Below are 57,671 nucleotides of genomic sequence, written 5' to 3' on the forward strand. Positions count from 1 at the left end.
GGCGGCGCGCTGGAACCTGCGGCAATGGATATCGACGTTCATGCACTGCATTGGGGTTTCATTCGCCATTTCAAACAGATGAATGGCGAAATCATCACCCGTGCTGACGTCGCCAAAATCGACAAAACTGACGAAAACTGGGTCATTACCACCTCGCGCAATGACCAGTTTAGCGCACCCGTCATTGTCAATGCTGCGGGTGCCTGGGTCGATGAAATTGCGAAGGCAGCCAATGTCACCCCGCTTGGCATTACGCCCAAACGCCGCACAGCCGTAATGGTGGACCTGCCCGCTGGCATCAATGCCGAAAAATGGCACATGACCGCCACCATCGACGAAGGCCTGTATTTCAAACCCGATGCCGGGCGTTTGCTGGTATCCCCGGCTGATGCAACCCCGACAACACCGCAGGATGTGCAACCCGAAGAACTTGACGTTGCCATTGCCATTGACCGGCTGATGACGGTTACCAGCCTTAAGGTGGGCCGCCCCGGCGAAAGCTGGGCCGGGTTGCGCAGCTTCTTTGCCGATGGCGACCCGGTTTCCGGGTTTGACCCGGCACAAAACGGCTTTTACTGGCTGGCTGGCCAGGGCGGATATGGCATTCAAACCGCCCCGGCCATGGGCGAATTTGCCGCCTGCATGATTTGTGGCGAGGACATCCCCGCCGGGATGAAAAAGCTCGGCATCACGCAAGAGGCCCTGTCCCCCACCCGGCCCGGCCTGTTGCCCGAAATTACAGAAGCAACATCATGACGGGCAACACTGACATACGGGCAAAACTACGCGCAGCCGTTCATGCCCGGCGCGACAAATTGCTGGCTGACCTTGCCGAACTGGTTACGTTTCCAAGCCTGCTGGGCGATGAAACCGGCGCGCAGGACTGGATGGCGCAAAAATACCAATCGATGGGCCTGAATGTTGAAAAGGTTGCCATCGATGTTGAAAAACTGCGCGACAAGCCCGGATTTTCACCGCCCGTCATCGAAAATTATGACGGGCGCGAAAATATCGTTGCCCTGTATCGCCCCCAAAACCAGACGGGCAAAAGCCTGATCTTAAACGGGCATGTCGATGTGGTGCCAACCGGTCCGGCCGATTTGTGGCAACAACCACCCTTTAGCCCGCATATCATTGGTGATTGGCTTTACGGGCGCGGTGCTGGCGACATGAAGGCAGGTATCATTGCCAGTTGCCATGCGTTTCAGGCGCTTTGTGATACTGGCCTGCTGCCTGCCGCCCCAATCACATTCCAGTCCGTGGTCGAGGAAGAATGCACCGGCAATGGTGCGCTGGCCTGCCTGCATGCAGGCTACCGTGCCGATTGCGCCATCATCCCCGAACCCTTTAACCAGACCCTGATGACGGCGCAATTGGGTGTCATGTGGTTTCAGCTTGACGTTAGTGGCAGCCCTGCCCATGTGCTCGATACATCGGCAGGCAGCAATGCCATCGAGGCCGCTTATGGCTTCTTCGAAACATTGAAAGAAGTCGAAGACCTTTGGAACCATCCAGCACACCGCCATGAAGCATATGGTGCGCATATTCACCCGGTGAATTTCAATCTGGGTAAAATATCGGGCGGGGAATGGGCATCGACCGTACCGCCGGTATGCCAGGCAGATATTCGCATCGGGTTTTATCCCGGCATGGATATGGCAGAAATTCGGGCAATGATTGATGCCGTCGCACAATCCGCGCTTGAAAATCATCCCGCCTGCAAGGGCGCGAAATTTGCCATTTCCTATCGCGGTTTTCAGGCCGAAGGATGCGTCATGGATGAACCCCACCCGATGATGCAAACCATTGGCCGCCTGCATCACGAGGTAACGGGCGAAGCCATAAAAAACTATGCATCAACAGCAACAACGGATGCACGTTTTTTCCAGATCTATGGCAATATCCCGGCCACGTGTTACGGACCCAGGGCAGAACGCATCCATGGCATTGATGAACGGGTTTCCATTTCTTCGGTAATGCAGGTTACCGAGGTCCTGGCCCTGTTCATGGCTGACTGGTGCGGCACCACGCCGCGATCCTGAACCACACTTTAAATTCTGATTGCATAAACGGAGCATATTATGAGCATCGAACGTTTCCATACCGGCCACCGCATGAGCCAGGCTGTTGTCCATGGCAATACGGTTTACCTTGCCGGTCAGGTTGGCGAACCGGGCGCATCGGTAACCGACCAGACCAAAAAATGCCTGGAACAGGTTGATGCCCTGCTGGCCGAATGCGGCAGCAAAAAAGAAAACATTCTGCAGGCAATTGTCTGGCTGGCAGATATGAATGACTTTGCCGAAATGAATGCCGTTTGGGACGCATGGGTACCGCAGGGCCACACCCCTGCACGCGCCTGTGGCGAAGCCAAACTTGCAACGCCGGAATACAAGGTCGAATTCATCATCACGGCCGCCAAAGACTGATTTTATAACGGGCGGTGGATATATCACCGCCCGTTTTACCTACCCCGCGCACCTTGCCCAATAGCAGTAAGGCAGCACGACCTCACTCCCTGCCCGTACTTGCATCGCGCAACCTTGATCGGCCAGGCCATCCGATGCCCATTCCGGATCAACCTGCCCGCCTCACCTCCCATTTCGCACTGAGTTCCTGATCAAACGCTCGCAGTCCCGTGACTGTAGCGCTCGGCATTCCCTTGCCTTAACCACATTATTTCAAGACCTTAGCGGAATTTGTTATCATCACACATCCTCTTGCAAATCGTCCGGCGGCACCGTCCGCCTCAATTCATATTGTAAGCATATAATTTGTATGCTAACTATTATTCATGGAAAACATCGACATTCTACGGCAAACCGTCACCACCAACCTGTTGCAAACCGGGCGTCACTGGCGCCGGGCTGCAACGCAGGTTTTGGGGCATCACGGCATATCCGAGGCCTGCGCCTCCCCTCTTATCTGGATCAGCCGCATGGGTGGCGGGGCGCGGCAAGTGGTGCTGGCACAACATGTCGGTATTGAAAGTGCGTCGCTGGTGCGCCTTTTGGACCAGTTGGAAACCCATAATCTGATTGAACGCAGATCAGACCCCAGCGACCGGCGCGCCAAATGCGTCTGGCTGACAGAAGAAGGCCAGCAACTGGCCAGCAAAATGGAAACGTTATTAACGCAATTGCGTAACCGCATTCTGACGAATGTCAGCCAGGCGGACCTTGAAGCAACCTTGCGGGTTTTTCAGGCCTTTGACGAAGACAATAGCGATTATACCCCTGAAACATCCCCGCAAATGGCAAAGATGGCGGGAGCCTGACTTTGAGCCTTCCTTCATGGCGGGACTGGATTTTTTCCGGGAAAGCCTTTGTGGCGTCGATGCTGGCGCTTTATATCGCGCTTTATTTTGATCTGCCGCGTCCCTATTGGGCGATGGCGGCGGTTTATGTTGTGTCCAACCCTCTGGCAGGCGCAACAGGTTCAAAGGCATTATATCGCGCACTTGGCACCATTATCGGGGCCTGTGCTGCCGTATTTTTCATGTCGATATTCATCAATGCGCCGGAACTGTTCAGCGTTGTCATCGCCCTTTGGACTGGCGTTCTTTTATATATTTCCATGCTCGATCGCACGCCGCGCAGCTATGTTTTCATGCTGGCAGGCTATACCCTGCCGCTGATCGCCCTGCCCGATGTTGGCAACCCCGAACTGATTTTCGATACCGCACTTGCCCGCAGCGAAGAAATCCTGCTGGGCATATTATGCGCCAGTATTGTCAACGCGGTTGTCTTCCCTGTCAGCATCAACAGCATGCTAAACGGCAATATCACCAAATGGCTGGGTGATGCCGCAAGCTGGGCCGAAGAAATTTTGCGCGGTGAAGGTGCAGTTCCTGAAACGCCGGTAAAACGCCAGAAACTCGCCAGCGACATTGCCGGTTTTGACATGTTGCTAAGCCAGTTGCGATATGATGTGAAAACCCGTGAAGTGGTCAAACCCGCGCGTGAATTGCGCGGGCGATTGCTGATGCTGCTGCCAATGTTTTCATCCCTTGCCGACCGGTTACATGCCCTAAAACAGATCAACAAAAATCTGCCTGCCGATATGCGCCCGGTATTGCAAAGCATTGCCGACTGGTTTTCGCAGCCAAACGCCATCACAGATGAAAGCGCCCACGCCCTGATTGCGCAAATCGATGCCATTGATACCGGGCCATCCCAAACGGGACATGACTGGGAAAACATGCTGCGCGCCAGCGCCCTCGCCCGTTTGCGCGAAATTGTTTATCTGTGGCGCGATTGCCATGCCCTTCATGCCATCATCCGTGACGGGCACCATAACCGTGGCTGGCAACCGCTTTTTCGCCATCGCAAGGTTATCGCCAACACCCGCTTTTATGATTACGGCATGATGCTGTTTTCATGCGGCTCAACCGTGCTGGCAACGCTGATTGCCGGGTTGGTCTGGATTCAGTCTGGCTGGGAATATGGCGCGGGCGCGGTGTTGATGGCGGCTGTCAGCGGTTCGTTTTTTGCCGCGATGGATCGCCCTGCACCGTTTATCATGATCCTGCTGAAATGGTTTTCGGCCAGTCTTGTACTGTCATTTATCTATCTGTTTTTCATTCTGCCACGTATTGATGGCTTTCCGCTGCTGGTCCTGGTTTTTGCCCCACCCTTCCTTGTTTTGGGCACGCTGATGCCCCGGCCGCAATATGCCATCATTGCCATGTTGCTGACGGTGGCGACGGCATCTTTCATCGCCCTGCAAAACCGTTTTAGCGTCGATTTTGTATCCTTCATGAATGGCGGGCTGGCATCGCTTATCGGGGTGGGTTTTTCACTGGTCTGGACCCTGCTGGTACGGCCATTTGGCAGCGAACTTGCCGCAAGGCGGCTTATGCATGCAGGCTGGGCAGACCTTGCCAATACCGCAGCAGGCAGTAACCGGCACGATCACAGCGAACTTTCGGGGCGTATTCTTGATCGCCTGGGTCAGCTTGTACCGCGCCTTGCCAGCCTGCCCGGTCGGGAAATGGCGAAAATTGATGGTTATGCCGAAGTCCGACTGGGGCTGAATATTTTGGCCCTGCAACGCGAACGCCGCCGACTGGGAAGTGCCTGCGCCATACAGATTGGCACAATGCTGGCCGCGATTGCCGGTTTTTACAAACAGCGCCTTAAGCAGGGCAAGGCCCTTGAACCCGCGCCGTCACTGTTGGTGCAAATTGATACCTGCCTTGCCCAAACCCTGAACGAACCGGCAGACAAACGTGCCGAAGCCCTTGATGCCCTGGTAGGCATTAAACGCGCACTGTTTCCCGATGCGCCGGTCACATCGCTGCTGCCATTATCCAATGATCACAACACTAACGCCCTAAACGCCAAAGCCGCAGAATAGGAATAACCCAAACAGGCATCCCTAACGCAGCTTTGGTATTTCAGCATCCAGCATCTCGCCTCAACGGTGGTCGATAAAAATCACCGGTCGCGACTATCGCGGCTATCGCGGGTTACGATCATGGAACTGCCCTCCAGCGTGCGATGAACCGGGCATTTATTGGCAATTTCAATCAACCGGGTGCGAATATCATCGCCAAAATCGCCGTGCAGCGTAATTTCACGTTCAAAGCGGTCGATTTTGGCGTTGCTTTGACGGACACCTTCGCTGCAATCCGAGCAATCGCTGGCGTGGATTTTCTGGTGGGTCACCTTGACCGAAATGCCATCCAGCGGGATCTGTTTGCGGTCCGCATACATGCGAATGGTCATGGATGTGCAGGCACCCAATGCCGATGCCAGATATTCATAGGGCGACGGGCCACTATCAAGGCCACCAGCACTTTCGGGTTCATCAGCCATCATGCGGTGTTTGCCTGCCACCAGCATGGTTTGAAATTTGCCCAAACCGGTTTCGCGCGCAAAGACACCTTCATTGGCCTCGCCAGCAGCAGGCACCAGTGGTTTTGCCGGTTGCGCGCCAACAATATAGGGCCGCGCCCATGCGGCAATAACACGTGCGGCATAGGCTGCATCTTCCGGATCCCGCAAAAGATGGTCAGCTTTATCAAGCGAAACATAGCTTTTTGGGTGTTTTGCTGCGGTAAATATCCGGGTCGCATTTTCAATACCGACGGTCTGGTCCATCGGCGCATGCATCACCAGCAATGCTTTGTGCAATTGCGACACTGACTGTTCAATATTGTGGGCTGCCAAATCATCCAGAAACTGCTTTTTAATCACAAAGGGCCGGCCACTTAGCGAAACTTCCGCGTGGCCCGCTTCGTTGATTTCGGCAAGTTTACTCGCAAAATTTTCAGTTACATGTTCGACATCGGCCGGGGCTGCAATGGTGGCAACGGCCGTGGCCTCGGGGATATCGGCCGCAACGGCCAGCACCGCTGCACCGCCCAGCGAATGGCCAATCAGCAGCTTGGGTGCCTCGAATTCATCGCGCAAATATTGCGCGGCACGGCGCAGGTCTTCAAGGTTGGATGTAAAATTGGTCGATGCAAAATCGCCCCCCGAACCACCCAGACCGGTAAAATCAAACCGCAAAACGGCCACACCCTGTTCATTCAGGGCCTGGGCAATTTTGCGTGTTGCGGTCAGGTCTTTGGTGCAGGTAAAGCAATGCGCAAAAAGGGCATATGCCAGAACCGGCCCGGCGGGCAAATCCAGACGTGCGGCGAGCGATGCGCCCATAGCCCCTTCAAAGCCCAGCTTTATTGGGCGAACTGCCATGTTCTTCTCCGTCGCGAAATGTGAAATATGCTTTGACAAGCTCGGCATACTTTACCAGCTTAACGGGTAGTCATTGTATGTTTTTTACGTTTAAAGACTGGTTCTAAAATGTTGCCCATCAAGACATCCCGCCTGATCCTGCGTGAAGCAACACATGATGACGCGGCCTTTATTCTTGAACTGCTCAACCAGCCCGACTGGATTGAATATATCGGTGATCGCAATATCGGCGATCTTGCATCAGCCGCTGTCTATATCAATGAACGTTTGATCAGCGCGTATCACGCCAATGGTTTTGGGCTTTATATGGTCGATCTGGCAAAAACCGGCGCCACCATTGGCCTGTGTGGCCTTGTAAAACGCCAAAGCCTGCCGGACCCCGATATTGGTTTTGCCTTTTTAAAGGAATGGCAGGGCAAGGGTTTTGCCCGCGAAGCCGCCGAAGCCACCCTAGAATATGCCTATCACGAGCTTGGCCTGGAACGGGTTGTCGGCTTTACCCTGCCGGAAAATAACCGCTCCATCCGCCTGCTTGAAAGCCTGGGAATGGTGTTTGATCGCACTGTTTTTGTCGATGGCGACCGCGAGGCCTGCAACCTTTATGTTCCCGCGCGCGAACACGAACCGGCAGCCTGAACCACCCTTTGCCATTTTGGCATATTTACGCGGCTGTTGCGTTTGAACCTGCCAAACGCAACATGCCTTTAATCACATTCTATTTACGCCGGATGCCTATCGTGCGCCCGACACCGGATGGTATGGGCAAATGCGCCTGTGCCTTGCGAATACCATCCAGGGTTTGAAAAATATCATCCGGGAACGGGGCCGACCGGCGGGTTTCCATATTGATATGCATGGTGATGATTTCGTTTGTGGCCGAAAGCCAGCCTTCATCCGCATGACGCATTTCATGATACATGTGAATGCGTTTTGCATCGCAATCCAGAACACGGGTATGAAGTTCAAACCTGTCATTCAGGAGAATTTCGCGGTCATAGGTCGCATGCATTTCAAGGGCAAAGGTCGAACCGCCACGCCGCGCCGGATATGTCCTGCCCAGCCCGACAGCATCAAGAAATGCAAGCGACCCCAGATTGAACGCCACGATATAATAGCCAACATTGACATGGCCGTTAAAATCGATCCATTCCGGCTGAACATCGCCCTGATAACTCACCAGCATTTCCGGGCCGAAAAGATTGCTGCTGATCATTTATCAAGGGCCTCAACAACGCTAACGGCTGCGGCGAAATCTTCAAGCGCGTGCCCGACCGATTTGAAAACCGTGCATTCATCATCGGACTGGCGGCCTTTGACCTTGCCTCGTGTTAAATCAAACAGGTCGCCATTAATGTCATCCTTGCTGATCGCACCGGACTGGATCGCCTGAACCACATCCCCCCCTTCGGCAGATGCACCATCAAAACTGTCCACAAAAATGCGGCATCTTTTCATAACCGCATCATCGGTTTCGCGCATTGTCGGCTTGAACGCCCCCACCAGATCAACATGCACCCCATCACGCAACCATGCCCCCTGCACCAATGGCTCGGTGCTAAGTGTGGCGCAGGAAATGATATCTGCCATGCGGCAGGCTGCCTGCAAATCGTCTGTCCCGGTGGCTTCAAGGCCCATTGCGGCAACCTCGCTTGCAAGGGCAGTTGCCTTTTCGGGCCGGCGGTTCCAGATCGTGACTTTTTTAATCAGGCGAACGGCGGCATGTGCCGCAATCAGATTGGGGGCCATCGCACCAGTCCCCACCATCACCAGATGGCTGGCATCCTTGCGCGCCAGATAATCCGCCGCCAGCGCAGATGCCGCCGCCGTCCGGCGCGTTGTCAGGCGTGTGCCATCCAGCACGGCAGCAGGCTGCCCGGTAACACCATCAAGCAAAATATAAATGCCCGAAACCGCAGGCAGGTTTCGCTGTGCATTGCCTGGCACAACAGCGGCAACCTTAACACCGGCTGCACCGTTTTTTTCCCAGGATGGCATCAAAAGCAGGGTTGCGTCATCCTCGCTGGTGCGTTCCATGTTGAAATGGCTGCGCAAGGGTGTTTCACAGCCCTTTTCAAACCAGGTGCGCAGGGCTTCAACCATTTCACGCGGCGGAACGGAACGATCAATATCTTCGGCGGTGACGAAACGCATGGGGCCTACCTGTAAATTTCTGGTTATTGTTACGTTTGCGCAGCCTAGCATGTTGGCAGGCCACCGTCACGGCAACAAGTCCCTGATTTACACGGTAAAAACAGCCGTTTCATGCTGTTTTGGTTGGGTTTTAGCCGATAATGCGCTTCAGGTTCCCGTAAAGAGAACCATTTTTGCAATATAGCTCTTCTAACACGGTAAAATGGTTTGCCCCCCAGGCCTGATGCACCGGCACCACCAGCCCCGCCTTACTGCAATAAGCAGCATAAGCCTGGCTTTGGCGTAAAAATTCGGGGGTTTCCTGCTCGCCCACCACCAGCATCATATTCGGCCCCATCGGCACCGCATCAAGCATTGGTGAATTATCCGCAGCACTTTCTTCCGTCAGGCGAATATCATCATTGATGCTGGTAAAGCGAAGCGGTTCAAGGTCGAACACACCCGATACGGGGATAACGGCACAAAAGGGTGTGGCATCGCCAATTTCCGTGTGCCAGTCATGCGCGGCCAACCGTGCAACAATCTGCCCCCCCGCCGAATGGCCGGAAATGCTCAGCCGGTCCCGATCCCCATTAAAATCTTCGATATGGTCATGCACAAAGGCAATGCAGCGAATGGCCTGCTGGGTGATTTCGCCGACCGTAACATCGGGGCACAAATCATAATTGGCAAACACCACACTGAAACCATCGGCAACCAGGGCACGGGCGATAAAGGCGTAATCGCGTTTATCCTGGCTGCGCCAATATCCCCCATGGAAAAACACATGGATCGGCGAATTGGGGTTGGGCGATGGGAAAACATCCAGGGTTTCTTTTGGCCCGGGACCAAAGCGCAAATCTGAAAGATGGTGCAGATCTGCGCGGGTTTTTTCGGATTCCGCAACAAACCGGGAAAAATGATCGGCAAAATCCGGCACGGTCTCGCGCGGGTTATACTGCCATTCCACCTCTGCCGTCGTAAAACCACCCCAGCCCATATGTGATTTCCCTGTTCTGCTTTGCCCGATGCCAAATGCGTCAAATGCCCAGATGATTTTTCTTTATTTCCGGGTTATTTGCAAACTGTTCAGAAGAACCATTCCAAACGATACGGCCTTTTTCCAGCACATAATGCCGGTCACAAACCGCCATCAATGCATCCAGGTTGCCATCAATAATCAGAACCGTCTGGCGTATATCGCGCAATTTGCGAATGCAGGCCCAGATATCGGTCCGAATGACAGGCGCCAGCCCTTCGCTTGCTTCATCAAGAATCAGCAAATCCGGGTTGGTCAACAACGCACGGCCAATGGCCAGCATCTGCTGCTCCCCCCCCGAAAGCTGATTGCCCATATTATTTTGCCGTTCCGCAAGGCGGGGAAACAGGTCATAAATCTGTGCCAGGTCCCAGCCCTGCCCGCGCGCCGTTGCCACCAGATTTTCGCGCACCGACAGGTTTGGGAAAATCTGCCGTCCTTCGGGCACCAGGCCAATTCCGGCACGGGCAATCCGAAATGATTTATGGCGGGAAATATCATTGCCCTTGAACCGGATGGCGCCCGCCTTTGCCGGGGTTAACCCCATAATGGATCGAACGGTGGTGGTTTTACCCATCCCATTCCGGCCCAAAAGGCTTACAATCTCACCTTCATTGATTTGCAAATTCACGCCAAACAAAACCTGGCTGCTGCCATAACTGGTTTCGACATTTTGCAATTCCAGCATCAGTATCCCTCCGCCAGATAGGCTTTTTGCACATCTTCATTTTCACGGATTTCATCAACCGTGCCCGATGCAATCACAGCCCCATTCACCAGCACCGAAATCATATCAGCCAGGCGAAACACGATATTCATGTCGTGCTCCACCAGCAGAATGGCGAAATCATGCTTCAACTGTTCAAGAAGTTCGGCCAGTTGCGCACTTTCGGTTGGCCCCATACCGGCCATTGGTTCGTCCAGCAACAAAACCTTTGGTTCCAGCGCCAGCGCCATCGCAATTTCAAGCTGGCGTTTTTGCCCATGCGCCAGGTCGGCCGCCCGCCGGTTGGCAAAGGCCACCAGACCAACCTGGTTTAACAACGCATCAGTGCGCCGATTAATGCTGCTATCCCGGCCAACCGCCCGCCAGAACGAAAAATGGTGCGACGCCCGCGACTGCACGGCAACCGCCACATTTTCAGCAACCGTAAAATCATCAAAAATCGCGGTGATCTGAAAGGACCGCGCAACCCCCATTCGGGCGCGTTTGGGCATGGAATAACGGGTAATATCCTGCCCGCAAAACCACACCTGCCCTTCATCGGGTTGCAATTCACCCGATAATTGCGACAGGGCCGTGGTTTTACCCGCCCCGTTAGGGCCGATCAGGGCATGGATCTTGCCGGTTTCCAAATGCAGGGACAAATTATCGGTCGCACGCAGGCCACCGTAACTTTTAAACAGGTTTTTGGCCTCAAATACCGGGCCGCTTTGCGAAATATCAGCCATGATCACCCCCGGATTTTCCCGCTGCCCGGCCATTGCCGGACAAAAAACCCACAATCCCGCCCCGGAAAAATACAACAACCAAAATCAGGATCGGGCCTAAAATGACCTGCCAGTGTTCGGTAAAGGATACCAGGCCTTCTTCCATCAAAAACAGGGCCAATGCCCCGTAAATCGGGCCAACAAGGGTGCCCATCCCCCCCAGGATCACAATCACCATCAATTCGCCGGACCGCGACCAGTGCAAAAGCCCCGGGCTGACAAATTCGGAATGATTGGCAATCAACGCCCCGGCAAGGCCACCAATGGCCGCGGAAATGCAAAAGGCCGCCAGTTTATAAAGCAGCGGGTCATAACCCAGTGCCCGCATGCGGCGTTCATTTTGTTTGCAGCCAATAATGACACGCCCAAAACGCGACGCCACCAGCCGCGACAGGAAAAACCACACCGCCAGCAAAATGGCAAAACACAGATAATAGAATGTATCGCGATCATAAAGGTCGAGGCCGGGAATGGCATTACGGTCCCACAGCGACAACCCGTCTTCCCCGCCATATTGCGACAGCGAGACAAAGAAGAAATAAAACAGCTGGGCAAAGGCCAGGGTGATCATGATGAAATAAACACCCGATGTGCGCAGGCTGATCAGGCCAATAATCACCCCGAAGAAAGCAGCCACCAGCATCGCAAGCGGCCAGACCACCAGCGCATCATTGCTGCCGGTCCAGCCGAAAATAAATTCGCTGCCATCAAAGGCATGCGTGCCCAAAATACCCGCTGTATAGGCCCCAATGCCAAAAAACGCCGCATGACCAAAACTGACCATACCGCCAAAACCAATGATCAGATCAAGCCCGACCGCCGCCACAGCATAAATCAAAGCGCGGTTGAACATCGTGATCAGAAAGGAATTATCAAAGGCATGGGCAATGGGCGGCACCAGTGCCAACAGCACAAAAATCGCCAGTGTTGCCCAGCTTTTGCGTGAAAAACTCTTAACCATGTGTCTGGAACAACCCCCGCGGCCGGAAGGCCAGTACAACGGCCATCAGAATATAAATCAGCATTGATGCCAGCGACGCCCCTGCCCCGTCGGCAACCGATGGCGGCAGCCACAGGCGCATCAAATCGGGGATGTAAACACGGCCCAAAGTATCGGTCAGGCCAATCAGCAATGCCCCGGCAACCGCCCCGCGAATGGACCCGATACCGCCAATAACAATGACCACAAATGTCAGAATAAGGATGTTTTCACCCATGCCGGACTGAACGGCGCTGAACGGTGCCGCCATCACCCCGGCCAAACCGGCAAGGGCAGCGCCAAAACCAAACAAAACCGTATAAAGCAGCGAAATATTGACACCCAGCGCGCCGATCATTTCCCGGTTTGATGCCCCCGCACGGATCCACATGCCAATGCGCGTTTTCATCACCAGAAAATACAAAAGCCCGGTCACCAAAATACCCGTGGCAATAACCGCCAGGCGAAACGCCGGATAAGGGGCACCGGGGATCAGCTCTACCGTGCCAGATAAAAATCCCGGCGTATCCATCGCGATGGGCTGACGCCCCCACAGGATGCTGACCATTTCATTAAAAAACAAAATCAGGCCAAAGGTCGCCAAAACCTGATCAAGATGATCACGGCGATAAAGCCGGCGCATGATGACAAATTCCATCACCATGCCGGTAATGGCAGCAGCGGCAATACCGGTCAGCAACCCCAGGAAAAAACCCGATCCATGGGCAATGGCCGTGGCACCCACATAGGCACCAACCATAAACAGCGACCCATGCGCCAGATTGATCAGGTTCATGATCCCGAAAATAAGGGTCAGCCCCGATGCCATCAAAAGCAGGGTCACGCCAAATTGCAGCCCGTTTAAAAGCTGCTCAAGGAATAAAAGCATAATTATTTTCCGGTGCCAAAACGGAATGGCCGGTACGAAACCGGCCATTCAACATATTGCGCAGGGCAAAATTACATTTTGCACTCGGATGCGTAGGCATCGACATGGTCAGAAAATACTTTGCCGACCAGCTTGTTGGTAAAGCCCCCATCCGGGTCCGCGACGACTTCGCGCACGTAAAAATCCTGGATCGGATGGTTGTTATTGCCGAATTTGAAATTGCCACGAACAGAAGCAAAATCAGCCTTTTTCAGGGCCGCGCGGAAATCATCCTTCTTGGACATATCCCCGCCAACTGCGGCAATGGCGCTGCCAATCAGATTGGCGGCATCATAACCCTGAACCGAATACAGGCTGGGTTTTGCGCCATATTTGGCAACATAACCGGCAACGAATTTCTTCGAGGCTGCGTTATCCATGTCGGGCGACCAATGCGAGGTATTTTTCATACCAACAGCAGCTTCACCCACAGCATCGACCAGATGTTCATCCGCCGAAAATGCCGGACCAAACAGGGGAATTTCATCCTTCAGGCCTGCCTGGGCGTATTGCTTGATAAAGTTGATGCCCATGCCGCCGGGGTAAAAGAAAAACACCGCATCGGGCTTTGCAGCGCGAAGCGATGCAATTTCAGCGGCATAATCGGTCTGACCAAGTTTGGTGTAAACCTCGTCCGCGATCTCGCCCTTATAGAACCGCTTGAAACCCGAAAGGGCGTCTTTGCCCGCCGGATAGTTCGGTGCCAGCAGATAGACCTTTTTAAAACCCTGGTCCTGCACATACTGGCCCATGGCTTCGTGGATATTATCGTTTTGGTATGCTGCGTTAAAATAGTTCGCATCGCATTTCGCACCGGCAAGCACACTGGGGCCTGCATTGGTGGAAATATAGATCATGCCATCACGAACGACCTTGGGCACAACGGCCATGGCAACGTTCGAAAAAATGATCCCCGTCATCAGATCAACATGTTCGCTTTCGATCATGCGGGTCGCAATCTGGCGTGCGCTTTCGGGTTTCAGACCATCATCTTCAACGATCAGGTCAATGTCCGAACCACCCAGTTTTCCGTCATGTTCGGAAATGGCCAGCTCAAACCCCTTGCGCATATCATCGCCCAGATACCCCGCACCGGTCGAAAGGGTCGTGATCATGCCAATCTTTACCGGCTCTGCGGCCTGTGCCGCAAAACTTGCAACACAGGTTCCCATCACCATGGCTGCGGCCCCCAGCAAAGCGGCCTTTTTGCCTTTTACCAACATCTTAAAGTCTCCCTGAAACCGAATTATGAATAGGTTATTTTGACTTGTTTTTTTGTTGTCTTTCTATTCATCCCCAATTTGGGCGCCGTTGCAATAACCAGTTTGTTTAAGCTTAAAGTTTTTTTATTTCATCTACGTATAATTACGTATTTTTCGGCAAAATTCCTGTTATCGGGCCTTGGAAAATGCCACAGTGCGCCGCTGCAAAACATACCTTTGCCAAAAACAGGGACCCGCGATGACCACCGACCAGACCTGCCCTTTCCCCACCAAAGATGCCGACCGCAACGCCATTTGGGACATGCTTGTCCCGCGTGACATTACCGCCTTTGTGCTGGCTGACTGGTCACTGGTTGAAAACGATTTTGCCGCCAATGGCTTTTATGGCATCGACGCGCACACATCACCCAATCCCGATGACTGGACCATGGCATTTCCCGACCTTTCCGCCTATCGCGATACATGGCTGTCGCAGGCACGTGCCAGCCAGAACACCGAATATGCCGAACGGTTATTTGATGCCGTTTTTGCCGCAACCAAACTTGAACATATCGAAATCACCGGCGACCGGGCACTGGCGCGCAAGCATTTCAATGGCAGCATCAAAAAAGCCGACGGCACCGAAGACCGCCTGCTGTGGAAAACCCACTATTACTGCCAAAAAGGCGCGGATGGGAAATGGCGCATCACTGGCTTTATCGGCTATCTGCCCAATAACGACTGACGCAAACATGCAAAAGGCGGCACCCGCAACACCGGATGCCGCCTTTTTTGTGCGATAAAGCCAGGATTTACCCCGAAAACCGCCTTACAAAACCTTGCCGCGTGCCGCAACGAAGGCCGGATTTTCAAAAATATCGCCCCGGCAAAGCTGCACATAATCAAACATGTTGCTAACGACACATACATGATTGGGAATGATGCGAATGCGCTGTCCAATTTCAAAGGGCTGCGTTGCGGGATCAAAGGTCAGAATACCATGTTCCTCGCTAAGCGCCTTGATGGTGACGTCGGGATGACCAACGACATAGCCAAAATGCTCAAGGCCAAACAAATCCGATGTCAAAACCTTTGACCCGGCATCGATAATGGCCCGTCCCGGTGCAGGCAATGACACAACCTGGCTTAGGACGTGCAGGGCACAATCCTCTTCCTGGCAGCCGCCCCGCGCGATGACGGATTTATCGTTATATATATAGGTCCCAATTCGATATTCGGTCGTCACCGGGGCCAGATGGGCCTGCCACATATCGGGCGTACCACCAGAACTGCGCACAGGGCATTCCAGGCCCAGCTTTTCGCATTCAGCCATCGCCGCGCGGAAAAATTCCTCAACCCGCGCGGTACCGCCATTGGGCGGATAGGTCATCAGCCCCATAAATTTGATGCCCGGCAAATCATGGATCAACCCGGCAAGCTTTGCTGCGTCCTGCGGGGATTGCACCCCGCAGCGCCCTGCCCCGGTATCGCATTCAACCAGAACTTCAAGCGCTTTTGGGCTATCGGCAAAGGCCGCCGAAAGCCCGCGCACGACAAATTCGTTATCGGCCACAACACGTAACAGATCGACCCGGTTAGCCAGGGTGCGCAGGCGTGCCAATTTACGATCGCCGATAATATTATAGGTAATCAGAATATCGCCGATGCCTGCATCTGCCATCACCTCGGCCTCGCCGATTTTCTGGCAGGTGATCCCCTGTGCCCCGATGGCGATTTGCTGCAATGCAAAATCAGGAATTTTGTGCGTCTTGATGTGCGGACGCAGGGCAATGCCGTGTTCGTCACAATATTCCTGATAGGTCCGCAAATTGCGTTCAACGCAATCCAGGTCAACAATGGCGCAGGGTGTTTCAAGCTCGGCTAATTCGGTCATTCTGTGCTCGATTTCATCATGATGCGAGTGCGAACGGATCATCAACAATGGGCCAGACCTTGCGGGTCAGATGTTTGTACCCGTTGGTTTTCGGGTCTGACGGGTAAGGACCATGCACATTGACGTAAACGATCTCGCCAGCAATTTTGGCAAATGCATCGTAAAAGTGATTGGTGGATTTGATAAACAGATATTTCTTCCCTGTGGGATCAACGCCCATATTGGAAAAAAGATCCGGATCAAAACTTTGCGCCCGATTGCTGTTTAAAATAACCTCGCCACCATCAGGCAGTTCAATCAGCGCACAATCGCCCAGCGGCACAATGCTGTCACCAAAGCTTTGCCATGAATTGCGACGCAGTTTTTTAACCGTCACCATCGCATCAACCGGCGCGCCCCCATGGGACGATGTTTTACCACCAAAGCGCAGCGGTAATTGCCCGCCCTCGCCCGCCGAAAAACAGATCCGCACGGCCATCGGGTCCCAGATCGTGCCAAAGGCATAATCCTTTAACCCGGCTTCCATCACCTTGCGCAATAAAAGGGTCGAATCACCTGGTACACCACCACCGGGATTATCCCATACATCGGCAATGACCACCGGGAAGTTTGACAGGCCCGGCAATTTCGCCATTGCCTGTTCGGGGGTGATAAAATCGGGCCGGGTTGTACCGCGAAAACCAAACAGTTCCATCCCCAGATCATGGGATAGGCCTTCAGCCTTTATGGCATCATTATCGGTTATGACAATAACGTGCGAGCCGATTTCAGGCACATCACCAGCCATAAAGCCATGAATGACCGAAACGGATAAAACCCCGTCTTTGCCTTCCATCGCCTTCATCCGATCGACAAAGGACCGCATCGGCTCGCGCGAGGTTGGCAGCACTTCAATCATTTTGCAGTCAAAGGCCGCCTTCACCGGTTTGATTTCGCCGCGAATGGTGCGCAAAACCAGATCAACGGTGGCGGCCCCTGCCTCGACAAAATCGGTATGGGGGAATTCCTTGAAAGCGACAAAAATATCGGCCGCAGCAAACCGCTTGGCGCTCAGATGGCTGTGCGGATCAAAGCTTGCGCCAATCACAACATCCGGCCCGACAATATCACGCACGGATTGCAACAAGTCACCTTCGCAGTCCAGGTAATCCTGCGCCACCATGGCCCCATGCAGGCCCAATACCACGCCATCAACCGGCATGGCAGCGCGCAACTGGCCTAGCACTTCATCGCGCAGGGTTTCGTATGTTTCACGGTTCACAAGGCCACCCGGTTCTGCCCAGGTTGCCGTGCCTTCGACCAGTTCCCAGCCCTCGGCCTTGGCCCGTGCACGGGCAACGGTAAAAACGGCACTGCACAAAGTCGGCGTTTCGGGGTGTTCACCAGGGGCTGCATAAAAGCTTTCGCGGAAATCCGACATATCGGTGCGAAGCGGGGAAAATGTATTGGTTTCGGTTGCGATGGAGGCGCAAAAAATCCGCATACCCGTGTCCTTCTTGATCTTTGTATTGGGTAAATTATTCAATGAAATCGTTACTTGGGCAGCGCCCATAAATATCGACGGGGCAAAGGGTGGCGGGAGGAAGCCGGGAGATAGCCCCCTCCCTGCCTGACGGAATTATTCCGTCAGATACTGTTTTTCGTTGGCTTTCTGGACTTCGGTTTTGAACAGGTTCAGCAGTTCAACACCCTTGTCGCCCAGGGTTTCCTGAACGTGTTTTTCCATGACCGGCTGGGTCACCTTTTTGAACTGTGCGCGTTCTTCAGGTGTCAGCGCATCGATTTCCATTTTGCCCATCAGGCCCTTCAGGCCACGATCGGATGCCTCGATCACGCGCGAAACGCCACGGCTGGCAACAACACAAGACTGTGCCGCATAACGAATGATGCGCTGCTGATCAGAGGTCAGATCATCCCAGAATGCCTTGGAAAGCATCAGGGTATAGGGCGAGAACAGATGGTTGGTCAGGGTCAGGTATTTCTGGACTTCGTTGAATTTCGCAAAGGTCACGGTCGGAACCGGGTTCATCTGACCATCGATAACACCCGTCTGCAGGCCGGCATAAACTTCGCCCCATGCCATCGGATATGCTTCTGCACCCAGTGCCTGCATGATTTTCTGATGCGACGGCAGCGACATGGTGCGGATACGCACACCCTTGAAATCGTCAAGCGATTTGATCGGATGCTGCGAGTTGGTAACAGCAAAGAACCCGCCGGTATCGGGGAAGCCAAGAACTTCGACATCGCCAAGCGTTGCTTCGATATCCTTGGCAAGGGCCACACCAAACGGACCATCATAAACATTATAGGTCGCGGCATTGCTGTCGAAGGCAAATGGCAGGTTCAAAACGTCAATACGCGGATAATAGGATGCGATGGCACCGGTTGATGTCAGGGTCGCCTGGATCAGACCATCCCGAACCATCTGCACATGTTCGGCTGCCGAACCAAGCTGGTTGGACGGGTAAACTTCAACCTTGATCGCACCGTTGGTATCCGCTTCAACGATATTGGCGAAAACGGCGGTGCAGGCCTGCGCCGGGTTTTCAAACGGATCAAGTTTGTTGTCATGGGCAAATTTCAAAATCTTTGCTTCGGCATGGGCGGTGCCAACCGTACCAGCCAGCATTGCGGTCGCGGCCATCAGGGCCCCGAAACGTTTCAGTGTTTTCATATTACCTCTCCTGATTGGATTATTGTGTGCCCCAAACACCCTGTCCCCCAGGGTGATCCGCCCTGGGCATGGGCGGATAACCAAGTGTTTCCGGTGCGTCGCAATGCCTAGCGGAAGCCAAGCATATGCGGCACAACCAGAGCCAGATCGGACCAGAAGGCGAACAGCAGCAGCACACCGATTTCCGCAATCAGAAACGGCCAGAGCTGTATCGCGATTTTTTCAAGTTTTTCCCCCGTCACCGAGGCCAGCACGAACAGACAGGCCCCGACAGGCGGCGTCATGAGCGAGATGTTCAGTGCAAGAACAAAGATGATGCCGGCATGGATCGGGTCCATCCCGATCTGCAGGGTCAGCGGCACAAGAACCGGGGCCAGAATGATCAGAATGGCATTGATATCCATGACCATGCCAATCGCCATCAAAAGGCCGACGATCATAAGGATGACCCAGTATGGGTTGCTAGAAACACCCAGAACCGCGCTGGCAACTTCCTGCGGAATACGGTTGAAACTAAGCCACCAGCCCAGGATCGAGGCAAAGGCGATGATGATGAAAATCACCCCGGTAACCCGTGCCGTGCGGATCAGCATCTGGATGAAATCATTGACCGTCAGCGCCCGATAAACAAACACCCCAATAAACAGGGCATAGGCAACCGCGACAGATGCCGCCTCGGTCGGGGTGACGATACCGCCCAGAATCCCCCCCAGAATGATCAAGGGCATGATCAGTGCGGAAATCGACGATTTGAAGATTTTCCAGATTTCAAGCAGGCTGGCGCGGCGTTCTTCCTTGGGCAGGTTTTTACGGCGTGCGGAAACGGCAATCACCGTCATGCAGATCAGGCAAATCATAAGGCCTGGCAAAATACCTGCCGCAAACAGGCCGCCAATGGAAACCCCCATCAGCGACCCATAAACCACCATCAAGCCCGACGGCGGAATGGTCGGCCCGATAATGGACCCCGCGGCCGTAACCGCACAGGCATAATCACGACGATAGCCCCGTTCGACCATGGCAGGCACCAGCGTTTTGCCAAACGCCGCCGCATCGGCCGTGGCCGCCCCTGTAAGACCTGCGAAAAACACACTGGCCAGCATATTGGTATGCGCCAGACCACCACGGAAATGCCCGACAAGTGACTGGGCGAATTTGACCAGACGGCTGGTAATGCCGATATGGTTCATGATTTCGCCTGCCAGAATGAAAAACGGCATGGCAAGGAACGGAAACACATTAAGGCCGTTAAAAACCTTGCTCGGCCCCTGCACCAGAAACAGCCCGCCGCCCATATCATAAAGCCCGGCAACACCGGCAACGCCCAGGGCAAAACCAATCGGCATGCCCAGAACCATCAGAACAACAAAGATAATGGCGATGATCATTCCGCGCCCTCCGTCAAATCGACCGGGATGTAGCGCCCCTGGTCACGCAATGCGACCAGCAAAAGCTGAATGGCCGCCAACAGGGCCGAAACCGGCACAGCGGCATAGGGCAGCACCAGGGTCATGCCAAAAATCATGGCGTGGCGTTTCATACCACCCAGGGCAAAATCAAACCCGTAAAATGCCAGATAGATAAAAGCCGCCAGGGCAATGACATCGACCGCAAAAAGCACGATCCGCTGCAGGCGCATGGGGAAATTAAGAACAACCAGGCCAATGCCGATATGTTCACGCCGGGCAATACCGGCCGAAACAGCCAGAAGGACCGCCCAGATCATCAGATAGCGTGCCAGTTCTTCCGGCCAGTTCAATTGCCAGTGAACAAGATAGCGATCCACCACACCCAGCCAGACATCAAGCACCAGAGCCAGCATCAAAACGGCAATTATCCGCTCCACGACCCAGTTCAGTCCGTTGCTAAGCGAGCGGGCGGATGCCTCAACGCGCTGCAAACCCATTTTATCGTCTCCACTGATTGAGCGTTTGTATTTTTTCTACACATTGATCACATATTTGTAGCTTGTCTACACATTTTTATGGAAATTTTCACGAAAATGACACAGGATACGGTTAACAAACCACGATTTAAGTAGTTAAACTACTTTTATGCAGAAAAAACATTTCGCAGAATCAAGGAGTTTTCCATGTCGATAAAACATTTCGGAAATGAACGCAGTGGTGCTGGCGGCCAGAAACTGCCGTTCTCGCCTGCGGTGCGTGCCGGTGATTTCGTTTATATTTCCGGCCAGGTCGCGATGAAGGAAAATGGCGAAATCGAATATGGCGGCATCGAAAGCCAGACCAAACGCACGATGGAAAATGTCAAGGCGGCACTGGCTCTGGCGGGTTGCACGCTTGATGATGTGTTCAAAATGACGGTATGGCTGGACGATACCCGTGATTTCTGGACCTTTAACCGCGTTTATGCCGAATTCTTTCCGGGCGAACGCCCGGCACGTTCAACCGTACAGGCAAAACTGATGGTCGATGCCAAAATCGAAATCGAAGCTATCGCCTACAAACCTGAATGATGGTAGCAATCAACAGGGTGCCATGAACCGCACCCTGTTGACCCGTAACCAGGACCTTTCAGATGCAAAGTGCGACCGACATTATCAGCCAGCTTCACCGCCCGCCGGGAACCCTTCCCGCGCGCGAACAGAAGGTTGCCGATTATGTTGCCGGGCATCTTGAAGAAGTCACATCCATTGCCCTTTCGGAACTGGCCAGCAATATCGGGGTCAGCGAACCCACCGTAATCCGTTTTTGCCGCAGCCTTGGCTGCGAAGGTTTTCGCGATTTCAAATTGAAACTGGCGCAAAACCTTGCGGTCAGTATGCAGTATCTGGCCCCTGAACCCATCGATGATCATATTACCGACCCTGATGTATTGGGAAGCCATGTTATTGGCACCATCATCGATAGTTTGCGCCTGCTGCGTGACCAGCTTTCAGATGCCGATATCGATGCCGCTGCCGACATATTGGTAAATGCCCGCCAGATCGCATTTTTTGGCGTTGGCGGCGGGTCCAGCACCGTTTCGTTTGATGCGGCAAACCGGTTTTTCCGCTTGGGCATCCCTGCCCAGTCCCAAAATGATGGTTACCTGCAGCGCATGCTGGCATCCACCCTGGGGGACGAGGACGTTATTGTCGCCATTTCCACCAGTGGCCGCCCGGCGGAACTTATTCACAGTGCGGCCATCGCCCGGCAATATGGTGCTAAGGTCATATCACTGACCAAACCCGACAGCCCCCTTGCCGCTGAAAGCGACATTGTGATCGGCCTGATCATGCCCGAAAGCCCCGATATTTATAAACCAACCGCCACACGGCATGTTTTTCTGGCAACAATTGATGTGCTGGCAACCGCCGTTGCCCGGCGCAACCCCACGCGCAGCAAAGAAAAACTGCGCCGTATCCGTTCCTCCCTGCTGACATTGCTGCCCACTGGTGGCCGCCTGCCGATCGGCGATTGACGGATCGCACACTTGACGGCACATTGCGCGTCGCCCAAATTGGCGCGGGTATTCATCCTACCAATAAACCGATAACAGGATTGCTTAGATGACCAGAACCGCCTTCATCGGTGAATGCATGATCGAAATTTCGGCCACCAGCGCCCATGATGGCGACGAGGCCGCATCTGCATTTGGCCCGGCGAAACTTTCCTATGCGGGGGACACCCTGAACGCTGCCGTTTACATGGCGCGCGCCACCAAGCTGATTGCGCAACAGGGGAAATCGGCACCGGCAGGTAATGGGCAAACGGCCGATGCCACCATTTCCTATGTCACCGCCCTTGGTACGGACCCCTATAGCCGCGCCATGATGGCGGCTTGGAAACAGGATGGCCTGGATGCCAGCCTTGTTCGCCAGATTGATGGCCAATTACCGGGCCTTTATGCCATTCAGACCGATGCCAGCGGCGAACGCAGTTTTAGCTATTGGCGGCAAAATGCTGCAGCAAAACAATTGCTGCAGGATGGCTATGACCAGACATTGGCAACCGGCCTTGCAGGTTATAGCATGGTTTATCTTTCCGGTATTTCACTTGCCATTTTAAGTGCAAAAGACCGTGAAAAGCTGTTTGCTATGCTCGCAACACTTCGCAACAACGGCGCGCGCGTATGCTTTGACAGCAATCACCGCCCGCGCCTTTGGCCCGATACGGCAACGGCCAAGGCCGCCTATGCCCAAATCGCCGCCCTGAGCGACATTTTAATGCCGACATTCGATGACGAAGCCGCCCTGTTTGGCGATGCCAGCCCGGTTGATTGCGCCAAACGCTGGCTTGATGCCGGGGCTGGTGAAGTGATTGTTAAAAATGGTGCCCTGCCATCAACCTATGTCACCAAAACCGGCGAAACAGGCACCGTAACCCCGCCCAGGGTGGAACGGGTTATCGATACAACATCAGCCGGCGATTCATTCAACGGCAGCTATCTTGCCGCGCGCCAACAGGGAATTGACATTGAAGGCGCCATTGCGATTGCCCAAAAAATTGCGGCCTGCGTGATTGGCGCGCGTGGCGCCCTTGTTCCCGTGGATGATGTCACGCTTTAAACCGCAGCAAACACCAATTATAAGGCCCCCGCGATTGATATCGACGGGGGCCTTTTTGTTCCTGATCGGCTGAAGGCTTTAATAATCCAGTTTGAACTGGATGCCAGCTTTACTGTCTATCTCGTTGGTTTCGCTGGTCACCTTGATATGCGGCGTCAGTTCAATTTCAACTTCCACCCCGCTTGATCCCGGCGTGGTGCCCTGTTTGGTGCCCACATAAATATCATCGGTCAGATATTTACCGGCTTTCACCGTTGGTCCGTCTTCACCGCCATCAACACTTAAAACATCCGCACCGATAAAGTTACGAATGGTGCCAATAACATCAAGGCCACCACCCCCACCCGAAAGCTGGGCTGCCGCATTGGCAAGCTGCACGGCTTCAACCGCACTAAGGCTGCCTTGTGATTTGCCAAATAGCACCTGGGACAGGATTTCATCCTGCGGCAGGGCGGGTTCGGAACTCAGGCTCAGTTTCGGATCAGCCGCCGGGCCGGAAAGCGACGCCGTAACCGTCAGGTCATCAGTTGTGTAAACACCGGCAATATCCAAAAGCGGATCAGGCGGCTGCGCACCGGAAAATGTAATTTTGGAATCCTTGATGACAAAGGTTTTGCCAATCAGATCAAGCTGGCCGCGCAGGGCGCGTAATTCACCAACAATTTTGGGGTTATCAGCCCGCCCTGTAATATCAAGATGCCCACCCCATTCAGAATCCAGGCCCTTGCCCCGCACAAACAGGCGTGCAGGCACATTGACCTTGGCATTCAGGTTGGCAACAAACCCGCCAGCTTCTTTGTCGTCGTCTTTTTTGTCGTCTTCATCCTGAACTTTGGCAAGGTTCTGGACATCAAGTTCCGACACCGATGCTGGCAGGGCAACACTTAAATCAACCTCGCCACGGCGCAATGTGGTCGTACTTTCAATATCTGCCTTGGTTTCATCGCCGGTAACATCAACATCAATATCGGTCCAGACGCGCAATTCATCCATCCGGGTCACGGCCATGTTTCGCATGGTGATATTGGCGGTGTAATCCACCCCGTCACCCAGTTTGACATCGGCCTTGCCGGTTAGCGTGCCCTGCCCGCCATCATTGGCCGTCAGGCGGGTAAGCTGAAAACCATCATTGTTGAACGCGCCATCCAGCACGATATCCTGAACAAGCGTGCCATATTGCAAATGTTCATAACGGCCATCACGCAGTGATACCGTGCCTTTCCACAATGGATCGGCAAGGGTGCCATCAACACTGGCGTCAAGTTTGACATCCCCGGCAAGCGAATGATCGGGCAACGGCACATAGGGCCAGAACTGCCCTATCTCACCATCCATTTTCGCCGTCGCCGACAGGGGTTCATCCGGGCGGGCGGCAAAGCGCGACTGCAGGAACGAAACATCAACCGGCAAGGTTGCCTTTGCGGTTAAAATTTTCATATCCGGGCGGCCCATTTCCAGATCGGCACTAACATTGCCATCCTGCAAATCAGCCTTCACATCCAGGGCCAGTGGCGGCAATTGTGCAGCTGCCGCAACGCTAATGTCGCTGATTTTGCCATCCACGCTGGCACTGGCGGGTTTACCCGGTTTTTCTTCGGCATCGGCAGTAAGCGTCAGCTTGCCATCCAGCCCCGCCACATCAAACATCGCCCCCCACGGGCCCAGCACGACATTTGCGATATCGGCGGTCGCGGCAAAACTTTTGCCCGGCAGCAAATCCAGTTTGGCATCCAGCGAACCATCACCAATTGCAACGCTGGCATTGGTCGCAAGGCTGCCATTTGCCCCCTGGCGAAATTCCAGCGGCTGGCGCAGGGAAATATGCTGCGTTCCAATATCGGCATTCAGCTTGCTGGCCGTTACCGCGATATCCTTGCCAATGGCAATATCGGCATCGGTATCAAGCGTTACCGGGATGCGGTTTTGGACCATCGCCTTGGCATTAACCGTGGCATTCAGCTTTTTCAGAACGCCTGTTACCTTGGCCCTGATGGTTTCAATGCGGGCATCGGCTGTGCCGATATCCTGCCCATCCAGTGTCAGGTCCATTTGCGGGTCGGAAAAGGCTTTGTCAATTTCGCCATCCAGGCGCACATCATCAATTCTTGCGGTTTCGACACCATCAGGATCAACCATACGCAGGCCTTTGGCACGAATGGTCGTTGAAACATGCTGCGCAGCATTTTTGGGCGACAGGGCAATATCGGCACTGATCCGGCCATTGGCAAAGGGCACACCAAATGCCTGCGCCATGATTGCATCAAGCTCTTTAAGGCTGATATCCCCCTGCAAGGGTGTTGCATAGCCGGGCATGGCAATATTGCCAACCAGATCAACATGCTCACCATTCAGCCCGATATTGGAAACACTTAACCCGCTGGCTGGCAATGCAACATCTGCGGTAATTTTATAGGGTGCCTTGCGCCAGGAAAATCCACCCCGGTTTAACAATTGCAGGGCATTGGCCTCACTGCCCTTAATCTGATGCCAGGTCATATCGGTCGCCAGTTTCACATCAGAAAAAGTCTCGCCCGATGTTTCAAGGGTTGGAACAGCAAGGGTAATTTTACCTGCCGGTTCTGCCAGCGGGCCAGCAAGGGCGATGTCAAGCTGCGCATCCCGCCCCTTAAGCGACACAGGCACCGATGGCGGTACAATCCCGGCCTTTAAACCCAGTTCAGCTTTCACCGACAATGAATTGAAATCATTGGTGATATCGACCTTGCCATTCCCGGCAATATTGGCAGCCTCAATGGCGTTAAGAACAACCGAAATATCCATAGCCGGACTGATCATAACATCAGCCTGGATATCCGGGCTTGCGCCAACAACATGGTCCAGTTCGGCAATGCCAAAACCGGCCTGTTGGGTTTTGATATCGATTTTACCCTGCCCGCCCTGCTGGGCATTCCAGCTTAGCCCGGTAATATCAATACTGCCCTGCCCGGTTAAATCCATGCCTGAAATAGGCGCAAAGGCGGACAAATCGGTAATATTTGCGGTCAATTTCGCATTTGTCACGCTGCCTTCGCCATCCAGCATGGCATTTGCCTGGGCGTTTATTTTCGGTGTTTGAATGCGAAGGTCTTTGACATTGATTTCGCTGAAATCGCCTTTGGCATCGGCCAACAGGGAAATATCCTGGCTATTCCCCGCCATCTCGCCCAATGCACCATCATCAAATGCATGATCATTGGCCTTGATATCAGCCTTGATTGCAAAATCATCATCTACAGGCTGCACATTGGCCGAAACCGCCAATGCGCCGATCTTTGATACCGGCATTACCACACCCTGCGCGGCAATATCCGCATCAATAACCGGCAGCGACAAATCACCCTTGGCATGGGCGCGAAGGTTAAGGCTTTGCCAGGTCAGGGCATCGTCCATCAATGCGCTTGCTGCACCATCAATATCGGACGACAAATTGGCATCAATGCTGTTTTCAGCGAAATCGATTTTGGCATTGCCGTTGGCAGCCAACAGGTGGTCTTTGACAATTTCAAGTGAAGCCAGATCAAGCCTGCTGTTTTCACCATCAAATACACCCGCTGTTTTAAGGCCAATGTCCCCACGCAACGGTTCCGGCAGCGAATTTGCCAAATTACCCAGCGTTTGTGCAATCACATCAAGGCCAAAGCCGATGCGCTTTTCATCTCCCATCTGAACATTAACCGTACCGTTAACGCTGGCAAGGTCGGTGGCTGCAAAGGCAAGGTCCCCTTTCCAGTCATTGGCGGGGCCACTGCCCTCTAGCGACAGGGTAACATCAGGCGCTTCTGCCGCCGTCATACCCGCCAGCGCCATGCCCAGCCCGTTACGATCAAGGTGCCCTTCAATATCGGCCTTCAGCTTCTGGCCTTCGGCATCAAAATCCAGATCAGCACGAATATGGTCCGCCCCGCCATCAAGCGGTTGCAGGTTAAGGCCCAGAACAGCCGACAGGTCCTGACTGGCAAGGGCATGACCATCAAGCTTGTAGGAAAACACCCGCCCGTCAGCCGGGTTATTGATGTGGATTTGCGGTACTTCAAGGGTATGAAGCTCAAACGCGACCGGCAGTGCCAGGCTTCCGCCATCATCGGTTTCGGGTTCATCCGGGGCTGGGGGGCCAGCCCGTTCTGGCAGCGTGACGGTCAGTTGCGATGCGCTGATACGATCGATATCAAGCTTGGCCCCCAACAGCGCCAAAGGCGACCACGCCAGAACCAGATCATCCCCGTTAACGGCAAGGCCCGTTTCGGGCATTTCCATTGTCAGCGACGAAATTTCAAGCCTGTTCCATATGCTGCCTTCAACCGCACCCAGGGCAAATTCACCATTTATCGCGTCCGATACCGTGCGGTTTAACCACGGTGTCAACTGCCGTAATACCGGCCCCGTACCGGCAACAAACACCACAATCACCAGCAAAACAACCAGCACCAACAGGCCAATCAGGATGCGCTTTAACCAGCGCAAAGGCCCTGCCCTGCGCCGTTCGGTGCCCGATTTACCAGGTGTGGCGGAACCACGATCATTTGACGGTTGGTTTTGCTCAGCCATTAAAATGCCTGGCCCAGGCTAAGATAGATCTGGTAGTCATCATCGATATTTTCGCGTTTATCCATCGGCACGGCAAAATCAAAACGAACAGGCCCAATGGCGGTGTAATACCGCACGCCAAGCCCGGTTGCCCACATCAGGGTAAAGTCCTTGGGTTTGACGGCTTCATAAACGTTGCCACCTTCAACAAATGGCACCAGGCCGATGCTGTCGGTGATGCGCGCGCGCAGTTCCAACCCGGCCTCAATCACCGAACGGCCGCCAACAGGGTCACCATCCTCGTTAAGCGGGCCGACAGTTTGGTATTCATAACCCCGCACCGAACCGCCACCGCCCGAATAAAACCGTTTATTGGACGGCAGGGATGACCGTTCATCGCCAAAAATGCTGCCAATCCGGCCACGCCCGGCCAGCACATAATATCCTTTGTCATCAAAGGCATAATATTGCGACCCATCAAGGGAAACCGACGTAAACTGGGTTTGCGCCCCGGCAAGGCTCATATAGGGCGAAATCGTCAATTCCATGCGATTGCCCGTTGTCGGGTCCAGGGGGTTATCGGTGTTATCGTGGCGCAATACGCCGCGCAAACCACCCAGATAAAATTCCTCGTTCGGGGAATCCGCCCCTGTCAGGTCCGAATATTCAAGCGTAACGCCATAGGTGGCCGACCAGTTTTCCCAAAATTCACGTTCAATCCCGGTAAAGGCATTTGCCAGCTCACCTTCATAGGCATCGGTGGTGTAGCTGGTGGCTTCGCTTTCGGCGACCAGTGCCTGTTTGCGCCGCAAGAATTGCGGTTTACGGAAACTGGCCGACGCCCCCTGTTTCAGGCCCGATCCTTCCAGTTTCAGGCGCAGTTTTTCGCCTTCGCCAAACAGGTTGCGATGTTCCCAAAATGCGTTCGCACCCGGGCCATCCGCGGTTGAAAAATCAAGCCCGCCGCCGATCGACCGGTGGTCCCGTTCCTGCACCCGCATTTCAATGGGGATTTCGCCGTTGTCATCCACCTGCCCCACGGGCTTAACAATCACCGAATTAAACAGGTTGGATTCAGCAAGGTCACGCCGGGTTTCAGTCACCTTTTGCGGGGAATAAACTTCGCCGGTGTCCCAGCTGTGATATCCGCGAATAAAATCGGCATCGACATCCTCGGCACCGACGATGTTGATTTTGCCAAATGTCGCCTTCTTGCCGGTAATGACCTCATAGGTCACACGAATGGTTTTTTCGGCCGTATCGGCCAAAACATGTTTTTTGCCCGCCTTTACCAGCGGATAGCCCTGATTGCGAAAAACATCCAGAACACTTTGTTCTGCCAGAATAATCGGGTCGGCCTCGGCCCGCATTCCAATGGAAAGTTTGGCTGTTTTAAGTTCCTCGTCGCTCATTGAACGGGTTTCGGAACTTTCATCAGGGTGAATAACCGTAAGCTCCGCATCCGACAGCAGATACGGCGTTCCCATATCAACGCGATATTGCAACACAACCGGTTTTGGCGGTGCCTTGCTTTCCAATGCGGGCGAATCAGGTGCCTGTTCGTCCTGGTTCTTCTCATCGGCCGGTTTTGCCGGGGTTTCCGGCCCGTCGCCATCCGTTTTGGCGTTATCACCATTGCTGGCGGTTTTGGCCGAAATCGCATCACCTTCGGGGCTCAGTTCGGTTTCGCCTTCGGCGGGTGGCGTATCGGCATCGCGAATGTCGTAATTAACCACCGCATCATAAAAACCAAAAGACCGCAAAACGCGCACAAATCGCGTTACATCGTCTTCAGCACGGCGTTCAAGGCCTGCTTTTGTCGGGGTTGGCCGGTCTTTTAATCGAATTGCAGTGCTGTTTTCACGCAGGGCCGCCAAAAGGCGTTCTTCCTGCGGGTCCAGCCCCTGAAATGTAACGGAATAGGGAATAGCCCGGCGGACATCCTGTGTTGCAGCAGAATTGGCCCCATCGCCAAATGGCAGATTATCGGTAAACGAACAGGCCGACAGCACCGATGCGCCCACGCAAACCGAAAGCACCATCAACCGTTTTTTAAATCCCCCAGCCGGCGGATAGACTTGTCCTGGCAACACCCCTGTCCCTTTTGTGCCTGTGTCCGAATTTGGCGTTCGGAATATTATACGCAGCGCGCCTGAAAATGTTTCACTATGATGCTGCAGTTAAATGCGAATTTGCCATGCCTACTATCAAAAAATGGCAACCGCATGACCGTAATTTCGGCGTTATTCTGCGTGACCTTCGGGCAAATGAACGGCACTATAAAATTGCAGATTTGCTCCGGGATTACCCAAAAAGAAACTGTCACTGTATCGGGCCAAAAGGTTACGTCTATGCCAAATTCACAAATCACACCGATCGTTGTTCGTACCGCCCAAAAAACCGACATCGACGGCCTGTGCGCCATTGAAGAAGCGGTTTTTACATCTGACCGCATGAAACGCGAGACGTTTTTAAGATTTTTGCGCCAGCCGACCGCCCGCGTGCTGGTTGCCGATGCCGGTGACGAGGGTGTTGTTGGATATGGCATGCTGCTTTTGCGCGCTGGCAGCAACACGGCACGGATTTATTCGCTGGCAATCGCCACGAACTGGCGCGGCAAGGGTCTTGGCACCCAGTTGCTTGCCGGGCTTGAAAGCGTCGCGATTGAAGCAGGCTGCGACAAAATGCGCCTTGAAGTGCGCGATGACAACCAGTCCGCCCGTGCCATTTACGAACGCCATGGATATGTCGATATCGCCGTTCTGCCCGACTATTACGAAGATGGGTGCGATGGCAAACGCATGGAACGGCACCTGTTTGATGCCCCGACCCAGCTTTCACCCGCCATGTCGACCGGCGCACCCCTGATCCTGGTGGATAATTTGCGCGACCTGCCCTTTAGCGTGGCGGGTGCACGCGTGATGAAGGTGCGTGATTACCTTGCGCTGAACCACGGTGTTCGCAACCGGCGCGTCATCAATCTGTGCCATTCCTATGAATATCTTTCGCGTGGATATTATTGCAGCCTGCTGGCCGCCGCGCGCAGCGAAAGAGTCATCCCCGAGGCCGACGTGCTGCTGGATTTGAACTGGAAACGCCTGCAAAAAACCGCGCGCGCGCAAATTGGCCCGATGATTGCCGATGCGCTGGGCAAACCTGGTGGCGAACGCCCAGACCATATCGATGTTTATTTTGGCCGCACCACCGACAAACGCTTTCGCGACCTTGCCCAGCGGGCCTTTGACCAGTTCCGCTGCCCGATCCTGCGTTTGCACCTCAATAGTGGCGATAAAAAACTGCTGCGCGAAATCGAGGCCCCATCGCTGCAACATCTTGATGCCAGCGAAATGCCGGCCTTTGAAGCCGCGTTAAAGGCCTATTTGCGCGGGCGTGTGCGCAAGCCATCCAATGGGCGCGCACCAACCGCGCTTATTGCCATTTTGTATGACCCGGATGAAACCCTGCCGCCGTCAGACAGCGATGCATTGGCAAATTTTGTCCAGGCCGCAAGCGACCTTGGCGCGCGGGCCGAACTGATTACGGCAAAGGATTTTCATCATCTGTCGGAATTTGATGCCCTGTTGATCCGCGAGACAACAGCATTGGACCATCACACCTATCGGTTCGCCAAACGCGCCCGCAAGGAAGGCATTCCGGTCGTTGATGATCCCGACTCAATTTTGCGCTGCACGAACAAGGTGTATCTGGCCGAACTGCTGCGGACCCACCATATCCCTGCCCCGCGCAGTGCCATTTTCGACAAACGCCGGGTCGAGGAAATTGGCGGCCAGTTCAATTTCCCAAGCGTTCTGAAAGTGCCGGACGGATGTTTTTCACGCGGTGTCCGCAAGGTAACATCGCCCGAACATCTGCAACAGGTGGCTGGCGAGATGTTTAAAAATTCGGAATTGCTGGTGATCCAGGAATATGTCGAAACAACATTTGACTGGCGCATTGGTGTGCTGGGCGGCGAACCGCTTTATGCCAGCCGCTATTTCATGGCGCCGGGGCACTGGCAAATCGTCAAACATGAAGATGACGGCAAAAATTACGAAGAAGGCGGCTTTGAAACCCTGCCGGTAGAAGAAGCCCCCGCCGACATCGTCGAAACGGCCCTTGCCGCAGCCCGGCTGATGGGCAATGGCCTTTATGGCGTGGATATCAAGGAAACGCCCTATGGCCCGATGGTGATTGAGGTCAACGATAACCCCAGCATCGATGGCGGGGTCGAAGACGCCGTTATTGGCATGGATCTGTATCGCCGCATCATCGCCCATCTGCTGAGCCAGATTGCGCAGCCCTGAGCGATCTGATCGCACACGAATAAGGGCTGCACGATTTTATCGTACACAAACAAAACCTGTGCGATTTGATCGCGCCCAACTAAGGCTCATGCGCCGAACACAAAAAAGGAAAGCCGGTCACCAGCAATGGTCGACCGGCTTTTTGATTTTATCAGGCACGGTTGATAAAAACCGCCGCCTGCAATTTTGACCGCCCATAACGCGCCATCAAATCAAATTCGTGACGCAGGATGGGGACAGATACGCAATCGCTGCCATTATAGGGTTCGTCATCTTCGCCAATATCGGGGTCCGTGACATAGACAAACCGGTCATCAAAACCCGATACAACCACCCAATGCGGTATTTTATCGCCATAAATGCGATACTGGCTGATCAGGACCAATGCCATTTGCCCATCACGGGTATGGCGTTCGATGTCATCAATGCCAAAAGCACCTGATTGAACGGTTATGCCTGCTTTGGCGGCCTGCGCGGCAAAATCGTAATGGACAAGTTCAACAACCTTGCGGTTTTCATCCTTACGCACGGTATCGACAAACAACGGCCCCTCGCGCGATACCAGAACCCCGGCTGAAAAACCGCGCCGGTGCGCTGCCAGCGCCAGGCCCAGCGGCCCGCAGCCGCCATGCCCCGATGTCATGAAAATGGTGGTGGCCTCGCGCCACAGGGCAATTTCGCTGCTGCGGTCCATTTCAATGGCGGGGTTCAGGGCGTTCATCGCCATCATCAGGGATGCCGGACCACAGGTGAATGGCAATGTCTGATGATAAAAATGCAGTGGCGATGGCCGGCGCATGGATTGCGGCACCAAAACCTTTTCCATCCGCAGGGCTGGGCTGTGATCGGGATAATAATCAGGATACAGGGCAAATTCCTGATAGCCATTTTTGCGATACAGGCTGATCGCGGCAGCATTATCCGGGTGGACTTCAAGGCGCAGCATCGGCGCACCAAAATCCAGGGTGCCTTCCTGCGCGCAGGCCAGCAATTGCTGCCCAATACCCTGCCCCTGGCAGGTGGGGTCCACCGCCATGCTGTAAAGGCGTGCCAGGGCCGTATTACGGCGAAAAATCACCAGGGCATAACCAACAACGGCATCGCCACGCATTGCCACCCAAAAGGTTGCGGTGCTGCTGGCAATAAAATGGCGAATGGTCCGGCGGGACATCCGATCCTGTGTGAAACAAAGGTTTTCGATCTGCACAAGACGGGCAATGTCGCCCTCGGTCGCCCGGCGTATTACGGCATCAGACATATATTCATATCCACCCAGATCAGGGGCATCATCACAGCAGGGACATTGGCCGCACCTGTAATGAAAGAAACGCATTTTCCCTAAAACAGGATGGTTGCCCAATGCTATTTACGCAATACCGCACAGCATTATTTGATCGACGCCAAAGCCTTGTCAGAACCCCAAAGGCACCCCAACGCACATAAAAAAAGCGGCTGGGACCGGTCAATAAAACCGGTCAACCAGCCGCTTTTATCATGGGCACGGTTAATTAACGGCGTGCATCAATCCGTGGGACCAGCGGTGCCATGTCGTAACCGGCCTTTGCCGCGGCACTGACGATTTCCGATGTGGTCAGGCTGTTGGCACTGGCAAGCGACCACAAAATGGTGCAGCGCGTGCCTGTCCGGCAATAGGCAAAAACCGGCTTGGTCGCCTTTGCCAGGACATCGCCAAAGGCATCGGCGTCAGCTTCCTGCACATTGCCGCTTACGACGGGCAAAAATACGGTTTCAAGGCCGCATTCTTCGGCCTTGGCGCGAATTTCGTCAAAGGATGGCTGACCGGGGTCTTCCTGATCGGGGCGGTTGCACATGATGGTTTTGAAACCGGCATCTGCAATGGCAGGAATGGCCTCCAGCGGGACCTGGGGCGATACAGTCAATTCATCGCTAAGACGTTTCATAATCGGACTTCCGTTTTGTTAAGTCTTCGCCCGTCGCATGTTTAAAACATGTTCAAAGGCACCTTAAGATAACGGATGCCATTATCTTCGGCTGGTGGCAACTCCCCACCGCGCATATTTACCTGCACCGATGGCAAAATCAGGCGGGGCATACCCAGTTTTGCATCGCGTTCATGGCGCATGGCGACAAATTCGCCCTCGCTGATGCCGTCTTTCAGGTGAATATTATGCTGGCGTTCCTCGCCAATTGTGGTTTCCCAGCAATAATCATCGCGCCCTGGTGCCTTGTAATCGTGGCACAGGAACATGCGGGTTTCATCGGGCAGCGACAATAACCGCCGCACGGATTGATAAAGCCGACCGGCATCGCCACCGGGGAAATCACAGCGCGCCGATCCGTAATCGGGCATGAAAAGCGTATCGCCGACAAACACGGCGTCGCCAATCAAATAGGACATGCAGGCCGGTGTATGCCCTGGTGTGTGCAGGGCAACGGCATGCAAATTGCCGATTTCAAAGCAATCGCCATCGGCAAACAGATGGTCAAATTGCGCACCCGTGCGCGAAAATGCCGTCCCGGCATTAAACACCTTACCGAAATGTTCCTGCACCACCGTAATTTCCGCGCCAATCGCCATGGCCCCACCCAGTTTTTCCCGAAGGTAGGGGGCCGCGGACAAATGATCGGCATGAACATGGGTTTCCAAAACCCAGGCAACATCCAAACCCTCAGCCTGGATATAGGAAATGATGGCATCGGCCGATGCATAATTGATGCGCCCTGCCGCCGGGTCATAATCCAGCACGCTATCAATGATTGCGCAGGCCGATGATGACGGATCACGCACCACATAGCTTACCGTGAATGTGGCCGCGTCAAAAAACGCCTTTACCACCGGGATGGTGCCGGATTTGGCAAAGGATGCGTGATCCGGAAGCGATGTCATTTCGGGGAACTGCCAGACCCGGCACCAGTGCCAATTTGGCAAGTCCGAATGCCAAACAGCCAGTAAGCCGGGCAAAACCGGAAAATTGCCGTGATCAGCATGACGGCCCCAACGACAAAAGACAGCCAGGCAAAACCACCCATCGCGGCCATAACACCGCCCTCGCCCGCCAGCAGGAACGGCAAAGCCAGTAACACAATCCCGGCGATAAACCGCGCCGCACGGTCCAGACGACCAAGGTTTGACATTTTGACCTCCAATGAACAATTTCCCGAAATTTATATCATTAAATTATGATTTACAAATGTAATTTGCTCACATTTTTGTGTTGAATAGAAATCTTCCAAACCCGGCCCTGTTGCCCGGTCAAATATTGCAAGTTTGTTGCAGGATCGGGGACCCCGTGCTAGCCCTGTCGTGACCTTGAATCTGGAGATTGGTTTATGTCTGGTTCTACGACTATTGGTGCGGCAAAAGACTGGCCGGAATGGCAACAGGACAACCCCGACCAGGGGTTTTCGAAATGGCTGGTTTCAACTGTTGGCGATAACTGGCAGGCCGTTACCCATCACCCCTTTACCGATGCATGGGGCAAGGGCGAAGTTCCGACTGAAAATCTGCGCCGCTACCTGGTACAGGATCACCGGTTTTTAGACCGGTTTGTATCGCTTCTGGCGGGCGCGGTTGCCCATGCCCCGACCCTTGCCGACCGTATTCCCGGCTGCCAGTTTCTGGCGCTGATTACCGGTAAGGAAAACACCTATTTTGAACGCTGCTTTACCGCCCTTGGCGTGCGCAATAACCAGCGTTTCGGCACCCCGGACTGGGATGCGACCAAAGGGTTTAAAAACCTGATGGCGGACGCCCTGCAAAGCAGTGTGTATGCCAATATGGTGGCCGTCCTTGCCGTGGCAGAAGGCACCTATCTTGGCTGGGCGGACCGGGTTGCCAAAACGGCACCGACAAACCCGCCACTGGATTTCTGGTTTTCCGAATGGATCGACCTTCATACCGGCGATTATTTCGCCAGCGTGGTTGCCTATTTAAATGCGCAGCTTGACGAAGTCGGACCAACACTTGATGACGCAGCCCGCGCGGAATGCCAGCGCTATTTTGCACAGGCAACGCAGCTTGAAATCGACTTTTTCAATACGGCGCAAAATGGCGAATAAGGCCTGAGCAACCCTTGAATATTAAAGGGGCGATGCCGGCATCTTGGCATCGCCCCATTTTCTTAGCGACCATCTGGCAATGAGTTGATGCGCAGGCACCTAATTCCCTTTAACCCTCGGCCAATGCCCGTTGGGCGGCACCTAGGACGCGGTCAATATAGGTGTCGTTCATACCAATATAATTGGCCGGGTCGCGGACCTGATCCCAGTTCACACCGGCATCTGTCAGCTTTGGCAATTCATCAAACATGCTGGAGCCATTGGCTTGGGACTGGGCGATGGCCTTTTTAACCAGTGCGTCGGCCCCATCACGGTCCATATGGTTGCTAAGGGCGAAGGTTGCGGCTTCCGCCAGCATGGCGCCGCGCGAAATATCAATATTTTCGCGCATTTTGCCAGAATTGACCTGCAAATTCCCCAGCAGCGACAGCATCAATGAAGTTGCCTTGCCGCAGGCCATGACAATTTCCGGGAAAGACAGCCATTCCTGCAGCCAGGCCGTGCCACTGCGTTCATGTTCATGAATTTGGGCATGATGCAAATGCGACATTTGGGTTGCGCCAAACCGTGCCAGCGTCACCAGCATTTCAGCAGCAATCGGGTTGGCCTTATGCGGCATGGTGGAAGACCCACCGCCATTGGCCAATGTAACCTCTGCAATTTCGGATTGCGCCAACAACACCAGGTCCTGCCCGACTTTACCAAAGGCACAAGTTAACGACGTTAATTTTGAGGCCAGATCAACGATAATATCACGCTGGCTGTGCCAGGGCATTTCCGCAACCGTAAGGCCCAGTTCATCGGCCAGGGCTTCTTCAACCTTACCGCCTGCCTGCCCCAATGATGCCAGTGTGCCTGCCGCCCCACCAAATGACAGGCGCAAAAATTGCTGCGCGCTGATTGCCAGTTGCTGATCCAGCCGCACCAGCGGCATCAACCATCCTGCGACCTTGAGGCCAAAGGTTGTTGGTACGGCCTGCTGGCTGCGTGTGCGCCCGGCCATGACCGTTGCCCGGTGATCCTGGCAAAGCGCGATGAGCGATTTGATGATTTTGCGCATCCGCAGCCGCAAGGTGGCGATGACATCGCGCATACGCAGCACCAGTGCGGTATCGACCACATCCTGGCTGGTGGCACCAAAATGCACATAACGCGCGGCATCGCCGCCCACATGCGCCTTGATCGCCTTGACCAAACCCGGAACCGGAACACCCGTATTTGCACAGGACACCGCCAACGATGCAGGGTCTGGCGCAAAGTCCCGGCAGCGTTCCGAAATTTTATCGGCGGCCGCCAACGGAATAAGCCCGACCCGCGCCTGTGCCGATGCCAGCGCCGTTTCAAACAGCACCATCGATGCGATAACGGCATCGTCGCTAAAATATGCCGCGATTTCCCCGTCCGCAAAAAGCGAACCATACAGGGCGGAATCAAAGGGCGACAGGCTCATGCTTATCCCCGTTCAGAAAGGGTGGCGATCAAACAGGTGTCGCCACCATCAATAACATTCAGGCTTTGTAAGCCGTGACCTAAAGGCATTTAGACCATTTAGGCTGCCAAACCACGGCCAGAAACGCCGTTATACCGCCTCAAGAGCGATGGCAATGCCCTGCCCGACGCCGATGCACATGGTAGCCAGCGCATATTTGCCGCCAACCCGGTTTAACTGGCGGGCCGCAGTGCCGGTAATGCGCGCACCTGACATTCCCAACGGATGCCCCAGTGCAATTGCCCCACCATTGGGGTTTACGCGGGCATCATCATCGGCAATGCCAAGGTCACGCAAAGTCGCCAGCCCCTGGGATGCAAATGCCTCGTTCAGTTCGATGACGTCAAACTGGTCAAGCGACAGGTTAAACCGCGCCATCAGATTACGTGTTGCCGGTGCCGGGCCAAAGCCCATAATACGCGGTGCCACACCTGCCGTTGCACCGCCAACAATACGGGCAATCGGGGTTAAGCCATATTTTTTAACCGCGGCTTCGGATGCAACAATAAGGGCTGCTGCCCCGTCATTTACACCTGATGCATTGCCCGCTGTCACCGACCCGCCATCGCGAAACGGGGTTGGCAGTTTGCCAAGTTTTTCAACTGTGGTGCCGGGGCGCGGATGTTCATCCTGCGTCACAACAATATCGTCGCCTTTACGCTGGGGAATGGTCACCGGCACAATTTCTTCGGCCAGATTGCCATTTTCCTGCGCGGCAACGGCCTTGTCCTGCGACCGCACGGCAAAGGCATCCTGATCGGCGCGGGAAATATTGAAATCCTCGGCAACGTTTTCGCCGGTTTCCGGCATGGAATCGATACCGTACTGTTTTTTCATTACCGGGTTTACAAACCGCCAGCCAATGGTCGTATCGTAAATTTCGGCATTGCGTGAAAAGGCAGAACTGGCCTTGGGCATGACAAAGGGTGCACGCGACATGCTTTCAACGCCCCCGGCAATCATAAGGTCAGCTTCGCCAGCCTTGATCGCGCGCACCGCCATGATCACCGCATCCATCCCCGACCCGCACAGGCGGTTCACCGTTGTTCCGGTAACATTTTCGGGCATACCTGCCAGCAGCACCGCCATGCGCGCAACGTTACGGTTATCTTCGCCAGCCTGGTTGGCGCAGCCCATGATCACATCATCAATCGCGGCAAAATCAACATTCGGGTTGCGCCCCAGCAGCGCGCGTAACGGAATGGCCGCAAGGTCATCGGCACGAATAGAAGAAAGTGCGCCGCCAAAACGGCCAATCGGGGTGCGGATATAATCGCAGATATAGGCGTCGGTCATTCTTTACTGGCCCTCATGTGCGGCGTTGGTGCGTGCATGCAATTCGCGCAGAACCTGCAATTCATGGGCCGACGGCACCGGGGTTTCGGCAACTTCTTCGGCAAATTCAACCTGCCATCCGGTCGCGGCGATAATATCGTCGCGGCTGACACCGGGATGGATGGATGTCACAATGAAATGCTTGTCGGTGGGATGCGGCTCCATGATGCACAAATCGGTTATCAGGCGCGATGGCCCCTTGGTTGTTACACCATAACTTGCACGATCATCGCCGCCCTTGCCATAGCCAAGCGAGGTTACGAAATCGATTTTTTCAACAAAGCCACGTTTGCTTTGTTTCATGACCAGAAAAATCTCGCCGCAGCTTGTTGCGATTTCAGGTGCACCACCGCCGCCTGGCAGGCGTACTTTGGGGTTATCGTAATCACCAATGACGGTGGTGTTGATATTGCCAAATTTATCAAGCTGGGCCGCGCCCAGAAACCCCACCGAGATTTTCCCGCCCTGCAACCAGTAGCGGAACATTTCCGTTACCGGCACGGTGTTTACGGCGGTTTCGCAAAGCTCGCCATCGCCAATTGATAGCGGCAGAACATCGGGCTTTGTGCCAATCGTACCGCTTTCATAAATCAGGGTGATGTCTGGTGCGTGGGTCAGGCGTGCCAGATTGCACGCAGCAGATGGCATGCCGATGCCGACAAAGCAGACATCCTCGTTTTTAAGAGCGCGTGCGGCGGTGACCGTCATCATCTCTGTCGAATTGTAGTCTGTCATGATTATGCCTCCGCCTTGGTCTGTTGCGCCTTCAGGCGGGTTTCAAAATCTTGTGGTCCACCCTGCATGACATGCTGTTCAATCCAGTCGCGGAAACGTTCCCGGTCATTGGCGATCGTGTCCCATGCCTTGTAAAAGGCATTGTCGCGTTTGTAATAACCCTGCGCATAGGATGGATGCGCCCCACCGGGTACATGGACAACAGCGGTTACCGCCCAGTTTGGCAGCATCACGGCATTAAACGGAATGTCGGTAAAATCATCGACAATTTCCTCGACCGTGATGATCGACTTGCGTGCAGCCAGGACGGCTTCTTTTTGCACGCCCACGATGCCTTCAAACAGGATATCGCCCTTCCGGTTTGCCTTTTGCGCATGCACCACCGCCACATCGGGGCGAATGGCGGGAACAGCGGCAAGGCGTTCGCCGGTGAAAGGGCATTCGATGAATTTGATATTGGGGTTCACGCGCGGCAGTTCCGCCCCGCGATAGCCCTTGAACACCGCGCAAGGCAGGCCCGCCGCCCCGGCGTCATAGGCATTTGCCATGGCTGCATGGCTGTGTTCTTCAATTTCCAGGGCACAGGGCCAGCCATTTTCAATTGCATCGCGCAACCGGTGCAGGGAACCAACACCGGGGTTGCCCCCCCATGAAAAGACCAGCTTGCGCGCACAGCCCGCCCCAATCAACTGGTCATAAATCATATCCGGCGTCATGCGGATCAATGTCAGATCCCGCTTTTGCTGGCGAATAATTTCATGCCCGGCAGCATGCGGGATCAAATGGGTGAAACCTTCCATCGCAATCGTGTCCCCATTCTGGACACAGGTGGCGATGGCGTCTTTCAAAGACATGAATTGTGCAACCACAGAAAAATTCTCCCGGGTTCAAGGGGCATGAAATGGATCACCGCATTTGCTGCGGGCAAGATTTCATCCCAAAACCACGACAAATCAGAAATTCGGCAAGGCAAGGTGCGAAAACAGGGGACTTAGACGTCAAAAAACACGGTTTCAGTGTCGCCCTGCATGTGAATATCAAACCGGTATTCCGGCCCCGTTGGGGTATCGGTGCGTTTGGCAATTAACGTATCGCGCCGATCCGCCGGGACGGATTGCAAAACGGGGCAATTGGCATTTGTTGCAGGCACATCATCAAAATAAAGGCGGGTGAAGGCATGGGTCAGCATACCGCGCATAAACACCGTCACATTGATGAAAGGCGCGCTGGCATCAGCCACACATCCCGGCTTTACGGTTTCAAACATGAACAGGTTTTGACCATCCGTTCCCGTGCCGCAACGGCCAAAGCCACGAAACCCTGTATCCTTGATGCTAACCGGTTCCGTGCTATAGGCACCTTCATGGTCTGCCTGCCAGATTTCAATCATGGCATCGGATACCGGTTCACCCTTGCCATCCAACACCTGCCCGGTAATGCGGATATGTTCGCCTTTGGCATCGCGCCCGGCGACAACATGGTTGGCGATATCGGTAAAATCATAGCCATACTGCACCGGCGTCAAGCCATAGGCGAAATAGGGCCCCACGGTTTGTGACGGGGTTTCTCCATATGTCATGGGTTAATCCTCCATCGGGGTGGCAAGGCGTCCGCGCAGGACAATGTCAAACTGGTAGCCAAGGGCAAAGCCTTCCTCGGTTTTCTCGATCGAGAATTTGGCGATCAGCCGATTACGCGCGGCTTCGTCTGGTGTGCCCAGAAAAATCGGATCCAGGGCCAGCAAAGGATCACCAGGAAAGTACATTTGCGTAACCAGACGGGTGGCAAAACCCGGCCCGAACAGGGACAGGTGAATATGGTTGGGCCGCCAGGCGTTAAAATGGTTCCCCCAGGGATAGGCACCGGGTTTGATGGTGTAGAAAACATAATTGCCGTTTTCATCGCTCATGCAGCGGCCGGAACCCCGAAAGTTCGGGTCCAGTGGCGCATCGTGCTGGTCCACCTTATGGACATAACGCCCCGCTGCATTCGCCTGCCACACCTCGATCAGGGTATGGGGCACCGGCCGACCATCGCCATCGAGCACGCGGCCATGCACAACAATGCGTTCCCCCAGCGGTTCGCCATTTACCCGGCCATTGCGGGTTAAATCCCAGTCCAGGTCACGAATGGCGGCACGGGCAAAAACGGGGCCGCTGGCCTCGGATATGCCGCCGGAAAGGGCAATTAACGGCTTGGTTGGTCCACGCAGGATGGTCGATTTATAGCCCGGCGCGATATAGGGGGCGTGGCTGTTCCAGTCACGTGGTTTAAACCCGTTCATGGTTGTTATTCTCCCTGATCCGGCTTTTTATGATCAAGTTCCGCAAAGACCTGTTTGGCAATGCGAAAGGCGGTATTTCCCGCCGGGATACCGGCATATATGGCAACATGCATCAGGGCTTCGCGAATGTCATCCCGGCTGGCACCCGTATTGACGGTTGCCCGCAAATGCATGGCCAGTTCTTCTTCATGGCCCAGGGCCGCCATCAGCGAAATGGTGATGATGGATCGTTCCCGGCGCGATAATGCCGGGTTGGTCCAGACCGTACCCCAGACATTTTCGGTGATGTAACGCTGAAAAAAATCGTCAAATTCGGTCACGCTGGCAGATGCACGATCCACATGCGGGTCACCCAGAACCGAACGGCGGGTTTTCATACCCTGTTCAAACCGGTTTTCAGTCAAGGCCGTTCTCCCTGATAAAACTGTCTATTAACCGGGAAAGCTGATCGGGGGCTTCGACCGGTGGCAGATGGCCCACACCCGTAATCAGGGCAAAGCCGGCATTGGGAATGATTTCCGCCATTTTGCGCACCAGATCAGGCGGTGTGGACAAATCAACCGAACCCGCCACGCACAATACCGGCATATCAAGTTTGGCGGTGGTCGCCGTTAAGTCCGCATCGCGAATGGCGCCACAGGTGCCGCCATATCCCGCAACCGGGCACCGCACCAGCATGGTATGATAAAGGGCTGTCATCGCGATTTTGGTCTGGCGATAATCATCGGATAACCAGCGCGCGATCACCGCATCGCCAATCGCGGCCATACCGCCTTTTTCGATGGCATCAATACGGGCGTTCCAGCCAGCGGTGTCGCCAATTTTTGGTGCTGTGTCACATAAAATCAGCCCGCGAACCCGGCCCGGCGCGATTGCCGCAATATGCTGCGCAATCAAGCCGCCAACCGAAAGGCCGCAGATCACCACCTGGTCGATTTGCAAATGATCAAGCAATGCCAGAAGGTCGCGCGCATGAAGGTCGATGCTGTAGGGTTGATCCCCAACACCAGATAAACCATGCCCGCGCTTGTCATAGGTGATCAGGCGGTAATCGCCCGACAAAGACGCCACCACATCATCCCAGATGCGATGATCCGTCCCCAGCGAGTTTGAAAAAACCAGAACCGGCCCGTCCTGCCTGCCCCGGTCAGCATAATGCAGGTGCGTTCCGTTCAGGTCGGCAACTTTTATTGTCATGTGTTTCCACCCTGATTTGATGGCACCACATTGGCAGGGAGTTTTGGTTATGTAAAATGAGCATTTGCGCTTTTTGCATAACTATTTAATTATAATTGTGGTCAAAACCGCGAAAAACGAGGCGCCTTATGCTTGATCAACGCATTAAATTTCGCCACTTAACCTGTTTTCTGGAAGTTGCGCGCCAGCGAAGCGTGGTCAAAGCTGCCGATACATTGGCCATTACCCAGCCTGCCGTTTCCAAAACCCTGCGTGAACTCGAAGAACACCTTGATGCCCGCCTGTTTGACAGGTCAAAACGCGGGGTCGCCCTGACCGATTATGGCAAGGTCTTTTTACGCTATGCCGGGGCCAGTGTGACCGCGCTGCGCCAGGGGGTGGACAGCATAAGCCAGGTTCGTGCCCAGGGCGGGCTGACCATTACGGTTGGTGTTTTGCCAACGGTTGCCGCCACCATTGTGCCCGCGGCCCTTAAACGGTTTAAATCGCTGGGCACCAATACCACTATTCGCGTCATTACCGGGCCCAACACGGTTTTGCTGGGGCAATTGCGCGTGGGCGAGCTTGATCTGGTGATTGGCCGCCTGGCAGAGCCTGACCAGATGTCGGGCCTGTCTTTCATCCATTTATATTCCGAACAGATTTCACTGGTTGTTCGACCGGGGCACCAGCTGCTGGAGGATGACAACCCCGATCTGACGCGCATTCGCGATTACACCGTGCTGATCCCAACGCCCAACGCCATTATCCGCACTGCTGTTGACCGCCTGTTGATTGCCCATGGTATTGGCGCCCTGCCCGACCGGATTGAAACGGTATCGACCACGTTTGGCCGCGCCTTTACCCGCGAAAGCGATGCGGTATGGATCATCTCGAACGGGGTAATTGCAACCGACCTGGCCGATGGTGTGCTGGTGGAACTGCCCGTTGATACCAGCGATACATTCGGCCCGGTTGGCCTGACAACACGTATTGATGCGCCATCCTCGCCGCCGGTGGAAATGCTGATCAATGTTATCAGCGAGGAAGCAACCCGCCATCACAATGCGCATGCCACGTGATTCATAATCATTTGGTTATGAATAATAGCTTCAATATCATTATACATAACCGTTCAGATGATATTAGAGTTAATCCAATCCTAGGGGGCAGCAGGCCGTTTTGCTGCGTTCAACAATAAAAACGTTCCATAAAATCCCTAAAAAACTGGACTTGTCAGCGGAACCGGCCTTCACAGGCTTTGCGGAGACGTAAGGAGGAAACATGAAAAACATCACGAAATTGCTTGCGGGGGCGGCAATGGCGACCCTGGTCTCGTTTGGGGCGCAGGCGCAGGAAGTTACGCTTACCATTCATCATTTTCTGGGGCCGAAGGCACCGATCCAGAAGGATCTGCTGGAACCCTGGACCCAGAAAATTGAAAAGGAATCTGGTGGGCGCATCAAATTTGAAATTTTCCCGTCCATGTCGATGGGTGGCAACCCGCCGGAGCTTTATCGCCAGGTGCGTGACGGCGTTGCCGATATTGTCTGGACGCTGCCGGGTTATACGCCGGGCGTTTTCCCGCATACCGAAGTGTTCGAGTTGCCCGGCGTGCATCTGGGTGATGCCAAGGCAACCAACCTTGCCATTTATGACATGATGGATGAACTGGCACCCGACCTTAAGGATATTCACCCGCTGCTGGTGCATGTCCATGCCGGTCAGGCCATTCATACCACGCAAAAGGAAATTCACACCGTTGCCGATGTGAAGGGCCTGAAACTGCGGACACCCACCCGTACCGGTAGCTGGGTGATTGAAAGCTGGGGGGCGGAACCCGTTGGCATGCCCGTCCCGGCCCTGACCCAGGCCATGTCGCTGGGCGTGGTGGATGGCGGCCTGGTACCGTTCGAGGTTGTCGGCCCGCTTAAACTGAACGAACTTGTTTCCTATTCCGTTGAAGGTGAAGGCAGCAATTCCCGGTTCGGGACCAGCGTTTTCCTGCTGGCGATGAACAAGGACCGTTATGAAAGCCTGCCTGATGATCTGAAAAAGATCCTTGACGACAATACCGGCCGCGATTTTTACGCCCATGCCGGTGAGGTCTGGAACAATGTGGAGGAAGCTGGCAAAAAGCTGATCCGCGATGGCAAGGGCCAGATCATTGAACTGACACCCGAACAGAAAAAAACCTTCGATGATGCATCCGCCGGTGTTGTGGACCGCTGGATTTCCGAAGCAAATGCCGCGGGCATCGACAATGCCGCCGCCCTGGTGGAAGAAGCCAAGGCTGCCGTTAAAAAACACACCGAAGAATAAAAAGACAAAAGGGACCATTCAGGCAAATATTGAATGGTCCCGTTTTACTTTCAGCAAGATTGACCAGCCATATGAAACGCCTGCTTTTTCAAGCTGCATCGGGCCTGGCCGTACTTGGGGGTGTACTGGCCCTGCTTATTGCAGTTGTAACCATCGTCAATGTCGGTGGTTTTGCCATCGACAAAATCGCCCGCCTGTTCGGTGGCAATTTTCCCGCCATTCTCGGATATGAAGATTTCGTCAGCCTTGTTGTCAGCTCGGCAGCGCTGATGATGTTTCCCTATTGCCAGACACGTTATGGCCATGTCGCGGTTGATGTGTTCATGAACCTGTTTCCCGACTGGTTTGGCCGGGTTGTTGATGTTGTGTCCTCAACGCTGATGACCGCCCTTGCCCTGTTCCTGGGATATATGATGATCCGTGGCTTGCTGGAAGTTCAGGGCGACAATGCCATGTCGGCCATTCTGGGCTGGCAGCTCTGGCCGTTTTATGTGCCGGGTATCATTTCGATGTTCCTGTGGGCACTTGTTTGCATGACCCAGATTTTTGAAAGAAACGCCCATGTCTGAACGCGAACTTATTGGCATTGGCGGGCTGGGTGTGCTGTTTTTCCTGCTGGCCCTGCGTATTCCGGTTGGTCTGGCAATGGTTGGCGTCGGGATTGGCGGCAACTTTGTACTTAGCATCTTTTTCCCGTTTCTGCGGTTTGAACCCTATTTGCAGCAGTTCAAATCGCTGCTGTGGGGTATCGTTTCCAATTACGAACTCTCGGTCGTGCCGCTTTTTGTGCTGATGGGGTATCTTGCCAGCCAGGCGAACCTGTCACGCGATCTGTTTCAGGGTGTAAACGCCATTCTGGGCCGTTTTCGCGGCGGCGTTGCCATGGCCGCCATTGGCGCATGTGCCGGGTTTGGTGCGGTTTGTGGATCGTCCCTGGCGACCGCATCGACCATGGGGCGTGTTGCCCTGCCCGAATTGCGCCGCCTTAATTATGCACCGCGCCTTGCCACCGGCACGCTGGCAGCGGGCGGCACACTTGGCATTCTTATTCCGCCATCGGTCGCACTGGTAATTTATGCGGTCACGGTCGAAGCATCGATCATTCAGATGTTTCAGGCAGCGATTATTCCCGGCCTGATCGCGGTTGCCTTTTTCATGCTGGTTATTGCCATCCAGGTGCGCCTGAAACCCGAACTGGCCCCGATCCCCGAACCCATGGCCCCGCATGAACGCAAACAGGCCCTGTTGCGCCTGATCCCGGTGATGGTCATTTTCGGTGCCATCATTCTTGGCCTGGGGGCTGGCCTGTTTACACCAACCCCGGCAGCCGGTGTGGGCGTATTTGCCATTCTGGCCTATGGGCTGGTTATGCATTGGCGGGGTAAAGGCGGGCTTAGCTTTTCGGGCCTGAAACAGGCACTGCGCGATACATCGGTAACCAGTTCGATGATCTTTTTCATCCTGCTGGGTGCCGAAGTTCTTAAGGGATTTTTCAGCCGGGCGGGCCTGCCTGCCTTTATGGCCGATGCCGCCGCCAATAGCGGCCTTGACCCCTGGCTGGTCATGATCCTGATGCTGCTTGCCCTGGTTGTGCTGGGCTGTTTCATGGAAAGCCTTTCCATGATTGTGGTGGTGATCCCGTTTTTCTGGCCCGCACTGGTCGACATCAATGGCGGTGACTTTGCCACTGCGGCGACTGCTGCTTATGGCATGGGGGCCGAAGACCTTAAAATCTGGTTTGGTATCCTGTCGCTGATTGTTGTGGAACTGGGGCTGATTACACCACCCGTCGGGCTGAATGTGTTTATCATTAATGCGCTTGCCGATGGCGTCCCCATGAGCCAGACATTCCGTGGTGTGATGCCGTTTTTTGCCGCCGAAATTATCCGTATCACCCTGATCGTGTTTGTCCCGGCCATTACGTTGCTGGTGCCAACCCTTCTGGGCGGATAACCCAAAAATCAGGGCATGGCCGGTAAAACATCACCGGCCATGCCCCATATTGCAAAGGCAGCAACACAGCAGACAGGCCCATGATTGCAACGCGTGAAACCATTCCGGTTTATCGGCTTTATGGCGAAAACATCGCTATGCATGGCAATGCCGTGCAGGAGCCGGAATTTTTTCATCTGGAATCCATTCCGTCACGATCACGTTTGCATGGCATGCATATCCAGCCCCACCGCCATGCCAACCTGTTTCAATTGCTGTTTATCACCCAGGGCCAGGCCCATATCGAATTTGACGACCGCCAGTTCACCATCGGCCCACAAACCCTGTTAACCGTGCCACCCGGCACGGTGCATGGTTTCAAGTTTAGCGATGATATTGATGGCTGGGTCATTTCCCTGACCGATGATCATGTGCGCGAAATACTGGCACTGGTGCCACGGTTAAACAGTTGCCTTGATACGCCATTATGCGTGCCGGTTCAAAACCACATCGCCCGGCAAAACGCGCCTTCCCCTACCCCGTCGCCAGACCAATCCCAATCCCCAACGACGACTACAACCGATTTTCTGATCCGCCAGCTTGTGGCTGAGTATCACGGCCATTCGATTGGGCGGTTATTTGCGCTGCGCAATATTATTGGTTTGCTGTTGCTTGAAGCCGGTCGCCACGGTGAATTACACCGCGATGGCAGACTTAGCCGCCAGGAACAGAAAAACGCGAAATTCCGCAAGTTTCAAAACCTGATTGAAACCAGCTATCGCCAGCATATTGCCCTGGCCTGGTATGCCCGCGAAATTGGCGTTACGACAACGCAGCTTAACCGCATTTGCAAGGACATTGTCGAACAAACCGCGATCGAGGTTTTACATAATCGCCTGCTGCTGGAAGCAAAGCGCATCCTGATTTATACCGACACCCACATCCAGCAGATTGCCGATGAACTGGGCTATCAGGATGCCGGGTATTTTTCACGCTTTTTTGCTAAAAAGGCGGGGATGTCCCCCGCCCGTTATCGTGCCTTATACCGTTAGAAAATTTGAACTTTCTGTTTCCTGATCATGTAAGACCATACCAGTCACAACCATCCGGCAGTTCCACTTAAATGCCGGGGCAATTCGTGAACAGGTATATTGGTCAGATCCTTGGTTATTTCACCCTCAACCGTTTCGGCCAGAGGCTTGGGCATTTTGTTGCGCATTTCGCCCATGATGCGGGGTGGTGCAATAACCACCAGATTTTCAAAACGGTTATGATTGCGTTTATCTGTCAGCCAGTTCACCACATCGGCCACAAACTCATCCTGGGCATGACGGTGTGGATCGGTTGATGGTGGCATGGCGTGGCGTTGCTGATTTCCACCAGGATTGGCAAATCCTCGCCCCGGTTTGTCACTGGCGATTTCGTGACTGGGGCGATTGTCCGCCGACATTTCATGGACAATTTCAAGATGGCTGCCTTCGGCATCCTTTGTAACGGCAAGAACATTTGCCTGCCCGCCATCGGCAACAAGGATCCATTGATTATTGTGCATGATAATCTGCCTTTTTGTTATTGCTAACGGGTCGGCAACGCCCCCTAAACGGGTAATGTTCCATTTTTTACCTACAAAAAAAGAGGCACATTTGCCCCTTTTTTCGTACGATTTTCAAATTATCGGGCAATCAGCGCCAGGAAAGCAGCCATTTATCCAGCCGCCCCAAAAGCCACGAAACCGACAGCCCCAGAAGTGACAGCACAACCACACCGGCGATCAACTGGTCCGTCTGATACAGGCTACCGGCTGAGAGGATCAGGGCACCAATACCGTATTGCGCACCAATCATTTCGGCCGCCACCAGCAAAATAATCGCGATGGAGGATGAAATGCGGAACCCCGAAAGGATGGTTGGCAACGCACCGGGCAGAATGATTTTGCGCACAATCGACCAGGTCGACATATCAAAGCTTTGGCCCATGCGGATAAGGTTACGCGCCACATTATCAACGCCGCTGAAGGTATTGATAACCGTGGGGAAAAACACACCAAAACCGATGGTGGCAAATTTTGACGGTTCGCCAATACCAAACCAGATGATGAAAAGCGGCAAAAGCGCGATTTTCGGAATGGGGAAAAGGGCCGATACCAGCGCAACACCGGGCGAACGCGCCCAGGAAAACATGCCGATCAAAAAGCCAACAACAAGGCCCGCAACCGTACCTAACACCCAGCCAACGGCCAAACGCTGTGCCGATGCCCCCAGATGTACCCACAATTCGCCCGACACAATCAATTGCCACAGCGCCTTGCCCACGGCAACCGGGCTTGGCATGGCAAGTTCGCTGATGAAACCGGTGGAAGACCCGATTTGCCACAAAATGATCAGGGCTGCGAAACTGCCCCACGCGGCATAGGGATTGGCCCGCGGATTAAAACCGATGGCCCGCAAACGAACCGGATTTTTTGCAGCTGCGCGATCATCCGACATTTTCGAGTTCCTTGTCTGCAGCAATGGCTTCATCGCGGATCAGCTCCCACAGGGCTGCTTCGTGGGCGGTAATTTCCGGGTCGCCTTCGCGGCGCTGGTCAATCGGCACATCGATGGTATGGATTTCCTTGATCGTGCCGGGGCGACGGCGCAGGGCGACCACACGATGGGCAAGGCGCACGGCCTCGTTCAAATTATGGGTTACGTAAACAGCCGTCATACCGGTGCGGGCAAACAGGGCCGAAAATTCATCCAGCAGCAAAATACGTGTTTGGGCATCCAGGGCCGAAAGCGGTTCATCCATCAGCAAAACAGCCGGGCGCACCGCGAGCGCACGGGCAATGCCAACACGCTGTTTCATGCCGCCCGAAAGTTGTTTGGGATAGGCATTGCGAAAATCCGACAGGCCGGTTTGTTCCAGCACTTCGCTGATACGGGCCTCGCGTTCGGTGCGTGAAAGCTTGTGATCTTCCAGAACCAGGCTGACATTGCCCGCAACGGTTCGCCAGGGCAGCAGGGCAAAATCCTGGAACACATAGGTCAGCGGGTTAAGGCACCCGTCAGGCACGCTGCCACTGGCACTTACCTGCCCTTCGCTGGGTTGCAACATGCCCCCAATAATGCTGAGCAGCGTTGACTTGCCACAGCCTGACGGCCCGATCAGGGCAACAATTTCGCCCGGTTCGATGGTCAGGTCGATATCACGCAGGGCCACCATCTGATCATAACGATGGCTGACCCCGGAAATTTCCAGCCGCATAACCGGCCCTCTTGTCAATTTGATGAAAATGAAAAAACAAACGAACCGGCCCATATGCACAGGCCGGTTCCAAAGCGGGTTATTTGGGTGTTATTTCGGATCAAGTGCCGGGATGAAGCTGGTATCGATGAACTTGTCCGGATCGGCATCCGCGGCGACATAACCACGGTCCTGATACCATTTGACCTGTTTTTTCACATCGGCCACATCCAGCTTGGCATCTTCGGTGATGAACATCGCGCCATTGCGCAGTTTCGGAAATGCTTTTTCTTCCGGTTCTTCGGCATAGACATATTTGTGAACGATCTTGAGGATTTCGTCCGTCGTATCGGATTTCACCAGTTTGCCATCGGCATCGGTTGCCAGCAGGGCTGCGCGGTAATCGGCAACGCCTTTCTGATAGGCTTTGACGAAATGTTTGACGACATCACGGCGTTCTTCAACATTGCGTGTCGATGTAAACAGACCGCCAACCTGATAGGGATCATAATCCTTTACCCAGCCAATGATATGCGCGGCACCGGCATTTGCCAGCGGCTTTGCGATATGCGGCACAATGATCATGCTGTCGACCTGCCCGGTTTTCAGCGCGCCAATCATGTTCGGCACAGCCTGAAGCGGCTTCAGTTCCATGGTCGAAAGGTCAATACCGGCCTTTTCGGCGACATTGCCAATCATGTAATGGAAGCTTGAACCCACCTGGCTTAGGGCAAAGCTGTGCCCACCCAACTGTTCAACCTTGGTCAAACCGGCATCATAGGCCTGGTTGGAAACCAGAATGGCCGATCCATCATAGGCCGGGTCTTCATGAAGCTGCGCACCAATAACCTTAAGCGCGCCTTTGGCCGCCAGATTAAAGAAGCCACCGGTAAAAGCCGTCACACCAAAATCGGCATCGCCCGATGCGATGGCAACCGATACCGGCTGTGCCGCCCGGAAAAAGGTCAGTTCTGCATCCAGGCCTTCATCGGCGAAATAGCCCTTTTCCTTGGCAATAAACAGCGGCGCGCTGGAAACAAACGCCAGGGTGGCGATGTTGATTTTTTCAGCGGCGCTGGCAACGCCTGCAATGGCTGTTGAAAGGGTTGCAACGGTTGCAATCGCCATGGCCCCACGGGCAACACGCCGGATCTGCGATGAGAACATCTTTTTCCTCCACATAACGTTTTTTGATTAATTGCCCGCTGTTGCCGCCAGTCCCCGCCGGAACAGCCCGGGCCAGATAGAAGCCAATAGGATTTGCCGAAATGGCACTGGAATTTTGTTATACGAATTAACGATGAAATGCCAATGTTTGGCGTCGTATCGCGCAAATTTAATGCTTTCCACCCACCAACACGCGATCAAGGGGCAATCCTGCACGCCCTTATAGTGGTAAAACGTTAAATCATGTCGCGCAATCGGGCTTATGTGTGATGTGGTGGGCAGGATGGCACCCCGGCCAATTTCATTCATCAGGGCAGATTGCCAAACCGGCCACAAAACGGCATAACCGGGCCACAAGAACATTATATATACTGATCATTTTCCGCCCACTGCCAAAGGCAATAACCATGCCCCGCCCCATATCCCCCGATCAAACGGCACAAGCTGCTGGCACCGCCATGGTTATTGGTGCTGGCCCGGCGGGCCTGATGGCGGCGGAACGGCTGGCGCAAGCAGGCCATGCCGTTACGATTTACGAAGGCATGCCCAGTGCCGGGCGCAAGTTTTTGATGGCGGGGAAATCGGGATTGAACATCACCCATAGCGAGGATCTGGAAACGTTCCTGTCACGCTATGGCGCATCACGCGAAAGGCTGGAACCGCATCTGCGTGCTTTCGGACCCAGCGAAATTCGCCAATGGTGCGCGGGGTTGGGGGTTGAAACCTTTATCGGCTCGTCAGGCCGGGTTTTCCCCACCGCGATGAAGGCAAGCCCGCTTTTGCGTGCCTGGCTGAGGCGGCTCGATGGCCTTGGTTGCACCATTCATTACCGCCATTACTGGACAGGGTGGGACGAAACCGGCAATGCCATTTTTAAAACACCAACCGGCACTGTTCAGGCCAAGGCCGATATCACCGTTCTCGCCCTTGGCGGCGGAAGCTGGAAACGCCTGGGGTCGGATGGCAAATGGATGCAAATCCTTCAGGCTGCCGGTATTAAATGCAACCCGTTCAAACCAGCCAATTGCGGCTTTGACATTCGCTGGACACAGCATCTGATTGATAAATGCGCAGGACAACCGGTCAAGGCTGTTACACTTTCTGCGGGCAGCCAAACCATTCGCGGGGAGTTTGTCATTTCCAAATCCGGGATCGAAGGCAGTGCCGTTTATGCCATTTCCGCAACGCTGCGTGATCAATGGCTGCAAACCGGAAGCGCCATTCTGACCCTGGACCTGGCACCGGACCGCGACCTGGCCGATGTCACCGCCCGTCTGGCAAAACCGCGTGGCAAAAATTCACTGGGCAATCATTTGCGCAAGTCTCTGGGGCTTGATGCCACCAAAACGGCATTGCTGTTTGAAGTCACCCCGCGCGAAACCCTGAATGACCCCGCCAAACTGGCCCGGACCATCAAGGCCCTACCCCTTCCCATCGCCCGCCCCCGCCCGCTTGACGAAGCCATCAGCACAGCAGGCGGTGTCGCGTGGGAAGAACTGGACGACAATTTCCAGCTTATCAAACGCCCCGGCACCTATTGCCTTGGCGAAATGGTAGATTGGGAAGCGCCGACAGGGGGATATTTGTTGAGTGGGTGCTTAACAATAACATTTTAAACATAGAGTCATAATTAAATTTATTTTGAATTTCCATCTGATAAATATATATAATTACTTTGTATTTATCAGAAAAGTGAAAATCCTTGTCATACGACCTCAAAAACAAACTTGTCATCGGACTTTCGTCGAGCGCCCTATTTGACCTCAAAGATTCAGATAAAATTTTTCGTGAACACGGCGAAAAAGTTTATCGAGAATACCAAAGACAACATCAAGAAAACCCTCTAAAAAAAGGTGTTGCCTTCTCGTTTATCCGGCGAATTTTGACATTAAACCAATTACAAAAATCAGAACCATTAGTAGAAGTAATCTTGTTATCCCGCAATGATCCTGACACTGGATTGCGAGTAATGAACTCAATCGAACATTATAAACTTAACATTACTAGAGCGATGTTCCTCCAAGGGAAACCGCCTTACGTTTATATCCCGGCATTCGACATTGAGCTTTTTCTCTCTGCAAATTCACAAGACGTAACACAAGCAGTCAATGCAGGATATCCAGCTGGACTAATTCTGTCAGGAAACTTCACTGATGACATCAATGATCATGAACTAAGGATTGCATTCGACTTCGACGGCGTTTTGGCTGATGACGAAGCTGAAACCATATATAAGACCTCAGGAAAAATCCAAGCTTTCCACACTCATGAATCGGAAAAGGCGAACATCCCCCACAACCCGGGCCCTTTAAAAAAATTTCTAGATAGGATATCGCAAATTCAAAAAATTGAAATGGACCACCTTACAAAAGACCCTTTGTATAAATCAGTTTTAAAAATATCAATAGTAACAGCCCGAAATGCGCCTTCACACAAACGCGTCATCAACACAATGAGAACTTGGGGAATTGACGTAAACGAAGCGTTCTTCATGGGCGGAATTGAAAAATCTAACGTATTGAACATATTGAAGCCTCACATATTCTTCGATGACCAAAGAACACACCTGGAGAAGCCGTCATCAACACTACCTTCTGTTCACATCCCATTCGGGATCGCTAATAAAGTTGATACAAAATAGCCTGCGGGTTGAACCCCGCAGGCTACAAAGAGTGTAGGATAGAAATTTAGCCTTCCACTGGAATCCCGTGGATGTAACCCACACCACCGGCAAAGCGGTCGCGGTAGTTTTCGTTGATCAGCGGTTCAAGGTCGGCTTTGACCTTGTCGTGCAGGCCTTTTTCCCAGTCGCCCGGATGCTGGAAGTTGCTCATGATATAGGCGAAGCCGTTCATGTCATCGACAGCATGCAAGCCGGTTGATTCGGCACCGGCCGGGCAGGAAAGGATGCGATCCAGCTTTTTGGTATCGACGTTATAGGCCCACAGGAAGTTATTGACGTGGTTGCCGCTGTCTTCACCCACAAACAGGGTGCGCATTTTTTCGGAGAACTTGATGTTATCCGGGTTGGCGATGCGGTCGATATCGGCGGTGTTGCCGATGGCATCGGGTGTATCAAGGTCACGGCCAACCAGTTCGGGCACAGCCGCCATGGTGACAGGAACCCATTCGCTGTCGATGGCATTGCCTTCGGTATCGGTCTGGCCGCCGGTCATCGGCCATGCGTAAACGGCACCGGCTTTGATCTGGTCAACCTTGATCGGGTTTTTGCCGTCGCTCATGGATTTATAGATATAGGACATGGCGGAATAACCGATCTTGTCCTTGGCATTGACCGTGGTGCCTTCCATTTTGGTGAAGGCAAGTGTGCCGCCAACCAGCGGCGCATAACGGTGCGTTTCAAGATAGGCTGCTGCCTTTTCCATGCCTGGCTTAACGCGAACCCACTGCTGTTTGCCGCTGAACTGGATGGAGGTAAAGCTGTCATCCTTCGGGTCTTCGTGAGCGACATCGATGATGTCGGCAGCGGTCAGTTTATCGGCCAGTGCCTTGATTTCGTCGCTGGTGGCATGGCCCAGAAGGACCCATTTCAGGTCGAACGAACCGCCCTTATCAAGGTCAACGCCTTCGCGCTGCATGACCTTGGCAACATAAAGCTTGCCCGATGACAGATCAGCCGGTTTATCGGCGATAAACATGAACAGGCCGCCATTGGTGGCATCGTCACCCATCAGGGTGGTGCGCTGGTCCGGCATGACCTGAACGAGTTCATGCGAAATACGGCCAAGGCAGAAATGTTTTTTGATTTCGCCGGTGCCATCCGCATTCACGATCACTTCGGGCATGTGGCCGTAATGATAGGGGTTGGCTTTTTTCGGGTCGCCATACAGGCTTTTGCTGTAGGTCTGGAATTCTTCGGACGATGCAGCCTTGGTGGCATCGGGTTCGTATTCTTCGGATGACAGGTGCGTGTTCCAGGGCGACAGGCTGGCTGCACAGGTAATCCAGAGGCCATGAACGGCGCTGGTATCAACCGGATGATACTGAACCAGGCTGAGTTCGCCGCTTTTCGGGTCCTGATCAAAGGTCAGAACGGCAATCGGGGACGGCAGTTTGCCATACATGTCGGTGCCATCAAACGCACGCGAGGTATATTCAAACTGAACCACGGCGAAAACCGTGTTGCCCTTCACACCCGGAACCTTGGCGCCATCAACTTTGATCAGGCTGTAGCCATCGGGGCAATCGGAAAAGAACTGGCGTTTGTCGGGCGAGGATTCATCAATGATCGGGTTGTTGTTGATATCGCGGTATCCACCGGCAACAACCTTGCCACCCTTGCCGTCCGAAACTTCATCACCGGTGATGAAAAGCGGCTTGTAACCCAGTTTGAAAGCCTGCGTCGCGCCATTTTCATACGTCGCAACAAGGCCGGACTTGACCGTGGTGGTTGCCCGTTCGGCATCGGTCATCGGCGCAGCCATGCCAACAAATTCGATCGATTTGACACGGTTTTTCGCCGTTGCGGCAAAGGCCGGGGAGCTGCCCAGAATGGACAGGGCCGAAGTTTCAAGCAACGGAAGGAAGGGCGCGCCCGCAAGAATACCAAGCAGCGAACGGCGGGAAATGCCGGTTGGGCTGGTCATGTCGTTGATCCTTAGAATAACAGACTGAAATGTCGGAAAGAAATCCCCGAGGAATGGAACCGCCTGCCAAGCCCGGAGGTGGACCCGCGACAGGAACAGACAGTGCCGTTATTCTATTTTCGCCGTGTGACAGTTTGATAAAACATTGGTGTCATTCCAAATAACAATGCAGGGGCGAACAGGAACTATTCCGCCCAAATTCAACCAAATGGCGAATGACTGGTGCGTTGCCGATTGCGCTGGTCGCAGGCGATGCGGCAGTTACCAGGGCTTCCGGCAACACCGGCATTCCCGGCATTACCAGCGGCACGGTTACAACACCCCGGCAGGGTCAAATAAAGTTGGGCCGCAACACCGATAAACTGTTCGCGCCAGGAGGGCAGATCATCTAATGCTAGGTGATATGAACCGAAATCACGCTGGCGGCACGGCAATATGGCCTGCTGCCAAAACAAAAGGATCGCGCGATGAACCATTCCCAGCTTTCAAAATGCATTCTGGCCGGTCAGGGCAAAGTCCCGGCAGATATGGTTATTCGCAATGTCGGCCTGCTTGATGTGATTACCGGCACCGTCACCACAACCGATATTGCCATTGTTGGCGACCGCATTGTTGGCACCCATGCCGATTACAAAGGTGATGTTGAAATTGATGGCACCGGCCGCTTTGCCGTGCCCGGTTTTATTGACACCCACCTGCATATCGAAAGCTCGCTTGTCACCCCGCTGGAATTTGACCGCTGTGTGCTGCCCCATGGCGTGACCACGGTTTTGTGTGACCCGCATGAAATTGCCAATGTGCTGGGGGCTGCGGGTATCCGCTATTTCCTGGATTCCGCCGAACGCGCGATCATGGATATTCGCGTTAACCTGTCATCCTGTGTGCCGGCAACGCCGTTTGAAACATCGGGTGCGCAGCTTGAGATCGATGATCTTTTGCCATTTCGCAACCATCCCAAGGTGGTTGGCCTGGCCGA

General features: G+C 54.1%; 52 protein-coding genes and 1 pseudogene (2 of these 53 only partly in view). 20 read left to right on the plus strand and 33 right to left on the minus strand.

Going from position 1 to position 57,671, the window contains the following annotated elements; translation table 11 throughout:
• The 5 genes from CSC3H3_RS10650 to CSC3H3_RS10670 all read left to right on the plus strand — a co-directional run.
• Positions 1 to 756: the 3' portion of an NAD(P)/FAD-dependent oxidoreductase gene (locus tag CSC3H3_RS10650; protein WP_101284795.1), read on the plus strand. The gene continues 405 nt to the left of window position 1, outside the view; only the last 756 of its 1,161 coding nucleotides appear in the window; the start codon falls outside the window, past its left edge; it ends in the stop codon at positions 754 to 756.
• Positions 753 to 2,042: an ArgE/DapE family deacylase gene (locus CSC3H3_RS10655; protein WP_101284796.1), complete on the plus strand. Its 1,290-nt coding sequence runs from the start codon at positions 753 to 755 to the stop codon at positions 2,040 to 2,042. Before CSC3H3_RS10650 ends, CSC3H3_RS10655 begins: the two co-directional genes overlap by 4 nt.
• 39 nt (positions 2,043 to 2,081) lie before the next feature.
• Positions 2,082 to 2,429 (plus strand): RidA family protein, encoded by a 348-nt coding sequence (locus CSC3H3_RS10660; protein WP_101270668.1) that lies wholly within the window; start codon positions 2,082 to 2,084, stop codon positions 2,427 to 2,429.
• 365 nt (positions 2,430 to 2,794) lie between these two features.
• On the plus strand, positions 2,795 to 3,277 hold the full coding sequence (locus CSC3H3_RS10665) for a MarR family winged helix-turn-helix transcriptional regulator (protein WP_101284797.1): 483 nt from the start codon (positions 2,795 to 2,797) through the stop codon (positions 3,275 to 3,277).
• 2 nt (positions 3,278 to 3,279) lie between these two features.
• The gene (locus tag CSC3H3_RS10670; protein ID WP_101284798.1) at positions 3,280 to 5,358 is read left to right on the plus strand and encodes an FUSC family protein; all 2,079 of its coding nucleotides are present in this window, start codon (positions 3,280 to 3,282) and stop codon (positions 5,356 to 5,358) included.
• Positions 5,359 to 5,438: 80 nt separating this feature from the next.
• Here CSC3H3_RS10670 and CSC3H3_RS10675 read toward each other — a convergent pair whose 3' ends face one another.
• Positions 5,439 to 6,701 (minus strand): bifunctional alpha/beta hydrolase/OsmC family protein, encoded by a 1,263-nt coding sequence (locus tag CSC3H3_RS10675; RefSeq protein ID WP_101284799.1) that lies wholly within the window; start codon positions 6,699 to 6,701, stop codon positions 5,439 to 5,441.
• 108 nt (positions 6,702 to 6,809) lie between these two features.
• Here CSC3H3_RS10675 and CSC3H3_RS10680 point away from each other — a divergent pair, with 108 nt between their 5' ends.
• Positions 6,810 to 7,337, plus strand: a complete 528-nt coding sequence (locus CSC3H3_RS10680; RefSeq protein ID WP_101284800.1) for a GNAT family N-acetyltransferase — start codon at positions 6,810 to 6,812, stop codon at positions 7,335 to 7,337.
• Between the two features lie 79 nt (positions 7,338 to 7,416).
• On the opposite strand, the gene CSC3H3_RS10685 is transcribed toward CSC3H3_RS10680, so the two are convergent.
• The 8 genes from CSC3H3_RS10685 to CSC3H3_RS10720 all read right to left on the minus strand — a co-directional run bounded on the left by CSC3H3_RS10685 (position 7,417) and on the right by CSC3H3_RS10720 (position 14,491).
• Complete coding sequence (locus CSC3H3_RS10685) at positions 7,417 to 7,914, minus strand: thioesterase family protein (RefSeq protein ID WP_101284801.1); 498 nt, start codon at positions 7,912 to 7,914, stop codon at positions 7,417 to 7,419.
• Entirely contained in the window at positions 7,911 to 8,852 is a 942-nt protein-coding gene (lhpI, locus tag CSC3H3_RS10690; RefSeq protein WP_101284802.1) for a bifunctional Delta(1)-pyrroline-2-carboxylate/Delta(1)-piperideine-2-carboxylate reductase, read from the minus strand. Before lhpI ends, CSC3H3_RS10685 begins: the two co-directional genes overlap by 4 nt.
• Positions 8,853 to 8,982: 130 nt before the next feature.
• Positions 8,983 to 9,831, minus strand: a complete 849-nt coding sequence (locus CSC3H3_RS10695) for an alpha/beta hydrolase (protein ID WP_101270682.1) — start codon at positions 9,829 to 9,831, stop codon at positions 8,983 to 8,985.
• Positions 9,832 to 9,871: 40 nt separating this feature from the next.
• The gene (locus CSC3H3_RS10700) at positions 9,872 to 10,558 is read right to left on the minus strand and encodes an ABC transporter ATP-binding protein (RefSeq protein ID WP_101284803.1); all 687 of its coding nucleotides are present in this window, start codon (positions 10,556 to 10,558) and stop codon (positions 9,872 to 9,874) included.
• Complete coding sequence (locus tag CSC3H3_RS10705; protein WP_101286190.1) at positions 10,558 to 11,322, minus strand: ABC transporter ATP-binding protein; 765 nt, start codon at positions 11,320 to 11,322, stop codon at positions 10,558 to 10,560. Before CSC3H3_RS10705 ends, CSC3H3_RS10700 begins: the two co-directional genes overlap by 1 nt.
• The gene (locus tag CSC3H3_RS10710; RefSeq protein WP_101284804.1) at positions 11,315 to 12,322 is read right to left on the minus strand and encodes a branched-chain amino acid ABC transporter permease; all 1,008 of its coding nucleotides are present in this window, start codon (positions 12,320 to 12,322) and stop codon (positions 11,315 to 11,317) included. The genes CSC3H3_RS10705 and CSC3H3_RS10710 overlap by 8 nt, the downstream gene beginning before the upstream one ends.
• Positions 12,315 to 13,229 carry a branched-chain amino acid ABC transporter permease gene (locus CSC3H3_RS10715; RefSeq protein ID WP_101284805.1) on the minus strand — a complete coding sequence of 305 codons (915 nt, stop codon included), beginning with the start codon at positions 13,227 to 13,229 and terminating at the stop codon, positions 12,315 to 12,317. The genes CSC3H3_RS10710 and CSC3H3_RS10715 overlap by 8 nt, the downstream gene beginning before the upstream one ends.
• Before the next feature lie 71 nt (positions 13,230 to 13,300).
• Positions 13,301 to 14,491: an ABC transporter substrate-binding protein gene (locus tag CSC3H3_RS10720; protein ID WP_215907487.1), complete on the minus strand. Its 1,191-nt coding sequence runs from the start codon at positions 14,489 to 14,491 to the stop codon at positions 13,301 to 13,303.
• A gap of 238 nt (positions 14,492 to 14,729) precedes the next feature.
• On the opposite strand from CSC3H3_RS10720, the gene CSC3H3_RS10725 reads away from it, so the two are divergent.
• Complete coding sequence (locus tag CSC3H3_RS10725) at positions 14,730 to 15,215, plus strand: hypothetical protein (protein ID WP_101284806.1); 486 nt, start codon at positions 14,730 to 14,732, stop codon at positions 15,213 to 15,215.
• An 84-nt stretch (positions 15,216 to 15,299) separates the two neighbouring features.
• Here CSC3H3_RS10725 and CSC3H3_RS10730 read toward each other — a convergent pair whose 3' ends face one another.
• The 5 genes from CSC3H3_RS10730 to CSC3H3_RS10750 all read right to left on the minus strand — a co-directional run bounded on the left by CSC3H3_RS10730 (position 15,300) and on the right by CSC3H3_RS10750 (position 20,947).
• Positions 15,300 to 16,364 carry a D-TA family PLP-dependent enzyme gene (locus tag CSC3H3_RS10730; protein WP_101286192.1) on the minus strand — a complete coding sequence of 355 codons (1,065 nt, stop codon included), beginning with the start codon at positions 16,362 to 16,364 and terminating at the stop codon, positions 15,300 to 15,302.
• A 16-nt stretch (positions 16,365 to 16,380) separates the two neighbouring features.
• The gene (locus CSC3H3_RS10735; RefSeq protein ID WP_101284807.1) at positions 16,381 to 17,847 is read right to left on the minus strand and encodes a M81 family metallopeptidase; all 1,467 of its coding nucleotides are present in this window, start codon (positions 17,845 to 17,847) and stop codon (positions 16,381 to 16,383) included.
• Positions 17,848 to 17,982: 135 nt separating this feature from the next.
• Entirely contained in the window at positions 17,983 to 19,041 is a 1,059-nt protein-coding gene (locus tag CSC3H3_RS10740; protein WP_101284808.1) for a TRAP transporter substrate-binding protein, read from the minus strand.
• Positions 19,042 to 19,148: 107 nt separating this feature from the next.
• Positions 19,149 to 20,429 carry a TRAP transporter large permease gene (locus CSC3H3_RS10745; RefSeq protein WP_101270698.1) on the minus strand — a complete coding sequence of 427 codons (1,281 nt, stop codon included), beginning with the start codon at positions 20,427 to 20,429 and terminating at the stop codon, positions 19,149 to 19,151.
• Positions 20,426 to 20,947, minus strand: coding sequence for a TRAP transporter small permease (locus CSC3H3_RS10750; RefSeq protein ID WP_101284809.1), 522 nt, complete (start codon positions 20,945 to 20,947; stop codon positions 20,426 to 20,428). The genes CSC3H3_RS10745 and CSC3H3_RS10750 overlap by 4 nt, the downstream gene beginning before the upstream one ends.
• 186 nt (positions 20,948 to 21,133) lie before the next feature.
• Here CSC3H3_RS10750 and CSC3H3_RS10755 point away from each other — a divergent pair, with 186 nt between their 5' ends.
• The 3 genes from CSC3H3_RS10755 to CSC3H3_RS10765 all read left to right on the plus strand — a co-directional run bounded on the left by CSC3H3_RS10755 (position 21,134) and on the right by CSC3H3_RS10765 (position 23,554).
• Positions 21,134 to 21,520, plus strand: a complete 387-nt coding sequence (locus tag CSC3H3_RS10755) for a RidA family protein (RefSeq protein ID WP_073954668.1) — start codon at positions 21,134 to 21,136, stop codon at positions 21,518 to 21,520.
• A 62-nt stretch (positions 21,521 to 21,582) separates the two neighbouring features.
• Positions 21,583 to 22,467 (plus strand): MurR/RpiR family transcriptional regulator, encoded by an 885-nt coding sequence (locus CSC3H3_RS10760; RefSeq protein ID WP_101270702.1) that lies wholly within the window; start codon positions 21,583 to 21,585, stop codon positions 22,465 to 22,467.
• Positions 22,468 to 22,555: 88 nt separating this feature from the next.
• Positions 22,556 to 23,554, plus strand: coding sequence for a sugar kinase (locus CSC3H3_RS10765; protein ID WP_101284810.1), 999 nt, complete (start codon positions 22,556 to 22,558; stop codon positions 23,552 to 23,554).
• A gap of 78 nt (positions 23,555 to 23,632) precedes the next feature.
• Here CSC3H3_RS10765 and CSC3H3_RS10770 read toward each other — a convergent pair whose 3' ends face one another.
• Together CSC3H3_RS10770 and CSC3H3_RS10775 are read right to left on the minus strand one after the other, a co-directional pair.
• The gene (locus tag CSC3H3_RS10770; protein ID WP_101284811.1) at positions 23,633 to 28,099 is read right to left on the minus strand and encodes a translocation/assembly module TamB domain-containing protein; all 4,467 of its coding nucleotides are present in this window, start codon (positions 28,097 to 28,099) and stop codon (positions 23,633 to 23,635) included.
• Positions 28,099 to 30,120, minus strand: coding sequence for an autotransporter assembly complex protein TamA (locus CSC3H3_RS10775; RefSeq protein WP_101284812.1), 2,022 nt, complete (start codon positions 30,118 to 30,120; stop codon positions 28,099 to 28,101). Before CSC3H3_RS10775 ends, CSC3H3_RS10770 begins: the two co-directional genes overlap by 1 nt.
• A 309-nt stretch (positions 30,121 to 30,429) precedes the next feature.
• Between CSC3H3_RS10775 and CSC3H3_RS10780 the strand changes: the two genes are divergently transcribed.
• Positions 30,430 to 32,382, plus strand: coding sequence for a GNAT family N-acetyltransferase (locus tag CSC3H3_RS10780; RefSeq protein WP_101284813.1), 1,953 nt, complete (start codon positions 30,430 to 30,432; stop codon positions 32,380 to 32,382).
• Positions 32,383 to 32,533: 151 nt separating this feature from the next.
• On the opposite strand, the gene CSC3H3_RS10785 is transcribed toward CSC3H3_RS10780, so the two are convergent.
• From CSC3H3_RS10785 to CSC3H3_RS10800, 4 genes are all read right to left on the minus strand, one after another.
• Complete coding sequence (locus CSC3H3_RS10785) at positions 32,534 to 33,640, minus strand: peptidase C39 family protein (RefSeq protein WP_101284814.1); 1,107 nt, start codon at positions 33,638 to 33,640, stop codon at positions 32,534 to 32,536.
• Positions 33,641 to 33,890: 250 nt separating this feature from the next.
• The gene (locus CSC3H3_RS10790) at positions 33,891 to 34,304 is read right to left on the minus strand and encodes a protein tyrosine phosphatase family protein (RefSeq protein WP_101270714.1); all 414 of its coding nucleotides are present in this window, start codon (positions 34,302 to 34,304) and stop codon (positions 33,891 to 33,893) included.
• 41 nt (positions 34,305 to 34,345) lie between these two features.
• On the minus strand, positions 34,346 to 35,251 hold the full coding sequence (locus CSC3H3_RS10795; RefSeq protein WP_101270716.1) for an MBL fold metallo-hydrolase: 906 nt from the start codon (positions 35,249 to 35,251) through the stop codon (positions 34,346 to 34,348).
• On the minus strand, positions 35,248 to 35,499 hold the full coding sequence (locus CSC3H3_RS10800) for a YgaP family membrane protein (protein WP_101270718.1): 252 nt from the start codon (positions 35,497 to 35,499) through the stop codon (positions 35,248 to 35,250). The genes CSC3H3_RS10795 and CSC3H3_RS10800 overlap by 4 nt, the downstream gene beginning before the upstream one ends.
• Positions 35,500 to 35,694: 195 nt before the next feature.
• Here CSC3H3_RS10800 and CSC3H3_RS10805 point away from each other — a divergent pair, with 195 nt between their 5' ends.
• Positions 35,695 to 36,423, plus strand: a complete 729-nt coding sequence (locus CSC3H3_RS10805; RefSeq protein ID WP_101270720.1) for a TenA family protein — start codon at positions 35,695 to 35,697, stop codon at positions 36,421 to 36,423.
• Positions 36,424 to 36,532: 109 nt separating this feature from the next.
• On the opposite strand, the gene CSC3H3_RS10810 is transcribed toward CSC3H3_RS10805, so the two are convergent.
• From CSC3H3_RS10810 to pcaD, 8 genes are all read right to left on the minus strand, one after another.
• Positions 36,533 to 37,873, minus strand: coding sequence for a 3-carboxy-cis,cis-muconate cycloisomerase (locus CSC3H3_RS10810; RefSeq protein ID WP_101284815.1), 1,341 nt, complete (start codon positions 37,871 to 37,873; stop codon positions 36,533 to 36,535).
• A gap of 129 nt (positions 37,874 to 38,002) precedes the next feature.
• Entirely contained in the window at positions 38,003 to 39,208 is a 1,206-nt protein-coding gene (gene pcaF, locus CSC3H3_RS10815) for a 3-oxoadipyl-CoA thiolase (RefSeq protein WP_101284816.1), read from the minus strand.
• Positions 39,209 to 39,211: 3 nt separating this feature from the next.
• Positions 39,212 to 39,982 carry a CoA-transferase subunit beta gene (locus CSC3H3_RS10820; RefSeq protein ID WP_101284817.1) on the minus strand — a complete coding sequence of 257 codons (771 nt, stop codon included), beginning with the start codon at positions 39,980 to 39,982 and terminating at the stop codon, positions 39,212 to 39,214.
• 2 nt (positions 39,983 to 39,984) lie between these two features.
• Positions 39,985 to 40,836, minus strand: coding sequence for a CoA transferase subunit A (locus CSC3H3_RS10825; RefSeq protein WP_172963416.1), 852 nt, complete (start codon positions 40,834 to 40,836; stop codon positions 39,985 to 39,987).
• 137 nt (positions 40,837 to 40,973) lie between these two features.
• Positions 40,974 to 41,561 carry a protocatechuate 3,4-dioxygenase subunit alpha gene (gene pcaG / locus CSC3H3_RS10830; RefSeq protein ID WP_101284818.1) on the minus strand — a complete coding sequence of 196 codons (588 nt, stop codon included), beginning with the start codon at positions 41,559 to 41,561 and terminating at the stop codon, positions 40,974 to 40,976.
• Between the two features lie 3 nt (positions 41,562 to 41,564).
• Positions 41,565 to 42,266, minus strand: a complete 702-nt coding sequence (gene pcaH / locus CSC3H3_RS10835; RefSeq protein WP_101284819.1) for a protocatechuate 3,4-dioxygenase subunit beta — start codon at positions 42,264 to 42,266, stop codon at positions 41,565 to 41,567.
• A gap of 5 nt (positions 42,267 to 42,271) precedes the next feature.
• Positions 42,272 to 42,670 carry a 4-carboxymuconolactone decarboxylase gene (gene pcaC / locus CSC3H3_RS10840; protein ID WP_101270734.1) on the minus strand — a complete coding sequence of 133 codons (399 nt, stop codon included), beginning with the start codon at positions 42,668 to 42,670 and terminating at the stop codon, positions 42,272 to 42,274.
• Positions 42,663 to 43,463 (minus strand): 3-oxoadipate enol-lactonase, encoded by an 801-nt coding sequence (gene pcaD, locus CSC3H3_RS10845; RefSeq protein ID WP_101284820.1) that lies wholly within the window; start codon positions 43,461 to 43,463, stop codon positions 42,663 to 42,665. Before pcaD ends, pcaC begins: the two co-directional genes overlap by 8 nt.
• A gap of 128 nt (positions 43,464 to 43,591) precedes the next feature.
• On the opposite strand from pcaD, the gene pcaQ reads away from it, so the two are divergent.
• The 5 genes from pcaQ (at position 43,592) to CSC3H3_RS10870 (ending at position 48,748) form a co-directional block, all read left to right on the plus strand.
• Positions 43,592 to 44,524 carry a pca operon transcription factor PcaQ gene (pcaQ, locus tag CSC3H3_RS10850; RefSeq protein ID WP_101284821.1) on the plus strand — a complete coding sequence of 311 codons (933 nt, stop codon included), beginning with the start codon at positions 43,592 to 43,594 and terminating at the stop codon, positions 44,522 to 44,524.
• A gap of 202 nt (positions 44,525 to 44,726) precedes the next feature.
• On the plus strand, positions 44,727 to 45,764 hold the full coding sequence (locus CSC3H3_RS10855) for a TRAP transporter substrate-binding protein (RefSeq protein WP_101284822.1): 1,038 nt from the start codon (positions 44,727 to 44,729) through the stop codon (positions 45,762 to 45,764).
• Between the two features lie 71 nt (positions 45,765 to 45,835).
• Positions 45,836 to 46,333: a TRAP transporter small permease gene (locus tag CSC3H3_RS10860; RefSeq protein ID WP_101284823.1), complete on the plus strand. Its 498-nt coding sequence runs from the start codon at positions 45,836 to 45,838 to the stop codon at positions 46,331 to 46,333.
• Positions 46,326 to 47,717: a TRAP transporter large permease gene (locus CSC3H3_RS10865; protein ID WP_101270744.1), complete on the plus strand. Its 1,392-nt coding sequence runs from the start codon at positions 46,326 to 46,328 to the stop codon at positions 47,715 to 47,717. Before CSC3H3_RS10860 ends, CSC3H3_RS10865 begins: the two co-directional genes overlap by 8 nt.
• An 80-nt stretch (positions 47,718 to 47,797) precedes the next feature.
• A complete protein-coding gene (locus tag CSC3H3_RS10870) occupies positions 47,798 to 48,748 on the plus strand; it encodes a helix-turn-helix domain-containing protein (protein WP_101284824.1) in 951 nt (316 codons plus the stop codon).
• 44 nt (positions 48,749 to 48,792) lie between these two features.
• On the opposite strand, the gene CSC3H3_RS10875 is transcribed toward CSC3H3_RS10870, so the two are convergent.
• The 4 genes and pseudogenes from CSC3H3_RS10875 to CSC3H3_RS10890 form a co-directional block, all read right to left on the minus strand.
• Positions 48,793 to 49,248 carry a host attachment protein gene (locus tag CSC3H3_RS10875; RefSeq protein WP_101270747.1) on the minus strand — a complete coding sequence of 152 codons (456 nt, stop codon included), beginning with the start codon at positions 49,246 to 49,248 and terminating at the stop codon, positions 48,793 to 48,795.
• A gap of 130 nt (positions 49,249 to 49,378) precedes the next feature.
• The gene (locus CSC3H3_RS10880; protein WP_101270749.1) at positions 49,379 to 50,182 is read right to left on the minus strand and encodes an ABC transporter permease; all 804 of its coding nucleotides are present in this window, start codon (positions 50,180 to 50,182) and stop codon (positions 49,379 to 49,381) included.
• A gap of 349 nt (positions 50,183 to 50,531) precedes the next feature.
• Positions 50,532 to 50,996 (minus strand): annotated as a pseudogene (locus CSC3H3_RS25155) (ABC transporter ATP-binding protein); the annotation flags it as partial.
• Between the two features lie 36 nt (positions 50,997 to 51,032).
• Entirely contained in the window at positions 51,033 to 52,088 is a 1,056-nt protein-coding gene (locus CSC3H3_RS10890; RefSeq protein WP_101284825.1) for an ABC transporter substrate-binding protein, read from the minus strand.
• A 407-nt stretch (positions 52,089 to 52,495) separates the two neighbouring features.
• Here CSC3H3_RS10890 and CSC3H3_RS10895 point away from each other — a divergent pair, with 407 nt between their 5' ends.
• Positions 52,496 to 53,704: a TIGR03862 family flavoprotein gene (locus tag CSC3H3_RS10895; RefSeq protein ID WP_101284826.1), complete on the plus strand. Its 1,209-nt coding sequence runs from the start codon at positions 52,496 to 52,498 to the stop codon at positions 53,702 to 53,704.
• A gap of 86 nt (positions 53,705 to 53,790) precedes the next feature.
• Positions 53,791 to 54,729 (plus strand): 5'-nucleotidase, encoded by a 939-nt coding sequence (locus tag CSC3H3_RS10900; RefSeq protein WP_101284827.1) that lies wholly within the window; start codon positions 53,791 to 53,793, stop codon positions 54,727 to 54,729.
• Positions 54,730 to 54,775: 46 nt separating this feature from the next.
• On the opposite strand, the gene CSC3H3_RS10905 is transcribed toward CSC3H3_RS10900, so the two are convergent.
• Entirely contained in the window at positions 54,776 to 56,695 is a 1,920-nt protein-coding gene (locus CSC3H3_RS10905) for a PhoX family protein (RefSeq protein WP_101284828.1), read from the minus strand.
• A gap of 467 nt (positions 56,696 to 57,162) precedes the next feature.
• Here CSC3H3_RS10905 and ade point away from each other — a divergent pair, with 467 nt between their 5' ends.
• Positions 57,163 to 57,671, plus strand: partial view of an adenine deaminase gene (ade, locus tag CSC3H3_RS10910; RefSeq protein ID WP_101284829.1) — the 5' portion only. Its footprint extends 1,198 nt past the window's final position; the window shows 509 of its 1,707 coding nt (coding positions 1-509); its start codon is at positions 57,163 to 57,165; its stop codon lies beyond the right edge, outside the window.

The organism is Thalassospira marina (assembly GCF_002844375.1).
Taxonomy (GTDB): domain Bacteria; phylum Pseudomonadota; class Alphaproteobacteria; order Rhodospirillales; family Thalassospiraceae; genus Thalassospira; species Thalassospira marina.

Coding starts and splice junctions, on each gene's coding strand:
- CSC3H3_RS10740 (WP_101284808.1), bottom strand. CDS start 19,041: ATGAAAACACTGAAACGTTTCGGGGCCCTGATGGCCGCGACCGCAATG.
- CSC3H3_RS10825 (WP_172963416.1), bottom strand. CDS start 40,836: ATGTCTTTGAAAGACGCCATCGCCACCTGTGTCCAGAATGGGGACACG.
- CSC3H3_RS10720 (WP_215907487.1), bottom strand. CDS start 14,491: ATGTTGGTAAAAGGCAAAAAGGCCGCTTTGCTGGGGGCCGCAGCCATG.
- CSC3H3_RS10655 (WP_101284796.1), top strand. CDS start 753: ATGACGGGCAACACTGACATACGGGCAAAACTACGCGCAGCCGTTCAT.
- CSC3H3_RS10770 (WP_101284811.1), bottom strand. CDS start 28,099: ATGGCTGAGCAAAACCAACCGTCAAATGATCGTGGTTCCGCCACACCT.
- CSC3H3_RS10805 (WP_101270720.1), top strand. CDS start 35,695: ATGTCTGGTTCTACGACTATTGGTGCGGCAAAAGACTGGCCGGAATGG.
- CSC3H3_RS10750 (WP_101284809.1), bottom strand. CDS start 20,947: ATGGGTTTGCAGCGCGTTGAGGCATCCGCCCGCTCGCTTAGCAACGGA.
- CSC3H3_RS10860 (WP_101284823.1), top strand. CDS start 45,836: ATGAAACGCCTGCTTTTTCAAGCTGCATCGGGCCTGGCCGTACTTGGG.
- CSC3H3_RS10665 (WP_101284797.1), top strand. CDS start 2,795: ATGGAAAACATCGACATTCTACGGCAAACCGTCACCACCAACCTGTTG.
- CSC3H3_RS10780 (WP_101284813.1), top strand. CDS start 30,430: ATGCCAAATTCACAAATCACACCGATCGTTGTTCGTACCGCCCAAAAA.
- CSC3H3_RS10760 (WP_101270702.1), top strand. CDS start 21,583: ATGCAAAGTGCGACCGACATTATCAGCCAGCTTCACCGCCCGCCGGGA.
- pcaD (WP_101284820.1), bottom strand. CDS start 43,463: ATGACAATAAAAGTTGCCGACCTGAACGGAACGCACCTGCATTATGCT.
- CSC3H3_RS10875 (WP_101270747.1), bottom strand. CDS start 49,248: ATGCACAATAATCAATGGATCCTTGTTGCCGATGGCGGGCAGGCAAAT.
- pcaQ (WP_101284821.1), top strand. CDS start 43,592: ATGCTTGATCAACGCATTAAATTTCGCCACTTAACCTGTTTTCTGGAA.
- CSC3H3_RS10865 (WP_101270744.1), top strand. CDS start 46,326: ATGTCTGAACGCGAACTTATTGGCATTGGCGGGCTGGGTGTGCTGTTT.
- CSC3H3_RS10675 (WP_101284799.1), bottom strand. CDS start 6,701: ATGGCAGTTCGCCCAATAAAGCTGGGCTTTGAAGGGGCTATGGGCGCA.
- CSC3H3_RS10785 (WP_101284814.1), bottom strand. CDS start 33,640: ATGTCTGATGCCGTAATACGCCGGGCGACCGAGGGCGACATTGCCCGT.
- CSC3H3_RS10905 (WP_101284828.1), bottom strand. CDS start 56,695: ATGACCAGCCCAACCGGCATTTCCCGCCGTTCGCTGCTTGGTATTCTT.
- CSC3H3_RS10695 (WP_101270682.1), bottom strand. CDS start 9,831: ATGGGCTGGGGTGGTTTTACGACGGCAGAGGTGGAATGGCAGTATAAC.
- CSC3H3_RS10725 (WP_101284806.1), top strand. CDS start 14,730: ATGACCACCGACCAGACCTGCCCTTTCCCCACCAAAGATGCCGACCGC.
- CSC3H3_RS10880 (WP_101270749.1), bottom strand. CDS start 50,182: ATGTCGGATGATCGCGCAGCTGCAAAAAATCCGGTTCGTTTGCGGGCC.
- lhpI (WP_101284802.1), bottom strand. CDS start 8,852: ATGCGTTTCGTCACCGCCGAAGATATTGATCGTTCCGTTCCGCCGCGT.
- CSC3H3_RS10715 (WP_101284805.1), bottom strand. CDS start 13,229: ATGCTTTTATTCCTTGAGCAGCTTTTAAACGGGCTGCAATTTGGCGTG.
- CSC3H3_RS10855 (WP_101284822.1), top strand. CDS start 44,727: ATGAAAAACATCACGAAATTGCTTGCGGGGGCGGCAATGGCGACCCTG.
- CSC3H3_RS10765 (WP_101284810.1), top strand. CDS start 22,556: ATGACCAGAACCGCCTTCATCGGTGAATGCATGATCGAAATTTCGGCC.
- CSC3H3_RS10820 (WP_101284817.1), bottom strand. CDS start 39,982: ATGACAGACTACAATTCGACAGAGATGATGACGGTCACCGCCGCACGC.
- pcaF (WP_101284816.1), bottom strand. CDS start 39,208: ATGACCGACGCCTATATCTGCGATTATATCCGCACCCCGATTGGCCGT.
- CSC3H3_RS10710 (WP_101284804.1), bottom strand. CDS start 12,322: ATGGTTAAGAGTTTTTCACGCAAAAGCTGGGCAACACTGGCGATTTTT.
- CSC3H3_RS10795 (WP_101270716.1), bottom strand. CDS start 35,251: ATGACATCGCTTCCGGATCACGCATCCTTTGCCAAATCCGGCACCATC.
- CSC3H3_RS10790 (WP_101270714.1), bottom strand. CDS start 34,304: ATGAAACGTCTTAGCGATGAATTGACTGTATCGCCCCAGGTCCCGCTG.
- CSC3H3_RS10775 (WP_101284812.1), bottom strand. CDS start 30,120: ATGGTGCTTTCGGTTTGCGTGGGCGCATCGGTGCTGTCGGCCTGTTCG.
- CSC3H3_RS10685 (WP_101284801.1), bottom strand. CDS start 7,914: ATGATCAGCAGCAATCTTTTCGGCCCGGAAATGCTGGTGAGTTATCAG.
- pcaH (WP_101284819.1), bottom strand. CDS start 42,266: ATGAACGGGTTTAAACCACGTGACTGGAACAGCCACGCCCCCTATATC.
- CSC3H3_RS10735 (WP_101284807.1), bottom strand. CDS start 17,847: ATGCGGATTTTTTGCGCCTCCATCGCAACCGAAACCAATACATTTTCC.
- CSC3H3_RS10895 (WP_101284826.1), top strand. CDS start 52,496: ATGCCCCGCCCCATATCCCCCGATCAAACGGCACAAGCTGCTGGCACC.
- CSC3H3_RS10680 (WP_101284800.1), top strand. CDS start 6,810: ATGTTGCCCATCAAGACATCCCGCCTGATCCTGCGTGAAGCAACACAT.
- CSC3H3_RS10755 (WP_073954668.1), top strand. CDS start 21,134: ATGTCGATAAAACATTTCGGAAATGAACGCAGTGGTGCTGGCGGCCAG.
- CSC3H3_RS10870 (WP_101284824.1), top strand. CDS start 47,798: ATGATTGCAACGCGTGAAACCATTCCGGTTTATCGGCTTTATGGCGAA.
- CSC3H3_RS10660 (WP_101270668.1), top strand. CDS start 2,082: ATGAGCATCGAACGTTTCCATACCGGCCACCGCATGAGCCAGGCTGTT.
- pcaG (WP_101284818.1), bottom strand. CDS start 41,561: ATGACATATGGAGAAACCCCGTCACAAACCGTGGGGCCCTATTTCGCC.
- CSC3H3_RS10745 (WP_101270698.1), bottom strand. CDS start 20,429: ATGATCATCGCCATTATCTTTGTTGTTCTGATGGTTCTGGGCATGCCG.
- CSC3H3_RS10700 (WP_101284803.1), bottom strand. CDS start 10,558: ATGCTGGAATTGCAAAATGTCGAAACCAGTTATGGCAGCAGCCAGGTT.
- CSC3H3_RS10890 (WP_101284825.1), bottom strand. CDS start 52,088: ATGTTCTCATCGCAGATCCGGCGTGTTGCCCGTGGGGCCATGGCGATT.
- CSC3H3_RS10800 (WP_101270718.1), bottom strand. CDS start 35,499: ATGTCAAACCTTGGTCGTCTGGACCGTGCGGCGCGGTTTATCGCCGGG.
- CSC3H3_RS10810 (WP_101284815.1), bottom strand. CDS start 37,873: ATGAGCCTGTCGCCCTTTGATTCCGCCCTGTATGGTTCGCTTTTTGCG.
- CSC3H3_RS10705 (WP_101286190.1), bottom strand. CDS start 11,322: ATGGCTGATATTTCGCAAAGCGGCCCGGTATTTGAGGCCAAAAACCTG.
- CSC3H3_RS10730 (WP_101286192.1), bottom strand. CDS start 16,364: ATGACCGAATTAGCCGAGCTTGAAACACCCTGCGCCATTGTTGACCTG.